Source organism: Shewanella sp. 38A_GOM-205m (assembly GCF_000518445.1).
GTDB lineage: Bacteria > Pseudomonadota > Gammaproteobacteria > Enterobacterales > Shewanellaceae > Shewanella > Shewanella algae.
This window is the reverse complement of the sequence record NZ_JADP01000035.1, coordinates 1-44,260: the sequence shown is the minus strand read 5'-3', so window position 1 is coordinate 44,260 and position 44,260 is coordinate 1. Positions and strand designations below refer to the sequence as shown.

Annotated in this window: 33 protein-coding genes and 2 pseudogenes; 13 read left to right on the top strand and 22 right to left on the bottom strand. The window is 52.8% G+C overall.

Features of this window, described 5'->3' with window-relative positions:
- Positions 1–198: pseudogene (locus tag N512_RS24175) on the top strand (IS630 family transposase); the annotation flags it as partial.
- Positions 199–392: 194 nt separating this feature from the next.
- Here N512_RS24175 and N512_RS0117185 read toward each other — a convergent pair.
- Positions 393–1,760 (bottom strand): L-cystine transporter, encoded by a 1,368-nt coding sequence (locus N512_RS0117185; protein ID WP_028781110.1) that lies wholly within the window; start codon positions 1,758–1,760, stop codon positions 393–395.
- A gap of 303 nt (positions 1,761–2,063) precedes the next feature.
- Here N512_RS0117185 and N512_RS0117180 point away from each other — a divergent pair, with 303 nt between their 5' ends.
- Complete coding sequence (locus N512_RS0117180; protein WP_028781109.1) at positions 2,064–4,091, top strand: S9 family peptidase; 2,028 nt, start codon at positions 2,064–2,066, stop codon at positions 4,089–4,091.
- Positions 4,092–4,168: 77 nt separating this feature from the next.
- On the opposite strand, the gene N512_RS0117175 is transcribed toward N512_RS0117180, so the two are convergent.
- Positions 4,169–4,753 carry a LysE family translocator gene (locus tag N512_RS0117175; protein WP_028781108.1) on the bottom strand — a complete coding sequence of 195 codons (585 nt, stop codon included), beginning with the start codon at positions 4,751–4,753 and terminating at the stop codon, positions 4,169–4,171.
- Positions 4,754–4,861: 108 nt separating this feature from the next.
- On the opposite strand from N512_RS0117175, the gene N512_RS0117170 reads away from it, so the two are divergent.
- Entirely contained in the window at positions 4,862–5,305 is a 444-nt protein-coding gene (locus N512_RS0117170; protein ID WP_028781107.1) for an Lrp/AsnC family transcriptional regulator, read from the top strand.
- Between the two features lie 118 nt (positions 5,306–5,423).
- A complete protein-coding gene (locus tag N512_RS0117165; protein ID WP_028781106.1) occupies positions 5,424–7,166 on the top strand; it encodes a sensor domain-containing diguanylate cyclase in 1,743 nt (580 codons plus the stop codon).
- A gap of 32 nt (positions 7,167–7,198) precedes the next feature.
- On the opposite strand, the gene N512_RS0117160 is transcribed toward N512_RS0117165, so the two are convergent.
- Positions 7,199–8,401 carry a NupC/NupG family nucleoside CNT transporter gene (locus tag N512_RS0117160; RefSeq protein WP_028781105.1) on the bottom strand — a complete coding sequence of 401 codons (1,203 nt, stop codon included), beginning with the start codon at positions 8,399–8,401 and terminating at the stop codon, positions 7,199–7,201.
- A 631-nt stretch (positions 8,402–9,032) separates the two neighbouring features.
- On the opposite strand from N512_RS0117160, the gene N512_RS0117155 reads away from it, so the two are divergent.
- Entirely contained in the window at positions 9,033–10,235 is a 1,203-nt protein-coding gene (locus N512_RS0117155) for a porin (protein ID WP_045284007.1), read from the top strand.
- Positions 10,236–10,281: 46 nt separating this feature from the next.
- Here N512_RS0117155 and mtgA read toward each other — a convergent pair whose 3' ends face one another.
- From mtgA to N512_RS0117125, 6 genes are all read right to left on the bottom strand, one after another.
- Entirely contained in the window at positions 10,282–10,998 is a 717-nt protein-coding gene (gene mtgA / locus N512_RS23265; RefSeq protein ID WP_037475400.1) for a monofunctional biosynthetic peptidoglycan transglycosylase, read from the bottom strand.
- Positions 10,999–11,204: 206 nt separating this feature from the next.
- Positions 11,205–11,873 carry an alpha/beta hydrolase gene (locus tag N512_RS23260; protein WP_051472849.1) on the bottom strand — a complete coding sequence of 223 codons (669 nt, stop codon included), beginning with the start codon at positions 11,871–11,873 and terminating at the stop codon, positions 11,205–11,207.
- The gene (gene trxC / locus N512_RS0117140) at positions 11,849–12,274 is read right to left on the bottom strand and encodes a thioredoxin TrxC (protein ID WP_028781103.1); all 426 of its coding nucleotides are present in this window, start codon (positions 12,272–12,274) and stop codon (positions 11,849–11,851) included. Before trxC ends, N512_RS23260 begins: the two co-directional genes overlap by 25 nt.
- Before the next feature lie 80 nt (positions 12,275–12,354).
- Complete coding sequence (locus N512_RS0117135; protein WP_028781102.1) at positions 12,355–13,095, bottom strand: sporulation protein; 741 nt, start codon at positions 13,093–13,095, stop codon at positions 12,355–12,357.
- A 193-nt stretch (positions 13,096–13,288) separates the two neighbouring features.
- Positions 13,289–14,479, bottom strand: coding sequence for a class I SAM-dependent rRNA methyltransferase (locus N512_RS0117130; protein ID WP_028781101.1), 1,191 nt, complete (start codon positions 14,477–14,479; stop codon positions 13,289–13,291).
- 163 nt (positions 14,480–14,642) lie between these two features.
- Positions 14,643–15,695 (bottom strand): endonuclease/exonuclease/phosphatase family protein, encoded by a 1,053-nt coding sequence (locus N512_RS0117125; protein WP_051472848.1) that lies wholly within the window; start codon positions 15,693–15,695, stop codon positions 14,643–14,645.
- A gap of 543 nt (positions 15,696–16,238) precedes the next feature.
- On the opposite strand from N512_RS0117125, the gene N512_RS0117120 reads away from it, so the two are divergent.
- Together N512_RS0117120 and mgtE are read left to right on the top strand one after the other, a co-directional pair.
- A complete protein-coding gene (locus tag N512_RS0117120) occupies positions 16,239–16,901 on the top strand; it encodes a hypothetical protein (protein ID WP_028781099.1) in 663 nt (220 codons plus the stop codon).
- Positions 16,902–16,923: 22 nt separating this feature from the next.
- Positions 16,924–18,279, top strand: coding sequence for a magnesium transporter (gene mgtE / locus N512_RS0117115; RefSeq protein WP_028781098.1), 1,356 nt, complete (start codon positions 16,924–16,926; stop codon positions 18,277–18,279).
- A gap of 57 nt (positions 18,280–18,336) precedes the next feature.
- On the opposite strand, the gene N512_RS24450 is transcribed toward mgtE, so the two are convergent.
- A complete protein-coding gene (locus N512_RS24450; protein WP_156029260.1) occupies positions 18,337–19,242 on the bottom strand; it encodes a DUF6892 domain-containing protein in 906 nt (301 codons plus the stop codon).
- 864 nt (positions 19,243–20,106) lie between these two features.
- Between N512_RS24450 and N512_RS0117105 the strand changes: the two genes are divergently transcribed.
- The 4 genes from N512_RS0117105 to N512_RS0117090 all read left to right on the top strand — a co-directional run bounded on the left by N512_RS0117105 (position 20,107) and on the right by N512_RS0117090 (position 26,352).
- Positions 20,107–20,571, top strand: a complete 465-nt coding sequence (locus N512_RS0117105) for a hypothetical protein (protein WP_028781096.1) — start codon at positions 20,107–20,109, stop codon at positions 20,569–20,571.
- 143 nt (positions 20,572–20,714) lie between these two features.
- Entirely contained in the window at positions 20,715–24,938 is a 4,224-nt protein-coding gene (locus N512_RS0117100; RefSeq protein WP_028781095.1) for an ankyrin repeat domain-containing protein, read from the top strand.
- Position 24,939: 1 nt separating this feature from the next.
- Positions 24,940–25,767, top strand: coding sequence for a hypothetical protein (locus N512_RS0117095; protein ID WP_028781094.1), 828 nt, complete (start codon positions 24,940–24,942; stop codon positions 25,765–25,767).
- A gap of 39 nt (positions 25,768–25,806) precedes the next feature.
- A complete protein-coding gene (locus tag N512_RS0117090) occupies positions 25,807–26,352 on the top strand; it encodes a hypothetical protein (protein ID WP_028781093.1) in 546 nt (181 codons plus the stop codon).
- A 127-nt stretch (positions 26,353–26,479) separates the two neighbouring features.
- Here N512_RS0117090 and fdhE read toward each other — a convergent pair whose 3' ends face one another.
- From fdhE to N512_RS0117055, 5 genes are all read right to left on the bottom strand, one after another.
- Positions 26,480–27,379 carry a formate dehydrogenase accessory protein FdhE gene (gene fdhE / locus N512_RS0117085; RefSeq protein WP_028781092.1) on the bottom strand — a complete coding sequence of 300 codons (900 nt, stop codon included), beginning with the start codon at positions 27,377–27,379 and terminating at the stop codon, positions 26,480–26,482.
- Positions 27,380–27,381: 2 nt separating this feature from the next.
- Entirely contained in the window at positions 27,382–28,005 is a 624-nt protein-coding gene (locus N512_RS0117080) for a formate dehydrogenase subunit gamma (protein WP_028781091.1), read from the bottom strand.
- Positions 28,002–28,907: a formate dehydrogenase subunit beta gene (gene fdxH / locus N512_RS0117075; protein ID WP_028781090.1), complete on the bottom strand. Its 906-nt coding sequence runs from the start codon at positions 28,905–28,907 to the stop codon at positions 28,002–28,004. Before fdxH ends, N512_RS0117080 begins: the two co-directional genes overlap by 4 nt.
- Before the next feature lie 2 nt (positions 28,908–28,909).
- Positions 28,910–31,927 (bottom strand): formate dehydrogenase-N subunit alpha, encoded by a 3,018-nt coding sequence (fdnG, locus tag N512_RS0117070; protein WP_081737193.1) that lies wholly within the window; start codon positions 31,925–31,927, stop codon positions 28,910–28,912.
- 690 nt (positions 31,928–32,617) lie between these two features.
- Entirely contained in the window at positions 32,618–34,381 is a 1,764-nt protein-coding gene (locus N512_RS0117055) for an alkaline phosphatase D family protein (RefSeq protein ID WP_028781087.1), read from the bottom strand.
- Positions 34,382–34,628: 247 nt separating this feature from the next.
- On the opposite strand from N512_RS0117055, the gene N512_RS0117050 reads away from it, so the two are divergent.
- On the top strand, positions 34,629–35,048 hold the full coding sequence (locus tag N512_RS0117050; RefSeq protein WP_025011287.1) for a CBS domain-containing protein: 420 nt from the start codon (positions 34,629–34,631) through the stop codon (positions 35,046–35,048).
- A 95-nt stretch (positions 35,049–35,143) separates the two neighbouring features.
- On the opposite strand, the gene N512_RS0117045 is transcribed toward N512_RS0117050, so the two are convergent.
- The 7 genes from N512_RS0117045 to N512_RS0117010 all read right to left on the bottom strand — a co-directional run bounded on the left by N512_RS0117045 (position 35,144) and on the right by N512_RS0117010 (position 43,085).
- Entirely contained in the window at positions 35,144–35,428 is a 285-nt protein-coding gene (locus N512_RS0117045; protein ID WP_025011288.1) for a heavy-metal-associated domain-containing protein, read from the bottom strand.
- Positions 35,425–35,742 carry a mercuric transporter MerT family protein gene (locus N512_RS0117040; RefSeq protein ID WP_037437323.1) on the bottom strand — a complete coding sequence of 106 codons (318 nt, stop codon included), beginning with the start codon at positions 35,740–35,742 and terminating at the stop codon, positions 35,425–35,427. The genes N512_RS0117045 and N512_RS0117040 overlap by 4 nt, the downstream gene beginning before the upstream one ends.
- 16 nt (positions 35,743–35,758) lie before the next feature.
- The gene (locus N512_RS0117035; protein ID WP_028781086.1) at positions 35,759–36,901 is read right to left on the bottom strand and encodes a transglutaminase-like domain-containing protein; all 1,143 of its coding nucleotides are present in this window, start codon (positions 36,899–36,901) and stop codon (positions 35,759–35,761) included.
- Positions 36,902–37,175: 274 nt separating this feature from the next.
- Positions 37,176–38,396, bottom strand: coding sequence for a hypothetical protein (locus N512_RS0117025; RefSeq protein WP_028781085.1), 1,221 nt, complete (start codon positions 38,394–38,396; stop codon positions 37,176–37,178).
- Positions 38,393–39,043, bottom strand: coding sequence for a hypothetical protein (locus tag N512_RS0117020; RefSeq protein ID WP_025011291.1), 651 nt, complete (start codon positions 39,041–39,043; stop codon positions 38,393–38,395). Before N512_RS0117020 ends, N512_RS0117025 begins: the two co-directional genes overlap by 4 nt.
- Positions 39,043–42,714 (bottom strand): ATP-binding protein, encoded by a 3,672-nt coding sequence (locus N512_RS0117015; RefSeq protein WP_028781084.1) that lies wholly within the window; start codon positions 42,712–42,714, stop codon positions 39,043–39,045. The genes N512_RS0117020 and N512_RS0117015 overlap by 1 nt, the downstream gene beginning before the upstream one ends.
- A 173-nt stretch (positions 42,715–42,887) precedes the next feature.
- Positions 42,888–43,085 carry a YheV family putative zinc ribbon protein gene (locus N512_RS0117010; protein WP_025890053.1) on the bottom strand — a complete coding sequence of 66 codons (198 nt, stop codon included), beginning with the start codon at positions 43,083–43,085 and terminating at the stop codon, positions 42,888–42,890.
- 82 nt (positions 43,086–43,167) lie between these two features.
- Here N512_RS0117010 and nfi point away from each other — a divergent pair.
- Positions 43,168–43,954: pseudogene (gene nfi / locus N512_RS24870) on the top strand (deoxyribonuclease V).
- Positions 43,955–44,260: the final 306 nt, after the last annotated feature.

Sequence of the window (44,260 nt, the reverse complement as noted above, 5' to 3'; positions counted from 1 at the left end):
CTGTCACTGCTTATCCAGCTTTGTCCGGAAGACTTTGGTTACCAGCGTAGCCGCTGGAGCAGCGAACTGCTTGCCAAGGTGATTAATGCACAGCTTAAGCTATGCGTCGCTGCATCAACCATTCGTCGCCTGTTACCCGAAGCAGGCATAGTCTGGCGCCGCTCAGCCCCGACGTTGCGCATTAAAGACCCATACAAATGGTTTATCTGCGGCTTAGTTAAGAAAGCTTGTTCTTTGGGAGGCTTTGTTAACAAGGGAACATCCTTAAGAGGATGTTCACCAACATACTCACCAGCTCGTATAAGAACGGTATAAACACCCTGTAGCCTTCTCAACTCCAAGTTGGCAGTATGGGGAGTTATCCTTTTTCTCAAGCCGTTAGCCGGGGCAACTTACTGCTGTTCGGCCGTCTGGTTTTCCGTGGTTTGCTTCAATAGCCGACTGGTCATGGTACCTGCGGTCATGGAACCGGATACGTTCAAGGCGGTACGCGCCATATCAATCAGCGGCTCAATGGAGATCAGCAGCGCCACAATGGCCACTGGCAGCCCCATGGCAGGCAGGACGATCAGCGCCGCAAATGTTGCACCGCCACCGACACCGGCTATCCCGAAGGAGCTGATGGTCACTATGGCAATCAAGGACAGCATGAAATGCAAGTCCAGTGGATCTATGCCCATACTGGGCGCCACCATCACAGCCAACATGGCAGGATAGATACCGGCGCAGCCGTTCTGGCCGATAGTGGCACCGAACGAGGCCGCCAGATTGGCAATGGCCGGCGGCACATTCAGCTGGGTCACCTGAGCCTCGACATTCAATGGAATAGTCGCCGCCGAACTGCGCGACGAGAAGGCAAAGGTCAGCACGGGCCAAATTTTACGGAAGTAGTCCAGCGGGCTAACGCCTACCATGGCCACCAGCATGCCGTGAACAACAAACATCAGTAGGATGGCGACGTAAGACGCCAGAATAAAGCCCAACAGGTTGAGCATGTCGGCAGCGCTGGAAGAGGCGACCACCTTGGCCATTAGCGCGGCAATACCATAGGGAGTCAGCGCCATAATCATCTTCACCAGGCGCATAACAATCGCCTGCGCACCTTCAACAAAGGTTCGTATAGGCGATTCCAGTTGCTCTTTCTCATGCATCACTTTGCGGGCCGCTATCCCGAGGAGGATACCGAAAATCACCACGGCAATGATGGAAGTGGAACGGGTACCGGCCAGATCGGCAAAAGGATTTACCGGAATAAAGCTCAGCAGCATTTGCGGTACAGTCAGATCGGCAATCGAAGCCGCCTTGGTATCCAATACTGCCATTTGCGCCGTTTCCCGGCTACCGGCTATCAGCCCCTCGGCAGAAATCCCTGAGATGGAAGTGACCAGAATACCTATCAAAGCCGCTACGGCCGTGGTCGCCATCAGAATAAATATGGTCAGGGAGGAGATCTTGCCGAGCGAGCCGCCCTTATCCAACTTGACCACTGCCGCGACCATGGACACCAACACCAAGGGCATGATCACCATCTTCAGCAAGGCCACATAGCCACCACCGACTATGGCTATCCAACTGAGCGTCTCTGCAGTGACCGGGCTGTCCACGCCAAAGTAAGACTGCATCAGGAAACCATAGGCACTGCCGAGGATTAAACCGATCAGCACCAGACGGGATAATTTGTGCTCTTTTTGCTGTTGGTGAAACAGAATAAACAGAACGCCGAGAAATACCGCAATGGATGCGATAACTGCAATAGACATATGGAACCTTATACGGGAAACGGTATATGAAGAGAGAATCTACCGCATAATAAGCGCTAGTTTAAGCACGACAAAATATTAAGTTATTATTCTTTATAGCCTCTGATTATAAATAACCTGGCTTAACCCCACACAAAACGGCCAAATTTCGCACGATACCGTACGAGCGCTAACAGAAAGTTACACAAAATAATCCCATCAAACCGTGCCCGGATAAGCTTGTTTTCATCATCCGGGGATATACTCCCGAGGCAGCCTTCGCTGCCAAATATAATAACTATCTGTATCTAAAGGAGACTTTCCGTGAAGAAGGTTGGAATTCTGTTGCTCTGCCTCTTGATGCCACTGGCATCGGCGTGGGCAGAGCCGGGCAAGCCCTTGTCGGTTGAGCTATTGTGGCAACTCAAGCGTATCGGCAGCCCGGTAGTATCGCCCGGCGGCGAGCATATCATCGCCCCCGTGACCGAGTATGATGTCAAGGCCGACAAAGGGTCGACCCAACTTTGGTACTTTGATGCCGATGGCAAACATCAACGCCCACTGACTGCCGCCGGACTCAAGGTGAGCAACCCGGTATTTTCTCCCGATGGCAACACTCTGGCCTTTGTCAGCCAGCGCAATGAAGACGATGCCGGGCAGATCTATCTGCTGCCGATGAATGGCCCGGGTGAAGCCCAGCGGCTGACCGAAGTGCCTACCGGCGTGTATGGCATCAAATGGGTTGGCAAACATCTTTATTTCATCAGCAACATCTTCCCCGGGCAGGACTGGAAGCAGATGCAAGATCAGCTGAAAGCCGACAAGGACAACAAGACCTCGGCCAAGCAGTGGAATGCCCTGCCCTATGCCCAGTTCGATCACTGGCTGGATGAACGTCGTCAGGCGCATGTGTTCCGAATTTCCGCCAAGGGAGGCGAGATAGAAGCCATTACTCAAACGCTGGGCCATGAGCTGCCTCGTTCGAGTCAAAGTGCCGGCAGCTATGATGTTTCTGCCGATGAGAAACTGATCGCCTTCAACGCCTACGGTTCCGACAACCGGGTCGATCCCAAGCTGGACATCTTCCTCGGCAAGATAGGCGCAGACAAGGCAGAAAACCTGACACCGGACAACGAAGCGCCCGATAGCCGCCCAAGCTTCAGCCCCGACGGCAAGACGCTGGCCTTCACTCGCCAGAAGATCCCGGGTTTCTATGCCGACACCTCCAGGCTGATGCTGCTGGATATCCACAGCCGTAAGCTCAAGACCCTGACCGCCAATTGGGACAGATCTGTGTCTCAGTTCAGTTGGACGCCGGATGGCAAAGGCTTCTACGCCGCCATTGATGATGCCGCCACCAGCCGTATCTATCATATCGATGCCAAGAGCGGCAAAGTGAAGGCGATCACCAAGGACACCAACTATGGTCAGCCGCAGATAGGCAAGAAAGGCACCCTGATTGCCCTCAACGACAGCTTCCTTTATCCGGCGCGACTGCTGGCGATCAATCCCAAGAACGGCAAGGGCCAAAGGCTGGAGCAGTTCAATGACGAACTGCTCAAGGATGTGGATCTGGGCAGCTATGAGTCTGTGACCTACAAGGGTTACAACAACCAGGATATCCAGATGTGGGTGCACTACCCACCGGGTTTCGATCGCAGCAAGAAGTACCCGCTGTTTATGCTGGTACACGGCGGCCCACACAACGCCATCAGCGATGGTTTCCACTATCGCTGGAACGCCCAGACCTTCGCTTCCTGGGGTTATGTCACCGCCTGGCCTAATTTCCACGGTTCCAGCGGCTTCGGCCAGGACTTTGCCGATGCCATCAACCCGGACTGGAAAAACAAGTCTCTGGATGATGTCCTCAAGGCAGCCGACTGGTTTGAACAAAAGAGCTGGATCGACAGCGATCGCATGGTGGCCGGTGGTGCCAGCTACGGCGGCTATCTGACCTCCATCATCCTCGGGCAGAAACATCCGTTCAAGGCGCTGTTGATCCATGCCGCCGTGTACGACATGTACTCCCAGATGGCTTCCGACTTCGCCGTGCACAGCACCCGCTTCGGCCACTACTGGGAAAACCCGGAAATCTACCAGTCGATTTCACCCCATTACTTTGCCGCAGGTTTCAATACCCCGACGCTGGTGAGCCATGGTCAGCTGGACTACCGGGTGCCCGTGGGACAAGGTTTTGAGCTGTTCCGCACCCTGCAAAGCCGTGGAGTGGAATCGCGGATGATCTATTTCCCCGATGAGAACCACTGGATCATGAAGCCCAACAACTCCATCTATTGGTATAACCAGGTCAAAGACTGGATGACCCATTATGCCGAGCCGGGCCCACGTTAAGCGCCGATAATCGGCATCCAAGCAAGAAGGCGACTCAGGGTCGCCTTCTTTCATATTAATGCCATGGAAAGCGAACATCAGAGCATGGGTACTATGGATGCCAGCAAAAGACCGCCCATCAACAGGTTAAAACCACGGGCGTAGTTGGGCGCCGTCAGCCAGCGACTCAACTGTTTGCCGATAAGGGTCCAGATACTGACAGACGGGACATTGACCAAGGCAAATATTACAGAGATCAGCAGCAACTGCTGCCAACTGGCACTCGGGTTGTAAAGACTCACCGCCGCCAGCGCCATGGACCACCCCTTGGGATTGAGCCACTGAAACAATGCCGCTTGAATGAAGGTCATGCTGCGATAACCTTCATTGGTATTTCCCGGGCGACTCAAGGCGATTTTCAGCGCCAGATACACCATGTAAGCAATACAGAGCAAACTCAGTAACTGGTGCAACCAAGGATAGGCCTGAAACAAGCCGGTCACGCCGATCCCCACCAACAACAGCATCAGGCTGAACCCCAGCACTATCCCCAGCATATGCGGTAAGGTGCGAACAAAACCCACATTGGCACCTGAAGTCATCAACATGATGTTGTTGGGCCCTGGGGTCACGGTTGAAACAAAGGCAAACATCACCAAAGGCCATAGCAAATTAGGCTCCATTCTTGCTTTACTCCTGAAATAAACAGTCAGCAAATACTAGATGGATTGGGACGCAATTTTGTGCTTATATTTGCCCTTAAAGTGAAAAGTAAGCAATAAAACATCACCATGGATAGATTTGACGAAAGAATATTGCAATGGCTACAGAGTGATGGCCGGATCTCCAATGTCGAGTTGGCCGAGCGGGTGGGATTATCTCCCTCTGCCACCCTGAGGCGGGTACAGGAACTGGAGCGAAAAAAACTGATCAAGGGCTACCGGGCCGTATTGGACAAGAGCCAACTGAACATAGGTTTTATTGCTTACGTCGCCATAGGCCTCAACAGTCACAGTAAACAATCCCAGTTGGGCTTTGAAGAGCATATCCGCTACGCCAGGGAAGTGGTAGAGTGCCACAATATCACAGGCGCCAACGAATACCTGTTGCGGGTCGAGACCAAAGATCTCAGCAGTTATAAACGTTTTCATGCCGAAGTCCTCGGAGAATATCCTCAAGTCAAATCCATCACCACCATGGTGGTAATGGATTCACCGAAAGATCAACGTCAATGATTATCTGCGATAAACCGCATGTCGCATGGTATTGCTGGCGACACTTTTTATCCTTGGGTACCATTGAGCAATAAAGAGGCGCCTGGACATGCCGGCGCCAGGGAAGATGGATACCTGAATGGAATTGAGATACGCGTTGCTGTGCCTGTTTTTGCTGCTAACCAGCCTAAAACTATTTGCATTAGAGCAGGTTAAGCTTCCCATTGTTGACATAGAACAAAGCAGCGTCACGCTTGATGAATTCAAAATCGGCTATTTTGTTGATGACAGCCAGAGCCTCGGTTTTGAGCAGGCAAGGCAGAAGCCTTTCGGCGTAACCAATAATGTCACCACCTTGGGCACCAATGCCAGGGTCACTTGGTTCAAGCTGATACTGCACAATAGGCTCTCGCAGGAAAAGCCGCTGTTTTTGCACCTGCCCCATGCTTACCATGTGCAGCAAATCGACATCTATGAGGAAAGCGGCCAACAACTGCAACGACACGAGCAGTTGGATCTCGAACAGGCCGCCGACAACCCACTCATGTATCGGGGTACAGTCGTCTACTCATTGAAGCTGGCCCCAGATCAGATAACAACCCTGTATATTCGTAGCCACGCCTACTCCCATCAATGGTTTGCCATGACACTGATGGATGAGGAAAACTCGCGGCGGGCCCTTGTGAGCACTCACTATGATATTGCACTTATGGTGGGCATGTTGCTGGCACTGGTGTTCTACAACTGCCTGCTGTATTTCGCCACCAGTAAGAAAGAGAACATCTACTATTCGCTGTATCTGATCTCGGGTCTGGTGTGGATAGCCCTGTCCTATGGCTTAGTTGCCAGCGTGTTCAACGCCTACGGCTCGAGCGTCTTCATGCTCAATCTGTCGCTGATCACCATGCCGATTTTCCTGCTGCTGTTTATGACGGCCATCTTCGAGACCAGGCAGTTCTACCCCACAGAGCACAAGGCGTTGCAGCTGATGTTGCTGTTACTGCTGGCGACCCTGTTCTGGGGCTTATTTGATATCTCTGCGGCACTCAAACCCGCCAGCAGCCTGGCTGCACTCATGATGCTGGTGACCTTCTCTGTGAGTATCTCCCTCTATCGCAAGGGCAACCCCCTGGTGAAGTACTTTCTGGTGGGCCACAGCTTCTTCGTGATCTTCAACGGCATAGCCGTGCTCTTCTACAAGGGCTTGATCTCTCCGAGCTATCTCAGCAGCCACGGAGTCGGCATAGGCATTATGCTGGAAGCCCTGACCCTGGCATTTATCATCTCCTACAGGATTAAAATCCTGGAGGATATCCGCGCCTCGCAGGAAGAACTCAAACGCCAGGCGGCCACAGATCCTCTGACCAAACTCTATAACCGGCGCTATTTCTATTCTGAGGCCGACTATCAACTTAAGCTGGCCGGTCGCAATGGCGAGGCTATCTCTGTGCTTATTCTGGATATAGACAGTTTCAAGCAGATCAACGATAACTTTGGTCATCACTTGGGCGACAGGGTGATAGTCGCCCTGGCCAAATTATTGAAGCAACACTGCCAAGGAGCCGAGATGGCGGCCCGCTTCGGCGGTGAAGAGTTCGTGATCTTGCTTCCGGGAGCCTCCCTAAGCCAAGCCCTGCAGCGAGCCGAGCAGCTGCGCCTCAATGTCGAAGCGATGCAGCTAACCGCCGACACGGGAGACAGGATAAGTTGCACCATAAGCTTGGGCGTGGCCGAGGTTGAAATTGCAACAGAATCGATAGAAGCGGCCGTAAAACGAGCCGACCGCGCACTATACCAAGCCAAAAACAGTGGCCGCAATCGCGTATGTGCCGACACGCCAGGGGCGCTAGAGAGCTTACCGGCCGCCGCAGACTCGGTTTGAAGAAACAGGGGGGAGCCTCGGCTCCCCACTGCTTAGAGCATGATGCCTGCAATAACCGCCGACAATAAGCTGACCAGAGTCGCCCCGTAAACCAGTTTGAGACCATAGCGGGATACTACAGCACCTTTTTCAGGGCTGAGCGCCTTCACCGCGCCGGCAATCATTCCAATTGAACTGAAGTTGGCAAAAGACACCAGGAACACCGACAACACTCCAGTGGTATGAGCCGACAAGGCCCCCTCTTTGACCATTTTGCTCATATCTATCATGGCGACAAACTCATTGGTTACCAACTTGGTGGCCATGATACTGCCCGCTTGCATCGCTTCGCTGGCAGGAATACCTATCAACCAGGCCAAGGGATAGAACACATAACCCAATACCTGTTGGAAACTGATACCGAACACCACCTCAAACAGATAGTTGACCAAGGCAATCAGGGCGATAAAGCCAATCAACATGGCCGCGACTATGACGGCAACGGTAAAACCGGCAATGATATATTCCCCCAGCATCTCGAAGAAACTGACCTTGCCACTACTCTTTTTATCGGCAGTCATCAGTTGGTCTGTGGTCGAATTATCCACTTCATAGGGGTTAATAATATTGAGCACCACAAAGGTACTGAACATATTCAGTATTAAGGCGGTCACCACAAAACGCGGCTCTATAAGCTGCATATAGGAACCGACAATCGACATGGATACTGTGGACATGGCTGTGGCAGATAGGGTGTACATCTGCTTGTCTGTCATGTGGGGAACCAGGTTCTTGATGGCAATGAAGTTCTCTGACTGGCCCACAATCATGGAGCTCACGGCATTGAATGACTCCAACTTTCCCATGCCGTTAATCTTACTGAGACAGATGCCTATCCCCTTGATGATCAAGGGCAGGACTCTCAAGTACTGCAATATACCTATCAAGGCAGAAATGAAAATAATCGGCATCAATACCATGAAGAAAAAGGTAAATCCCCCCTCATTGGTCACACTGCCAAATACAAAATCCGTCCCTTGCTTGGCAAACTCCAGTAACTTGGAGAAGGCGGCAGCAAAGCCTCCCACTATTGTCACCCCAACAGAAGAGTTCAACAGGAACCAAGCCAGCAACAATTCCACCAGCAGCAGTTGTATCACATAACGGATTTTTATCTGGCGCCAGTTATTAAGGTTAGCCAAGAGTGCCAAGCCAAGAATGGCCAACATACCTACAAAAAAATTTACATATTCCATAGCATCCACCTAACGCTGTTTTATTTTTAGCCACTCGAAATTTAATTCAGTAGAAACTGAATATGAGAGTGTTGTGATTTTAATAATCTTGAATAAGTTAAAAACAATGTGATCGGCAATAGTACAACAGTGAATTCAAGCAAATTCATGAATATTAATTAATAATAGATTATTAAATCTATTCATAGTGTTATCGATCAAGCTTGATAAGAGTAAGTTCAAAAAACAAACAATCTTCTTATTAGCAATAAAAAAACAAAATATATAGCAACAATTCAAAACACAAAACCAATCACAAAAGCCAACAACTGCAACCTGAAAACAAGCCATACCACCAAAAAACAACAAAAAACCGAAAAGCGAAAACGGATTAAACACAAAAATTAATCATGCTTTATATTCCACTTTTCACTTAAGTGTAAAAACCTACTCAAAGGAAAATACAAAATACCGATAATTAAAAGGTTAGAGAAAAACAACCATCATCAACGTAGATTAAAACCCATCAATAATTTAGCCACAGAACTCGGCAACAAGTGTTAATTCCACAAGAGCCAGAACAAACCACTTTCAAAAAGAAAAAGCCTCAATAAAATCCGGATAAAAATAGTGAGAGTGAAACAAAAACAAGATGAAAGGTTCAAGTCCGGCAATTAAACCCATAGCCTTATTGGTCATATCAATATTGGCAAGTTTTACGGCCAGTGCCGTCGAAATCTATGGCGATGAGAATAACCAGGTGATTGTAGGCGGTAGGTTGCAACTGCATGTGATCAACACCCAGGGAAAAACCGAGATGGCCAATGCCGGCTCCAGAGTACGCTTCGGCTTCGACCATAAGCTCAATAACGGCTGGGTCATAGACACCCTATTCGAATGGGGCGTCAACGCCGTTGGCAAAACCGATTTGGTATACAGCAGCGACAGTGCCTTACATGCCGAAAGTGACGATTTTCTCAGTAATAGATTGGGTTATGTCGGCTTCAGCCATGAAAACTATGGCCGCCTCTCCTTCGGTAAGCAATGGGGGGTATGGTACGACGTTGTCGGTGCCACCAACCAAGGCATGGTGTGGGATGGCAACGCTGCCGGAGTATTCAGCTATAACAAAGGCGATGGCGCAATCAATGGTGTCGGCCGCGGTGACAAAATCATGCAATACCGCAACAGCTGGGGAGCATTCGAGTTGGCTGTTCAGGCACAAATTAAAGATGAATTAACCAAACTCAAGGCCAGTGGTGACCCAATAAATCCTTTCCCTCCGGGTTCCATGTTGAATGACTCATTCCATGACACTCAAGTGCGAATGTACAACACCTACGGAGTTGCCCTTGGCTACCAGCTGGGCGGAGGTTGGAAACTCACCTTGGGTGGCAACACGGGTGATATAGATATCATACGTACCGGCCAACGGCAGCAACAAGAGACAGATTACATCTATGGCATGGGAGTCAGCTATGGTTGCTTTGGCTGTGACGGCCTGTTTGCAGCAGCCAACTACAATCACAACGCCTGGCACGATACCGATAACTTGGGGCGCATGTTGCCAAAATCCCAAGGTGTGGAAACTTGGATATCCTATCAATTTATCAATGGCCTGCGTCCATTCATCTCCTACAACATGCTCGATGCCGGTGCCGAATATGCCAGCGCCTATGGCGGCGATGAATTCAAGCGGCAGTTCGTATTTGCCGGATTGCATTATCAACTGGACCGCAGTGTGACCCTATTCCTGGAGGCTCGGAAAGACTGCAGTGAGATCCATTCCAGCCTCGCCGGCATGGCCGACTCAGAAGATGACGGCGCAGCCATAGGAGTGCAATACAACTTTTAGACCTGTTCTCCCTTTGCAGGTTTGCCCGTTTGACCAGCGGGCTTTTTTATTGCAATTGCTTCAGGGTTCCGCTTCCCAGTTGCCGCATCTGTTGCTGGATCCAGTCGGCGCGGCGGTTCATGTAAGCGCTGGGGGGATTGATTTGATATTGCCAGGGATTGGGCAACAAGGCGGCCAGCAAGGCTGCCTCGCGGGACGACAACTGGGCGGCGCTCTTATGAAAGTAGTGCTGCGCCGCCGCTTCGACGCCGTAGATCCCCGGGCCGAATTCGACAATATTCAGATACAACTCAAGGATCCTGGGCTTATCCAACACCAGCTCCAGAAGCAGGGTGAACCAAGCTTCGGCCCCCTTGCGAATAAAGCTGCGCGAAGACCACATAAACAGGTTCTTGGCGGTTTGCTGGCTCAAGGTGCTGGCGCCTCTGAGACGCTCCCCCTGGAGCTTTTCCTCTATGGCATTCTGAATCGCCTTGAGATCAAAACCGGAATGAAGGGCAAAACGCTGATCTTCACTGGCGATCACCGCCAGTTGCATATTGGCAGATATCTTAGTCAGCGGCTGCCATTGATGTTGCACCTGATGTTGTACCTGTTTGACCGGCGCAGGCGGAAACCAATAGCGTTCAATACGCCAACTCCACAGCGGTGGGTTAACAAACTTAAGGGTAATCACCATCAGCAGGGACAGTATCACCAGCCCCAACAGCAGTTTTATCAACCAGGCTGTCAGTCGCCTCAACCATCCTTTTTTCGCGGCCAAATTCGCTCCTGATAAATAAGCTCCCCCAAACTGAGTGAGCCTGGAAACCCTCTGTGAATAATAATTGAGTATTTTGCAAGGTGCGAACCCGGTCCGGAATGACAATCTGTAAGCTTATCCGGAACACCCGGGAGACTCAGTGGCACTTTTCTTTAGCCAGTGCCTATTAACCAGAGCCCTTAACCAGTGCCGATTACCAATGCCCGTTAGTCAGCGCCGAAGCGGCCGCGCTCAAGAAAACCCTGTACCGCCGCCAGCGTATCCTGATGCCAATGTATGGCCTTATGGCACAGGGGCAACACCATCCAATCATTAGCATCATCACAACGGGTGGACGCCAGGGGTACCCGGCCATCGGACTCGCCGTCAATCAAGGTACCCAAGGGATCCTGAGTCCCACTGCCGGCGATGATCCCAAGATGAGCCTGACTATCCTCGCGCCAACTTGCCCAGCGCTGCCCCGGCAGCAGAGATTGCAGCGGCTGAAATAGCCGGGAATATCCCGGAAGCTTATCGGCCAGGCTCGCCAGCGGTGAACCATCATGGGGCGTGGCAATAAACACACTGTGGCCCAAATTGTCGGGCGGCTGCTCTGCCAGCAGTTGCCGGACGATTAAGCCTCCCATACTGTGAGCCACAAAGTGCACCCTGGGATACTGCTGCCAATTCTGCTTATCCAGCGCCTGGCGCAATGTCGCTACCGCTTGTTGCAGTGAGCCGAAACGGGTGGGCAATCTGGGGCACAGGATACTGTATTGCCGGGCCAAGCCTTGGGCCAGAAACTCCATGTCGCGCTCATCTTTGTTGAAGCCATGAACCAGCACCACCAGAGCTTTGCTGTTATCCAGCCTCAAATTGGCTGGCTCTTGAGCCATTGCTGGAATGCCTGTTTGGGCATGGCACCGGCCTGTTGGGCTATCACGCGGCCATTTTTGAACAGCATTATGGTCGGAATGGAGCGGATCCCATACTGAGCCGCCAGCGCTTGCTGAGCCTCGGTATCCAGCTTGCCGAAACGAAACTCCGGCTCCAGCTCGGCGGCACTCTGCTCGAATATGGGGGCAAACTGTTTGCAGGGGCCACACCAGCTGGCCCAGAAATCCACCACCAACGGCAGCTCTGACTTGTGGGCATGGTTGGCAAAGTTGGCGCCGGTCAGCTCAAAGGGTTTGCCCTGAAATAAAGGCTGCTTACAGTGACCGCACTTAGGGCCTTGAGACAGCCGTTCTTCCGGCACCCGGTTCATTCCAGCGCACTGGGGACAAGCAATCAACATAGAACTCTCCTCTCAAGCGGCGTTATCGCCGCACATTGTGAGATATGGGGATGACTCACGCCAGGCTCAAGCCAGTCGACTCAAACCAGATGAGGCTGCAACGCGGCCAACACCTGGGGATAATCGGCCTGATTATCCAAGGTCAGACTCAGATAGCCATCGCCGCGAAAGGCCCGGTCCAGCTCCAGCAAGATATGGGTTTGCTTTCCGGCCGGTACCAGGGTGAGCTCCACTTCACGCAAAAGGCGGATCCCAAGCCCTGCGGGTACAAACTCCAACTCTTGATAGCAGCCTGAACCACTGCGAAACCCAGAGGTGTTGATATAGCCTTGCTCGACATCGGCTTTTTTAAGGACAAAGCCCAGCTCCTCCATGGCCTGCAGCAGGTGCAGCAACAGCTGGGTAGGCTGGATCTGCAGCAGATCCTGATCGCCCGGATCTATGGCGTAATCTATCGCCAGCCCGGTTTGCAGCCAGACCCGGCATTGATTGTTACGCACAGGCAACTCGGTAAATGGGGTCTCAGGATGCAACTGACCGATGAAAGGCAGTTCTCTCTCCTCTCCGGCCTGAAGTTCAAAGCCCTCGCTGATGCGCCAGCTGGCCAGGCAATGATTGATAAAGTGGCTGCTGTCGCCATCACTGACCTTAACCCGGGTCATTAGGGCCAGCTCCAGGCCGGCAATACTTTGGCTTACCTCGCCGCCTTTGAGCACGATTCTGGCTTCAAAGGTTTGCCCGGGTTGCAGGCTGGCATTGAGCAAGCGGGTATCTACACTGGCACCACCAACGCCAATTGCGGCAAGCAGTTTCTTAAACATCCTCTGTTCCTGTTTACTTAATAGACCTTGCCGCATTTAAGCCCCTTTTCCCCATAGAGTAAAGGGCGCCAGGGGTTAACCCAAGACGGCAACAGCACAGATAGCGGTGGTTGGAAAAGATTAGGTACAAAAAAGGGAGCCACGCCCCCTTTGTTCTTTGTTGATCATGCCTGGTTAACCAAAGTGGCCTGAGTTACCAGACCCTGGCCACCAAACCTTTGAGATAAAAGCCTTCCGGGAAAGCGCCACCTATGGGGTGATCCGAAGCCTGTGACAGGCGCTCGATAAACTGCAACTCGCGCTTTGCATCCAACGCCGCATCGGCCACTATCTTCTGGAACAGATCCGCCTGCATCAGCCCTGAGCAGGAGAAGGTCAACAGGGTGCCACCCGGCTGCAACAGTTGCATGGCAATCATATTGATATCTTTATAACCGCGGCAGGCACCGTTGAGTTGCGCCTTGTTATCGGCAAACTTGGGCGGATCCAGCACTATGACATCAAACTTACGCCCTTCATCGCGATATTGTCTGAGCAGCTTGAAGACGTCGGCCTCATGGTAATGCACATGGCTATCGTCCAGTTGATTGAGTGCCATGTTCTGCTTCGCCGTGTCCAGCGCCAGCTTGGAAACATCGACATTCTCAATACTGGCGGCGCCGCCCTTGGCGGCATAGAGGCCAAAAGTGCCTGTATAACAGAAGCAGTTGAGCACAGACTTACCCTTGACGAAACGGGCAGCCGTGGCACGGTTGTCACGCTGATCCAGATAGAACCCCGTCTTGTGGCCCTTGGTCACATCCACGGCGATCTTGATACCGTTTTCCTCTATCACCACAGGCATTGCCGGCAATTCACCATGCAGCAGGCCGGTAACCAGCTCCAGGCCCTCTTTTTTACGTGACTCGACATCGGAGCGCTCGTAGATGGCGCAGTCCGGGTATAGCTCAGAGAGCACAGAGACCAATGTATCGCGCCAATAGTCGGCGCCGGCCGACAGCAACTGACACACAAGCACATTGGCATACTTGTCTATGGTGATCCCGGGCAAACCGTCCGACTCGGCGGCAATAAGGCGGTAACCTGTGAGCCCCTGCTCGGCAATCAGGGCATCACGCCCCTTTTGGGCCCGCACTATGCGGCGTTTGAAGAACTCCCTGTCTATCTCCTCATCACGATTGAAGCTCCAAACCCGTACCTGGATCTGCGACTCCGGCGACCAGGAGCCCCGCCCCAGCCAGCGGCCATCATGGGCAACAACTTCAACCGTTTCTCCCATTTGTGGTTTGCCTTTGATATTGTGAATGCCGCTGGAAAAGACCCAGGGGTGATGCCGCAGCAGGGATTTTTCCCGGCCGGGTCTAAGTTTGATTTTGAGTACCATGATGCGCCTGTCTGGAGTGTCGGCAACCGGGTCCTGATGACCCGAGTGACTTTTCAAGGGGCGAATAATAGCCTAAAAGTCGGCTCACCACAGGAGTTTTCGACAACTTTTTCGCGCGTTTTTGGGACTTTCGGCCGTTTGATTAGCCCACCTGAGTGCAACGTCAGGGATGGCGTAAACGGACTTCTGCCAGTATTGGTGTATGGTCGCTCGCCTGTGCATCCTGCTCAAACTGCGGCCGCAGCAGATGTTTGTCATAGACCCGATAATCCACCACTTCTGCCAGGCTATGCTGGCTACGGGCATCAAACTCCTGACTCAACAACAGATAGTCGACCACACTGCCTTGAGAGCCGTGAAAATGGGTCACGGGGCGAGTAGCTGTCACTTGCCCGCAGGCTGGCTCAGAGACTTCTCGCCAGAGCTGCCAGGCGTCAAGCAGCTGAAAATGTGCCAGTTGCAGTTTCAGCCTTTCATCAGGCAGGCCGTGGAGGCCTGCAGCGCGAATATCCCCGTTATAGAGCTGCCCGGCGCCCACCAATAGGCCCTTGAGTTCACTGGAATCTATGCCGGCGTTGAAATCCCCCATCAGCACCACAGCGTTGTCGCTTTGCCGGCGCCGCTTGAGTATCGCCTGATACAACAACATAGCCTCACTGCCACGCTGCAAAGCGGCTGACCACCGTCCCAGCGCACTCTCGGCAAGCAGCCCGGCGGCACCTTGCAACTCGACCGCGCCCTTGGGCAACTTGTTGCGAGGTGATTTGAAATGCACCACATAGGTATCACAGTGGCCGATCCCAGGCAGCATCAAGGTGGCTCTCAGTATCTGACGACTGCTTTGAAACTCATCCTTGAGTCCCAGTGAAAATGCCAGTTCGGCATCCAGCGCTACCGCCGCCAAGGAAACAATCGGAAAACGGCTTGCCAGAGCCACCACACTCTTGCGGGCAACAAATCCTTCTATGACCGGCGAATCCACCAGCGCAAAGTGGGCAAGACCGGCAGACTGACACAATTCGCGTAGCGGCTCGGGGCTGAATACCTCCTGCCAGCCCACCAGATCTGGCTGCGCCTGCTGCAGCCAGCGGGCTATCCAGTCGCACTTTTGTTGCCACTGTCCTTGGGTATAGATGTTGTTGAACTCGTGAAACGCCAGCGGCGGCATGGCAAAGTTGAACAGATTCAGGCTGGCGATGCGGATATTGGAAGACATGAAAAGCGTTGCGACTCCGGTAACTCTGCTGAGTGATAGTGTTGATATTAAGCCGCTGCTGGGATTTGTCCAATAGCGCCCAAAAAACAACCTTACGGCTACCCCTTCCACCCCAATAGTCCAACAAATAAACAACATACAGCCGCTATTTGTGACTCAAAAACCCTGTTTGACAGGCTTTTTCAATCTCCCGCTTGACTTGTTTGGTTTCGACCATACAATCGCCGCTGAATTAACCATACGGAGACCCACTGTGGACACACACATAGGTGACAGTAGATGCCCTGTCAGTCAGACAGGATTATTTGCCCGGCACTAGTCTGCAGCTTCGCAAACTACTGCCAGGCCTGGCAGTAGCGTAGTAAAGAATCCCTTTTCCGTTACTCCCCATTAAAAACCTTTTGAGCTTTGCATGCGCGAGCATGCCGCAGCGATCCCCTGTGGCTGTCAGCTTAATGCGCTTGCACCGACACAGGTTTGCTTCGGGTAGCATTGCTGCCCCATCTACGACCTTGAGTGTTCCCCCACACAGGAGGAACAAGCATGAAACTCAGATATACCAATGCGCTGCTGCTGGGCGGCCTGCTCTGGCATGGACAACTGCATGCCGGCATTCAGTTGCTGGAAGATCCCGATATTGCCGCTGCCACAGAGCTCGCTGTCGACTGGCAACGACAAGCGGGCAACAACGGCTTTGCCCTGGGGCTCAACCAAGCCGTCTTTGGCGGCGAATTGGCGCTGGAACTGCAAACAGACAACCGGGATGCCCCCTGGGACAGGCATGAGAGCCGCGGCTGGCAACTCGGTTACAAACAACCGCTGGCCACAAACGGCTTATCTCAGGTTCAGGCTCTGGCTCTGGCACTGGAGCTGGGGCGTCATCACAGAGGTGGCTGGCAGGGTCACGCCCTGGTCAGTAGCGATCTGCCGATTGCCACCCAAGGCTTCTTTGTGCGCAACAACTTAGGGCTGAGCCTGGAGTCGGGTGAAGGCCCGGCGATGATTTTTGGCCTGGGAGCCGGCTTCAAAGTTCAGCAGCAAACCCTGCTGTTTGAAAACCAGTATCTGGGCCAAGGCGACTATGGCTACCAGCTACTCTGGCAAAACCAACCCAACGCCCGTTGGCAGTGGCAATTGGGTTATGGCAATCAGTATGGCGGTGGCGCCCGTCAATTTGGCGCCAGCATACAATTTTTCTTTTCTTGATAGCTCATTGGGAGAATGACCTATGAACAGCAACAACATCATACTCAACCTGCACCTTATTCTGGCCAACAAAGACGCCAAGGCGATGCAGATGCTGGCATCCGAGCTGCACCCGGCGGACATAGCCGCCGTGCTGCCAGCCTTCGACAGCCAGCAAACGGCCTCAATACTGACCCTGTGCCAGCCCAAAACCGCGGCGGCGCTGCTACGGTATCTGTCTCATCAGCAGCAAAAGCTGCTGGCGGAAGCACTGGATCATCAGACCCTTGGGAAAATTATCATGGAGATGGCGGCAGACGAGCGCGCCGACCTCTACAACGAGTTGGAGATTGAGCAGCAGGCCCTGCTGCTGCCGACGCTGGCCAAGGCGGAGCGCGAGGACATGCGTACCCTGGCGTCCTATGATGACTCCAAGGTCGGCTCCATTATGACCTCTGACTATGCCCTGCTGCGGGTCAATCAAACCGCAGAAGAGGCCATAGACAGCCTGAGGAAAGTGGCAGCGGATCTGGAAACCATCTACCAGACCTATGTGGTGGATGAGCGCGGACGCCTGATAGGCAATGTGTCGCTGCGTCAGCTCATCATCACGCCGCCCAAGGCGTTGGTGAAAGACTTTATGAAAGAGCAGACCATAGCCATAGAAGCGGAAGCCTTCAAAGAAGAAGCGGCGCAGATGATAGCCCACTATGATCTGCTGGCGCTGCCCGTGGTCAACGGCAACGACCAACTGGTCGGCATAGTCACTTATGATGACGCCATGGATGTGGCCAGTGCCCAGGCCGATGCCGAATTCAGCAAACACGGCGCCGTGGGGCAGTTGGCATGCTCTTTCAAGGAAGCCAGTATTGGCATGCTCTATCGTAAGCGAGTCTTTTGGCTGGTGTTGCTGGTGTTCGGCAATGTGTTTTCCGGCACAGGGATCGCCTACTTTGAAGATACCATCACAGCCTATGTTGCTCTGGTGTTCTTCTTGCCACTGCTCATCGGCAGCAGTGGCAACGCCGGTTCGCAGTCTGCCACCTTGATGGTCAGGGCGCTGGCCACCGGGGAGGTCGTCCTCAAAGACTGGCTGTCGCTACTGGCCAAAGAGCTGTTTGTAGCCGGCTTGCTGGGTGCCACCATGGCCATTGCGGTATTTACCCTGGGTTATTGGCGCGGCGGTGATATCGCCCTGGTGGTCGCCCTGACTATGCAACTTGTGGTGATTATCGGCAGCCTGATAGGCATGTCCCTGCCCTTCTTGCTGAGCAAGTTCAAGTTGGATCCGGCCTCGGCCAGCGCGCCGCTGGTGACTTCGATAGCCGATATCATAGGTGTCATCGTCTACTTCAATGTCGCCACCGCTATTTTGGATTTTCCGCCTGTCAGTGGTTAATTGACCTTGGCACAACCTATGCTGAAACCAACCCAGGTTGTGCCATCCCCAAACGGCTTAACTCCACTCTTCGAGAACCTTAACGCCATGTTTTTCGGCTGCAGCAATAAAACCTGCGCTCAGGTTGTTAAGGTCAGTGGTGGTGATCAATTTAAGATTGGGAAGCAGGCTTAAGTCTTCAGCCGCGATATCCTTCACTGCCAATATGCTGTCGCCGCATCCGGGATCCCAATAAGGATTGATATTGTAATAGACCTCAGCCCCACCGGATAAACCATCGTCCTGATAGAGCTCGGTTACCTTTGCCAGTTCCGTATCGGCAATATCCAGCGCCTGATAAAAATCTATCACCTGTGGTATCTCCCCGGCATCATTGCGCTCAATTTCGCCACCACAATACTCTGCGGCAAACTCCGCCAATGAAAACTTGGGCGAAAGCGAGTCTTGTCTATACATAAGTTCTTCAATAACCAGCAACTTCAACCCGAAATCTTTAAAACTATTCACCGCAGTTGACGCGGGGGCAAACTTTTTCGGGCCTTTGGCAAAGCGATTGGCCTCGAGCAGTAGCTCAGACAGCTGTCTGGCCTTGTCATTGATGGCAGCATATTGCCCGGCAACGCGGCAAGCAAAATCATAAAACTTCCGGGACACAGCCAACTTGCGAGCTGCCTCCTGGCGATTGAGGCTAATAAACTCCGGATAATGATGCTCAATATACTCGGCCTGTTGCTTATAATATTTTTTATCCGACTTGTTTTTTAACACCTTGGCAAGCCTATGATTCGATTCAATTAACTCTGCCTGGCTGCGCATTTCCACATCAAGAGGCTCAATGAGCAAACTTTCAATAAGGTAGCCGAGTTCAGATGCATCCCAGGTTTCTTTGAAGGAGATAACTTTCTCAAAGACTTTCAAAGAGTGCTTATACAAAAAGCCTTTGTATTCACCGGCCGCCAGCATATCTCCGGCAATATCGGCTATTGCAGGACAATGCTGATAGATGTCACGATTGAGCATACAGGCATATATCACCCTCGCATAAAGGCTCTCGGCTTGCGGATGACAGGAGATACACCCCAGCACCAGGGAACAATCAAGGTTAGGGTACAACTCCAGCATTTTTACTACAGTCGGAGCTATCGAGGCGCGGGTCTGTGGGTCAGCATAACCATGATAGAAATAAAGCTGGCACAGGGTTAGGGCCAGCTCTACCGAGCTGAAGTTAGATTTGGGATCAGCGATAAGCTCACACTCCCCTCGGTCCAGGAGAGTATTGGTAACGGCGATAATCTCGGGGGATTTGGCAGAGATGATGCTTGAAGCAATGGATATTTTTGATGAACACAGGGCAACGGCAACCTTGGCACACAATTCGGCTTCAGCTTGATTGCTCCAATCAGTCGTTTTCAATAGAAAAACAAACTTATCCAGGCAAGGCATCACATTGTTCCCCGACCAGATTTTTCTGGCTCTATCCAGAGCAGACTTGTTACGGAACTTGGCCTCGGCCACTAACTTGAAACCTTCCTCTATTGCTTCCATGCGCACCACACTACCTCCCATACTCGTGTGAAAAAGACGAAATAACTGCACAGATGCCTGCATCGGCAGGCTCTGTCACTGCGAGATGTTACCGGAAAACTCTGCTACAGAGGAAATCGAGTAAACAATGGGCAACCTCAAAGATTTACCTTTGCAAACTTTGCAGTAAAGCAAGAGAGTGGGATAATCCCCGGCGGCCATTTCGCTGACAAGCCCAACCCAGGCAGACTCGGCGAAATAACGCTCAGGACAGGCCTCAAGGCCGCCATGACAGGGAAATATATGCAAGGTATTGCACAGTGGCAAAGCGCCCAACCCACCGACAAAGTACAACGCTATCTCAATCGACTCGACGACTATGACGCTCCTTATATGCTGATTATCCAGCTGAATACTGAGGTGGCCGCGTCAATCGAGATACTCAATACACTCATTACTGAATTTGAGCTCGACGCCGAATGTGTCGAAAAGCTCAGCGATTCAATGCTTTTCTTAGCGCTTGAGTATTTATCCGGCGACGATGAAGCCGGGCAGATACAGTCATTTGCCCGGGAGTTTCAGACCCGGCTCACAGCCCTTGGCATACTCAGCCACGGCGCCATAGTGCACCACAACTGTCTGGGCCAAGCAGAGCAGAGCTTTCGCGACTGTTTGTCACTGGTCAAACGAATCATTGACGATGCAGCAAACCAAAGCGAGCTGGCCATCATGGATTTCGGTGATAACAGCCCCAGGTTCATAAAGTAAAAACGACTCCAAATGGCGCTAGTGATAGGGGCAATCTCTCACACTTGCTGTCCCTTTTGTCCGGTTTATCAATGGACTTAGACCCTTTAGTGTAATCACGCCCGCAAGGCGGTGATGCAGTTACAACATCAAGAGACTAATCAATGGAACATTTCACGGAAGACAGCCGCAGCTTAGGCGGTGCGCTCAAGGACCACATTCTCAACCTGGATCTGGTGGCTATCAGCCAAATTGTCAGCACAGACAATGTCGATCACAGCCTGGTTCAGGACGGACTTCGCCAATGCAGGCCACTGGACTTTGTGCTGGAACAGGCCGATCCCAAGTTTGACAGAGTCGTCCAGCACCTATTAAAACTGGGCGCCGGTATTCGTCACTTGTTGGATAAAGAGCGTAAACCCAATCATCTGCTGCAACGAGCGCTGCGCTCGGCAGAGATGGTGCTGATGCTCAGCGAGCAAGAGGTTAATCTCAATATCCTGTGGCAGGGTGAATTTAACCTCTTGTCATTGGCCACCTGCCGCGGTGACTATCGTATGGTCAAGGCGGTGTTGGAACAGCAACTGCCGCTTTTGGATGATGAATGTTTCTTCTGGCACTGCTTCAGTCGTAACCCGGTGCTGGAGCAACAAACTGTGCAGTTACTGCTGTCTCACGGCATTGAATATCAAGGCAGTGAAGAGCGCGAATATTGTGATTCACTGCTGTTTCAGCTGTTCAACTCTCCCATGCCAGAACTGAAAATACTCTCCATTTTCAATATGTTAACTGAACAGCAATACGACTGTGACTTAGAGCGACGTTACTCTGGTAACACCTTGCTGGCGATGACGATAAAGAATGGTCAACGCCTATTGCTGACTCGCCTGGTAGAACTGGGAGCGGATATCAGCCACCATCAGCCGGAAGTGGCGCGCATGCTGCTGAACAAGGAGAAGCTGCAGTCCCGTCTGGTACTGGATGACAGCCTGGATCTGTTTTCTGCCGATGCCGCCGAGGTTGAGCGTTATCTGACAACCCAAGCAGATTTCACTGGCAAGTCGGTTATCGGCCCGATCCTGTGTCACACCAACCTGTCATCCAGCCAACGCTGCCGATTTGCCGAGTTGGCCATTGCCAAGGGCGCCGATGTCAACCAGGCATTCGCTTTCACCACGGCCGGTGGCACCGAACTCTTCTGCACGCCTCTTTATGCCTTGTGTTCCATGGAGCAGGACAGACTGGATGAAGTCGCCCTGTTGCTGCGCCACGGCGCCGTGGATCCCGTTGAGAATCGCAGTGCCCTGTTTCTGACTATCAGCCAGGCCAGGCTCGAACTGCTCAAGGTATTGTTGCAAGGTGGCATCAACCCCAACTTTGCTCTGCGCGGCGAGCCGGTGAATGAAAACTGCCGTATGGATGATGAAATGTGGGTAAGCCATTTCTATCCAAGCCATCTCAGGGTTAAGCCCAACCCGGCACAAAAGCGTGCCATGTTCAGCATGCTGCAGGAGGCAGGGCTCAGCAGCCTGCTGCAGACAGATTCCGCATGGACCGCTCTGGATATCGCCTTGCTTCGCAGAGATCATGAGTTTGTGCAGCAGATGCTGGGCGAAGGTTTCCAGCCGCCCTTGAGCCCAAATACCCTTAACTGGGCGTTCGAATACTGCAGTGACCTGGCCACGCTGGAAACCTTAATTGCCTTGAGTGATACCCAGGTTGAAGTCACAGAGGAGATGGTCTCAGGTTATTTCCACTGTTTCGCCAACAAACCGGAGGAAACCTCTCAGGATCGCGAAGCCATTTTTGAACTCTTGCTGCGTCTGGGATTGGATCTGCAACGGCAATATGACGGAGGTTCACTGCTGGAGCTGGCGATACGCACCCGCAACGAGCCTGTAATACGGCGCCTGTTGCAGCTGAGACAGCAATTCCAGATCCCGGCCGATGCGGTCGCCTGGGCGATACACTCACTGCAAAGTCCACAACTTGTGGGCGATATCGTTGCCCTGTTCCCGGATTTTGAACTGGCCGATGTGCATCAGAGCTTCTCCGGCAACCACAAAGCCCCGGCAACGGCAATTACCCTGGCACTGCATAAGAAACGCTGGTCTTTGGCGCAATATCTGTTGCAACGTTTCCCGACTATGCGCGCCTGGACCGAGGTACGTTGGCTGACCGAAGATGTACTGTGGGAGCTTGAAGAGGACGGCCTGGAACTATTCCGGCTTCTGATAGAGCGCGAACAGGATCTGGATCGCCTCTGTTTGGATGGCAATGATGCCTGTCGTTGGAGCCTGTTGTATTTCCTCTGTTTTCGCTACGCCAAGCTCAAACAACACAAACAACTCTATCTCAGTGCGGTGGAAATTCTGCTGGAGGCGGGAGCCGCTGTGGATCAGCCCTACTCCCTGGATGTGGAGCGCACGCCAACCAAACCGGATATCACCCATATTTTCTCCTGCATTCTCTACGATGCGGAAAACGACTTTGAATACTGCCGCCCCATGTTTGATCTGCTGATCGACTATGGTGTCGACCCGACAGTGCCCGTGGGACAGTTCCACGAATCCGGGGTGATGAGCACGGTTCAGAGATATCATTCTATTATCAACGAAGAAACCAGTCTCAAGTTTGTCCGCTATCTGTGGCAAAGAACCGGATTCAACATCCATGAAGTCAACAATCTGGGCAATAACCTGATCTTTGCCGCCGCCATGCCGGGACGCCCGGAACTGCTGCGCTGGTTTGCCGAGCACGGTGCTGACATTCATCATGTCGGCGGCTTCGATCATTCCAATGCCATGCACAAATGTTTGTCCAACTATTCGGACATCAATCCAATCGATCGCGCCAAGACTGTGGCTGCCCTGTTGGATCTCGGAATGGACATAGAGGTACTGGATCCGGATCCCGACTCCAGGGCAACGCCGCTGATGACGGCCTGCACCTTTGGTATTCAATCCTGTATCGACCTTTTGTTGAGCCGCGGGGCCAATATCAATGCTGTCTCGCCTTTGGGCGACACCCCACTGCTGGCGGCCATCACCAGCCAGTACTGTTACGATGCCCACTCTTCTGTCGAAGCCAGCAAGAAGGGGCTGGTCACTCAACTGGTGCAACAGGGAGCCAAGATCAATCAACTGACGCCCGGGCGTAGCCATCCCTTGCTCGAGGCCGCCTTCGCCGATCGCCCCGGGATCTTCGAGTGTTTGCTGGAACTGGGGGCCGATCCCTGGATGCTGGATCCGAATCTCAAGTCTGAATCCTCGGGCAGCATAGGCTTTGTCAAACCGCAAACCCCGGATGCCGATGGCATGAATCCATTGGGCTTTCTGTTGATGCATGGTGAAAAGGCCAGACAATATCTGCAAATAATTGCCCGTTACTATGGTGATGACGTCATAGTCTCGGCGATTGCAGACCTTGAAGCCATGCGGCCACCGGTTTGCCCGGCGCAGGCAGCGGCCAAACTGGCGGAGCTTCAGCAGCCAAAACCACAGCCATCTCAAACACCTCAGGCGCCGGGCGCCGAAATTGAGCCAAGTGTTACCTTTAAAGATAACGAAACCCGGCTCAAATTCCGTCGCATCATCCGCCAATCGGTTACCTTGCAGGGTATCAGCGTTAGTCTGGATCTGGCATTTGAGGAAACCCGCGCCCTGGGCGCGGCCATAGAGGCCCAGTGCCCTGGTGCCAATATGAATAACCCCGTCAACTGGCAACGCTTTATCTGTGCCGTGTTCAATCAAAGAGCACCTGAGCTGGCGCAAGCGCTGCAGGCCAAGGATGATGAAGGTCTATGTGTCTTCGAGGTAGAGCCCGCCAAGGTATCAAGCCTGACTCAGATGCAGGCCTTGGGGCAGTTGTTCCGTGAACTGTTTGCCACCCCGAGAGCTGTGCTGGGCGCCCTCGAGGAAGTACAGCATGAGATTGAATGGCAAGCCGCCAGCGCCGCAACTTCAGCCGAGGACAAGACCACAGAAGATTCTGCACAAGCCCCTGATGAGGCCGTACCATTGGATCTTCGCGATCTGTACCAGATCATGGCCAACTTCGGTTTTGTCAACGTGATCTTCAAGCTGGACTCGACCACTATGAAACAGCTGGCCGCCAGCGTGCAAAGCCTGCTGCCACTGGAGATGAACGCCGAAGACTGGAGCAGGATCATCCAGGCCATCTGCCAAAGCCAATTTGGCGAACAGACAGATCTCATCTCCTTTGAGGCCATAGGCAACTACTTCCGGGTGGTGCTTGAGGATGAACCCGGGGTCAAACATGAGCTGGTGAAAAACTTCCGTCAACTGCTGCGGCAACTGTTCCACACAGAGCAGAGCTTCATGCAACAGGTAATGGCCGTACGCCAGCATCTACCGACCGAGGCCTGACTTGAAGGCCATCAACTGGCTGCTGTATGCCCTGCTGATGTTGCTTAGCCTACCGGTAGTTGCACGCTACTACTTGCCGGCCAAACTGGCAGGGCTCAAAGCCACCTGGATTTGTCGGAGCCATTTCGGCGCCGACCTCAGAGTGAGTGACTGCCGCCCCTTTTCTGTCGGCGGCGAGTTGGTGCCCCGTAAGGGGCGCTACAATCTGGAGCTCTACAGCCAAACTCTGGGTGAATACCTGAATCTGTACCAGCTTAAACGCGAAGAGATATCGGTTGAGCGCTTGTCGCAGGCGCGGGCAAAACAGCGGCAGCAGGCCCAAGCCGAGCGGGCGAGGCTCAAAGAGCTGTCCGATCTGCTCGGCGGCCCACTGTGGCTGTTTCGTCATCTTCGCGCCAACGAGCTCCACCAGCAGCAACTCTTGCTGGTGATGCCACCGGAAGGGAGCGAGACCCTGACACCTTGGCTGCAACGCTTGACCCGTCTACTGCTGGATAACCCAGATTGCTGTGCTTATTTGATACCCAAGGAGCGGCAAGCCAACTTGGCAAGCGAGTTGGCGCCGACCTTGCTGCCTGAGCGGCTCGGGGACAATGTCCGCCTCAAATTGGGCCTCAAGGAGCGCAAATTAAATTCGGCTCTGGCGCCATATCAACTGTTTGAGGCGCGGGCTTGCCTCAAAATTTATCGACCAAGGAAGTTTGGCAAGCTGCAGCCGGAAACACAGGGAATAGTGCCCCAAACGCTGTCTTTGGACAGCGAGCTTCTGAGCCGGGCCTTTCCCTCTCTGGTCTTCAGGCCACTGTCGCAAAGCCGCCAAGAAAATTGAATTTGACCATCAATAACTTACACCAACCAAGAGGGACCTATGCCTACAACCTTTATATCCAGTCACAGACTGGGCAATGAAGCTTGCCCCGAAGATTTGGCCTTCCTGCTTAAACATTGCCGAGACTGGCTTGAAAGCGAGCTGTTCGTCCGCTTTCCTGAAGATGAAGATTGGGCGCCGTGGGAGGATACCAGTTACCTGAATGAAGATGACTGGGCCGACCCCGAAATAGCCGCCAACGTTAAAGCCATAAGTGATACCTGCAAGCACATCGCCTTTGTGGCCGAACTGCCCGATGGTGAGTACCTGGGTTACTGGCGCGGTGAAGCCAAGCGCCCGATAGCCGAGAGCCCGCTGGTCAAATACAGCAATGACGGCTGCTTCAGCCTCTGGGGCAGGAGTATGCTGCAGGCATTGCATTTCGACATGGAAGAAGCACTCTTGGATGAACTGCGGGAAATCGCCGAGCGGGCAGGATGGCAACTGAGCCAAGCCCACTTGAGCGACTACTGCGAGAGCGAAGCGCCGGACAGCCCGGATGAGTTCCATCAGGCCAGATATCAATTCCATCGGCAGCATCCCTGAGCAGGGAAACAACCTTCTGAGCCGGCAGGCGTCAAAAAGCAAGAACTAAAAAACAAGGACAGCCCTGAGCTGTCCTTGTTGCTATGAGCTTAGTTCGCGTTTTTAGCCATTCACACCAATAACCAAACTAATCAGAGAGCTCATCTGCCAGCAAAAACGGATTTACCGTAGTAGCATGAAAGCCTTTTGCGTTTAACTTGGCATCCAAAGCCATAGAGGCAATATCGTCCGCAACCGCATCCATCCTGGGATCTAGGTTCATAAACAGCATCTTGCTGTAGCCGTGGCAATCATCGCAGCTTTCAATGCGAACCGGCGTCTGATATTTGTCAAACGACCACAAACTCATCTCTTTTGCTTGATTGCAACTGCTGCAATGCGCCCGAATAAAATGCCATTGTGTTTCACACAAACTGCAGTGCAAATAACGCAGGCCTTCACGGGGTTTATCAACCACCACACTGGCTACCGGATGACTGCCACACACAGGACACATGGATTGCTGTTTAATCTCAGTGGTATCCATACGGCTGGCTACGGCCGCTGCCCAATGACTCCAATAAACAGATAACGCAGCCCACAAAAACAAGCGGTATTCTGCCGGTACCTGGCTGAATCGGCCATCCAACAGGCTGCCCGCCCACTGTTGCAGTTGCTCGGGTGTTTGACGCATCAACTGCCGTATCACTTGCACCACATTGGCAGGCACAGTATCCAGCAATTCACTGAGCAGTTGTTGCAACAGTGCTATCCAGTAACCATTTTTCTGGATCCCGCGCAGTGGCATAGTGGCGCCGGTGTCGATATCCGGTGCCGGCCCCATTAGGGTGTCGCATAGCTTATGCTGCACCAACACCATGGAGCGACACAGCGCCAAATAATCTTCCAGCGAAGAATCCTTGGCAAGCTCGGCCAAGCGCTCCGCGCGGCGTAGGTAAACCTCTTTGGGATCGGCCGTGATCAGCACTTTCAAAGCCAAAGGGGAGCTGTCGGTAAAACTTGATGGGATTTCGCCGGCAAGACTCATGGTCAGTTATCCTCGTGTTCGTTCAACATGGCCGGATGGTGTTTGCGGGCCCAGGCCTTCGACACTTTGCCGTACAACATGCCAGTGATAGAACCTTCAATCCAACAAGCCATCCATACATGCACCACCAAGGCTATAAGCATCAGGATGCCGCAGGCCGAGTGGATCAAGGTGGCCCAGTTCACCGCTTCGGCAGAGAACATAGGAGCAAAGTAGGGCTGCCACATCATGAAGCCGGTGACGATAAACGCCAACACGAAAACCACAAACGAGCGGAACAACATCTTTTGGCCAGGGTTGTAATGACCAACTGGAGGAATGTTTTCCTCTTTCTGAAGCAAAACCCACACAATGGCCTTCATCCACGGCAGATCATACCGGTTCCATTTGTTGTGGTTGTAGTAGCGCAGCAGCATCACTGCCAGCAGCACACACATAGCTATGCCAAAGAAGGGATGCATCACTTTCGCCAGTTGTGGCGTACCCACTATGCCACTCAGCCACTGAAACGATGGAAAGAAGAAGGCAAACCCGGTCAGGAAGGTGACCAGGCCCACAAAGACAATGACCCAATGGCAGATCCGGTCAATGAGCTTATGACGAACAATCATCGGCTGGTTACTCATTGTTTTTCCTCCTCTGCTTCGATGACAGGCTCTGCATATCCGGGCTGATCTTCCTCAACGATATTGCGACCCACGGTAATCCTGTGCAGCAAGGCAATACCCGCTGTGGCCAACAGGCCGGCAGCGCCCAAAGGCTTCAACCAGTCCTGGCGGATTTCGGTTGCAATCGGTACCCGGGGTTCTATCGGCATGCCATAGGTTTCCGGCTTATTGATATTGTGCAGAATCATCATGTAGTGACTGCCGCCAACCCCTTCAGGGTTGTACAGGCCCGCGTTGGCATAACCCCGCTCTTTCAACTGTGCGACCCGCTTTTCTGCGTAGAACAACATGTCTTCGCGGGTTCCAAATCGCAGAGCCCCTGTGGTACAGGTCTTCACGCATGACGGCTCCAAACCCACAGCGAGCCGGTCTGAACACAGAGTACACTTATAGGCCTTGTTATCCTTTGCGCTCACTTTGGGCACATTGAATGGACAAGCGCTGGCACAATAACCACAGCCGATACACTTGTCAGAATCAAAGTCCACAGTGCCGTTGGCGTGTTGCACTATGGCCCCGGCGGTTGAGCAAGCTTTCAAACAAGCCGGGTCGGCACAATGCATACAGGCGGTATGGGTAAACTGCCAACGCAGTTTGTTGTCATCCACAACTTCGTGATATTGCATTATGTTCCAGCTGTCCGGAGACAGAGTCATAGGATTCTGGTAACTGCCCTGGAAAGTACCAACGTCTTCACGCAGGTCGTTCCACTCTGAACAGGCAACCTGACAAGCCTTACAGCCGGTACATTTGGTCGCGTCAAACAGCTTGGTCACATGTTGTACCGCGCCGATGCGGGCATGAGCGGCCGGAGTGATATCTGCGGTACCCGAGCGGCGAATAATATCCTGAGAAGCCATAATCAAAAGCCCTCCGCTTTAGAAATATTCACAAGGAATGCTTTGTATTCAGGAGTTTGCGTATTGGCATCCCCCACTGCAGAAGTCAGCTCATTGACGATATAGCTCTTTTGCGTCAGTGCTTCATAACTGCCATGGCGTGGAATACCTATGGTGTGCACAGCTTTACCTTGTACCATCATGGGTTGCAGACGCTTGGTCACATAAGCCTTGGTGATGATATGGGATCGTTTGGAGGTCACTTTCACCCAATCCCCATTGGCAATACCCTTCTGAGCCGCCAGGGTTTCATCGATTTCGATAAAGTGTTGTGGCTGGGTAATGGCCGCCAAACGGCAGTGAGTCGTCCAGTTGTTGAAGTGCTCTGTCATTGAGTAGGTTGTGCCTACATATGGGAACTCTTCATTGGTCCCGAAGGTTTCACGCATTCCCTGGAACATACGGGCCACTGGGTTATTGGTGACTTTGGGATGCAAGGGGTTGCTCGCCAGCGGTGATTCAAAGGGTTCGTAGTGTTCAGGGAAAGGACCATCTTTCAAATCGCGCAGTGCAAACAAGTGCCCCACCCCATCGGCCTGCATGATGAATGGGTGTGCCGAATCCTGAGCATTCAACTTGGCATTGAAGTCAGGCACATCTATGCCTTGCCACTTACCGTCTTTGTACTCGAGCAATACGCGGCTGGGATCCCTTGGCTTTCCTTGCACATCGCATGAAGCACGGTTGTACAGAATGCGGCGGTTGGCAGGCCATGCAAATGACCAGTTGGGCGTTATCCCCTTACCCGATGGGTCACTGTTGTCGCGGCGGGCCATCATGTTGCCCCGCTCTGTCCACTGACCTGAGTAGATCCAGATACCGCAGGACGTTGAGCCGTCGGCTTTCAATTCAGTGAAACTGTTCAGCAGCTTGCCGGTTTTAAGATCGTAGCCGTTCATCTCTTTCGCCAGCTCTTCCGAACTTGGCTCATGTTCGATGGCATAATCCCATTTGATTGCTGCTATAGGCTCTGGCAAACGGCCGCCTTCTTCACGATACAAGCGTTTCAGTTCCAGCATGATGCCGGAGAGAATGGCAGGATCCGACAGGGCTTCTCCCGGTGGATTGGCACCTTTAAAGTGCCATTGCAGCCAACGGCTGGAATTGGCAATAGAGCCGCTTTCTTCGGCAAAACAGGTGGTTGGCAGACGGAATACTTCGGTTTGAATATTGGCGGTATCAACATCGTTGAACTGCCCCGCATTACGCCAGAAACTTGAAGTTTCATTCGCCAAGGCATCCAGAATGACCAGAAACTTCAGGTTTGATAAACCTTTGGATACTTTCTGTTTATCTGGTTGAGAGTTCAGGGTATTGATACCTTGAATAAAGTACCCATTCACTTCACCGTGAACCATCATGTCTATCTGTTTGTTGATATCGTACTGTTGATCCCATTTGGGCAACCAGTCATAGCCATAATCGTTTTCAGCCGTGGCGTAATCGCCATAGAAAGATTTCAGCAGCGACACAGTAAAGGCCGGGTAGTTATGCCAGTAATTGGTTGAATTGGGACGCAGCGGTTTGGGCGTGTAATGGTTCAAGTAGGCTTCAAGATTAATATCTTGATCCTGTGGCAGTTTCAGATAACCAGGCAGACCTTGGCACAGCAACGCCAAGTCAGTAGCCCCCTGCACGTTTGAGTGACCACGCAGCGCATTGACCCCACCGCCCATGATTCCCATGTTACCCAGCAGCAACTGGATCATCGCCATGGTACGAATGTTCTGCGCGCCGACACTGTGTTGCGTCCAGCCCAGCGCATACAGGAAGGTGGCCGCTTTGTTGTCGACATGGGTTGCCCCAAGCTGTTTGCATACATCCAAATAGGCTTCTTTGGGGGTACCTGTGATATTCGAAACCGTATCAGGGTCGTAGCGTTCAACGTGCTTTTTCAACAGGTTCAACACACAGCGGGGATGCTGCATGCTTGGATCGACTTTAGCGTAGCCTTCATCATCCAATTCATAGAACCAGGAAGACTTGTCATAGGTGTTGGCCGTTTCATCAAAACCACTGAATAGCCCCTCGTTGAAGTCAAAGTCTTCACGCACGATAAACGAGGCATTGGTATAGGCTTTAACATACTCAAGGTTGATTTGATTGGTGCTGAGCAGATAACGGATGACCCCGAGCAAGAAGGTGATGTCTGTACCTGATCGCAATGGAGCATAGGTATCGGCCACAGCAGCGCTGCGGTTAAAGCGAGGGTCCACCACAATCAAGCGCGCATTATTGTGCTCCATCGCCTCGGTTACCCAACCAAAGCCAACCGGATGTGCTTCAGCCGCATTTCCCCCCATGACAATCGCCAGATCGGTATTTTTCATATCGGCCCAGTGGTTGGTCATGGCTCCGCGGCCAAAGGTCGGTGCCATGGCGGCCGGTGTCGGCGCATGGCATACCCTGGCAATGTTATCCAGGCCCAGCATGCCTATGGCACGACCAAATTTATGGGTCATGAAGCAACCTTCGTTGGCCTGTGCCGATGAGGTCATCATCCCCAGACTGGTCAAACGGTTTACAGTTTGGCCCTTGGCGTTTTTCTCAACCAGGTTCGCGTCACGCTCATCCTTGACCAAGCGAGCGATGCGTTTAAACGCTTCCTCCCAACTGATACGTTGCCATTTATCACTGCCGGGAGCCCTGACTTCAGGGTATTTCAGTCGATGAGGACTGTTCACGTAATCCACCAACCCGGCCCCCTTGGGACACAAGGCACCGCGATTGATTGGGTTATCGGCATCACCTTCGATGTGGAAGATGTGCTGCTCGGCATTCTTGCCATTACTGCTTTGGCTGTACATCAACAAGCCACAACCTACTGAACAATAGCAGCAGTTATTGCGCGTCTCTTTCGCCCTGAGCAGTTTGAATTGTCTGACCGCAGCAAATGCCTTTTCAGACATCAATCCCAGTGCAGAGATTGCAGATGTTGCAGCTCCGGCAGCACAGAGTTTGAAAAACTGTCGTCTGTTCATTGTCATTTCACACACTCTCTTGTTATGTGCAATTTCCAACTGCGGCATGGGTGCCACAGACTCGAGTCAGGTAAAGTCCTTACTCACAGCAGGAGTATCCTAAGAAATGACAATAAATAACAAATACAGACATGTGATCAACAACACACTATCGCGGCCACAGAAATTAAAACCAAAATTAATTTATGAAAAAGAATTAAAAACCAAAGGCCAATTTAAAAACACAAATCAACAGGATTTAGCTCCAAACAGCCATTGGTCAAATTGTCTGGTCAAAATGACCATAATGTATAACTTTGATAGTGAAGCAATTAATTAGCGTGACATACATCACCAATTAATCAATATAGAGTCTGTTAATAGAGCTAAATCAGCAAAAGCTTATTTGTGATCTATTTCTCACTTCAAGGATCTTTAATTTCACTAGAGAGGGGAAATTCGCATCAAACAGCAGAGAACTGCTAATTAAGCACATGGTGATACTTGGTAAATTGGCTGGCAAAAAAGCACTGATAAATGAACCTGGCAGACTGAAAATATTTAAAGATTCTGGCCATATTTTGAATCGAAAAAGGACAGTTCTTGGACTGTCCTTTTTTCAGGTATGACTTTAAGTTTTCGTTTGGCACCTATTTCAAACCCAACTCATCCAAAAAGGTGCAAACGCCTCAGGCATGCCTGAAACACTTGTCAGCCAAGCAAGATCCCCGGCTTTCCATCCAAAGAACGGGCAATGGCACGGCGCCCCTCTGCTTCAGTGAAATCTTTGCTCAGAATGCTGTCCACATAGAACCACTCGCTGACCACCTCTTCGCTGCTGAAGGTCAGCGTCATATAACCCCGGTTCAACAGATTGGCGTATTTAAGGTCATCCACCAGCCCTACAACGGCCGCCTCTGTCGCCGGGATCTGCTCTGAAGGCAGGTTGAGGTAATACTCAAGCCCAGGGGAGGAAACCGAACTGGTGGCAAACTCAACCCCAACCATGTTGCCATCTTTGTCCTTGAGATCATTGGCCCAGGCATTGTGGGTATCACCGGCAATCACCACCAGGTTTTTACCCGAGGCCCGGGCAGTGGCCAGCACGACTTCACGCTCATAGGCATAGCCATCCCAGGCATCCAGGTTGTAGGGGATCGATGGCAGTTGCAAAAGTGCCAGCACTTCCGGCGTCAGTTTGGCCTGGTTGGCCGCCAGATAGGTCAGTTCCGCTTGGGTCAGTGTCGGATCGCCGGCCTGAGCGCGAGCCGCCAGCTGCGCCAATGCCGCCAACTCGGCAAACTGCGGAATAGACAGCTGCTGAGTGGCTATCGCCGCCGGCAACATCATCCGCCCCATCAGTATCTGCTGCCCCAAAAGCTGCCACTTGGCGCTGGATTGCAACAGTTTTCCCTGCAACCACAGCAGTTGGGTCTGGCCCAGAAGCGTACGCTGAGTGTCGGTCACGTCGGCGAGAAACTGCTGATCGTTGAAAGCGCCGGTAGCCGGATCCAGATAGTTGCCATAGTCCAACTGTTTGTCACGGGCCAACACCCGGGTATCCAGCATATGCAGATCCAGCAGATCGCCGAAGCTGAAACTGCGGTAGATCTCTTCATGATTGCCCTCGCGCCATGGGCGGATAGGCAGCCATTCGAAGTAAGCCTGCAATGCCGCCTGTTTCCGGGCGTCGAAGTCCCCTTCCCCTTGGTTATGGTTTTCGGCACCATCCTTCCAGGTGTCGTTGGCCACTTCGTGATCGTCCCAGACGGTAATAAACGGCAGCTTGGCGTGCAGCTTCTGCAAACTGGCATCGCCGCGATACTGGCCATAGCGGGTACGGTAATCGCTCAAGGACAGCAACTCTCCCGCGGGTAGTACCTCACGGCCCAGCTCGGCGGCATGTTCACTGGCATAACCACCACGGCCATATTCATAGATATAGTCGCCCAAGTGCAGCATGGCGTCGAGATCGTCCCGCTGCGCCGCCAATTCATAGACATTGAAGTAACCGGCCGGGAAATTGGCGCAGGACATAACCGCCAGTTTGACCGAATCGACCGCGCCCTCGGGCAGGGTCTTGGTCATACCGACTGTGGATGTCTTGTCACCCGTCATAAAACGATAGAAGTAGCGGCTGCCGCTCTCCAGCCCTATGGCATCGACTTTAACCGTGTAGTCACGCTCGGCATTGGTCACCATTTCACCTGTGGTCACCAAGTCGCTGAAGGCACCATCACGGGACACCTGCCAGGATACTCTGACATCCCCCGCCGTTTGCGGTGTTACCCGGGTCCAGATAATCACGGCATCCTGAGTGGGATCACCACTGGCGACACCATGAAGAAAATCGGCGGCGACAGTATTGTCATCATTGTCACTGGAGCAGCCCATCAGGCCATATGAAAGTACGGCAGCGCCAACACCTTTGGCTGAGAGGACAAGAAAGTCACGACGGGAGAAGTTGCGGGTCATTGTTATTATTCCTTTAAAAACGCTTCATAATGCTGGTATGAGGTCGGATGTCCAGATTGTGAAGTCAAACTATTACACAATTGTGACAACCAGGTAAACATCTGTTGATATTCAAACGAATTCAGTCGGTTAAACAAAATGACGTCCGCTTTAGGCCAAGGCACTTGCAGCCCGCGGTAACAGGGGGCAAAATGCCTTACAGGACAGAGAATTAGCCCTCTCAGGGCTCAGGTGAAGGAACAAGACAATGAAAGTCAAAGACATCATGAGCACCCAGGTGGTGTGTATCAGTGACGGCGCCAGCGTCAAGGACGCCCACCAACTGATGCATTCCCGGGGCGTGCGCCATCTGCCGGTGATATCAGAAGCCAGCGGCACTCTGGTAGGGATACTCACTCATAAAAAGATGATTGCCACTGTAGTCAATCTACTGACCCGCTACGGTCAGGGGGCGCTGGAACGAAAAGAACGCGGTACCCTGATAGCCGATCTGATTGAAACCGACTTTGAACCACTCAAGGCCGATGCCCCACTGACCCAAGTGGTGGATTATTTTATTGCCAACAAACATGGCTGTCTGCCTGTAGTGGACGAGCACAACAAGGTGCAGGGCATAGTCACCTCTTCTGACTTCGTCAAACTGTGCCGAGCGTTGCTCAAGGCTTGAACCCATCAAAAAAGCGTGCTTAGAGCACGCTTTTTTGGACAGAGCTTTTGCTTTTGGCGCAAGCTGAACCTATTGAATGAACCGGGTCTTAGAGCTTAGGCCTCTGGCTCTATCTTATTGATACTGCCCTTATAGCCGGTTTCATCCACCGCCTTTATCAGCGCATCCATATCAAAGCCTTCAGGCACTATCACTCTGGCCTGCTGGGTCTTGAGCGAGGACTTGGCCTTAATCACGCCCTCTGTCTTGCGCAGCGCCTTGTTGATTACCGTGACACACAAAGGGCAGGTCATGCCTTTAACATCCAGGGTGACCACCAGATTCCCCGCCCAGGCAAACGGCGTGCACAGCAGCAGTAAAACCAGTAACAAGCTTCTCATTCAAACACCTCTAACAGCCAAGGTAATACAAAAGGGTAAAGCTGAAACGCCAATACCACAGGCACTGCCAGCCAGTAGAGCAGCAACATTCTGGTGCGGCTCATGGTCGCGGTGCACAGAGGCCTTTTGGAAAAATACAAACGCCAAAAACCCAGCAGGATCAACAGAGTCGACAGCGCCAGCATGGGCACTTGCAGCCAGCCCAGCTGTTCAATGCCCGACAGCGAGGCCGCCGATACCCCAAAAACCAGATAGATCAGCGGCCCAATACAGCACAGACTGGAGGCGACAGCGGCAACAACTGCAGCCGCCAGTGTCGCCAAAAACCCCTTAGAGCTGTTCTGTTGACTGGAAATCATAGGCGAAAACTTTAGGGTCATAGTAGTTCACAGGGTCGCCATCCACTTCGGCATAAGGATAGCCAAAGTTGTTCAGCGGCGTCTGCTCGGCCATGGGCGCCAGATCAAAGTCACGACCGAAGTTGAAACCAACCCAGTTCATTTCCCAGTTACCGAACAGATAGTCGTTGACCGCCTGCACATCGGGATCCTGGTGTTGCTTGTTCTCGGTCAAACGCATCTTGGTCACATCCGCAGGGTCGGCCGGCAACCAGCCGTAACCCGCCAGATAGAACATGGCACGGCAGTGCTGACCACCACTGACCTTGGCCAGGCCGTTGGCATCACTGCTGCCGAAGGCTTTCTTGGAGTATTTGCCCATCTTAATAGCCTGTCCAACACGGAGCCCGAACATCTCCCGGGCAGGTATGCCGGCGGCGCGAGCCAAGGCCACAAATACCGAGTTGATATCAGTACACTTGCCACCCAGTTTGCCGCTCTCGAGAATAGTGGCCACATCACCCGTACCGCAACCGATAACATCGTTGTCGCGGAACATATTGGCGCTGACCCAGTTGTAGATGAGGCGGGCCTTTTTCAGCGGGTCGGTTTCCTTGCCAACAATCTTGTCTGAAGTCTGCTTCACTATGCCATCAATGGGCATATGTTTGGTGGGCAGCAGATAGCGCTCCACATCTACCGGGTACTGGATAGTTTTTGGGGCGCGATAATGCTCTAACTCGCCGTTTTTCAGCGGTTCCCAGTCGAGGGTTTCCAGCTCCATCACCAACTGCAGCTCCATCTTGCCTTTGGCATCAGGCCAGGTGGCAAACAGAGTCTTGGCGCCATAGCTGTTATCGGCAGTGATATAGGCGTCCTGGAAATTGCCTTTGAAGTTCAGCTTGCGTAGCTGCTGAAACTGGGTGTCTTCCACCAGCGGGATCCACAACTTGACCACGCCCTCTGAGCCCTCGGGTGCGATCAGTTGGTAATCTTGAGTCAGGGTGAAATGTCTGCGGCCGTCGGCGGAATAATGCTCGACGGCCTTGGTCTTCGATGTGGCCGCCATCACAGGGCTGATGATACCGGCCGTCGACAAAATAGCCGCAGTTTTTAAAAAATTGCGTCTTTGCATTATTCGATTCCTTACGTTTGATTAACAGACGAGTCAATGAGGTGCCCGCTGGCGGGCCGAAGCATTATAAGTGGCGGCCCCTGGCACCGCAACAAAGCCGCAGACACAGGGTCAGTGCAGCCAGAGTCACCAGCAAGGTGGAATAATAAGAAAAATTAACAAGTTTGCGAGACAAAACAACCATATTGGTCATCTTGTCTCGCCTTACGTTTACCAATGTAAAGCCGGTATGGCAGAGGGAAAAATCGGCGCCGGATCACATTCTTACCTGGGCTTATCTCAGCCCCACTTCCACGTCGCGGATAATGAAGTTCCCCGAATAAAGCGGATGGGGTTCACCCAAAGGCTCCAGGGCAAAGAAGCGTTTGTGCTCTTCACTGAGCCCTTCGAAGCCGCCTATCACCTGATAGAGCCAGCTTTCCGGATCCCAGGACAGCTGTTGCTGCTGCAGATATTCCAGCGCCGAAGTGTTGCGGCCCGAGTCAATGACGGCGCAGAAGTACTCATCCACGGCCTCTTTGAGCGGGTTATCCGGCATATCAAAGTCTTCCTGAGGATTAACCGCAACCGGCACATCGTGCTCCTGCAACCTCTTGGGCAGATGGTCACGACTGATAGCCTTGATACGGGCCACCATCTCCATCAGTTGCAGTTCCTGGCCGCTGTTGTTCACATCCACAGATGCCGGTGCCAGCAAGGCCTCGGCATGATTGAACAGCACAGGCACCTGCTTGTGCGCCACATGGTCGGCCACCTGGTAGTCTGGGTGCAAATCTGTATACAGCAACCAGCCTTTGAGCAAACGGGTACGACCGCGGATCTGCCTGAATCGTCCCAGCAATTCCAGTAGACGCCCCTGCACCACGCTCAGCTCCTGGGTGCAATCACTGAGAGTGTCCTGCAACATGGTCACCAGCAGGCGGCGCAGCTCACGGATATCACCGGCAATTTCGCCAAGCTCGGTAAACTCAAACAGCTCCAGGCCGTTAAGCAGTTCCGATACCTGGCTCTGCGCCAGCTCGTTTTCACGGATCTTGGCGTTAATTGAACCCACATAACCGAACTCGTTATTGATCCGGCCCCAGAGCACACGAATGGAGTAACGCAGGCTCTCGGTGAAGCTGAATACGTGTTCGGTCAAGTCCGCCAGATAGGCTTCGGCGGCGCTGTAATCCACACTGGCGCGCGCCTCACGGTAGTGATTGGCCAAGGTCTTGATGGTGGCCAGGGCCGAACCGACGTTGGCGTTGATCTGGCGGTTACGCTCATCCTTGAGGCCCTCTTCCAGCAGGGCCCTGACATTACGCGACAATCTGAGCGGTTCGTCCGGCTCGGGACGCCAAAGAATACCGTTGTCGGTAAGCTTCTTCAGCAGCGCAGGTTCCTGCCGGGTCTCGTCCAAGCTACCGGAGAGATAGGCGTCCATCACCAGTTCAGCGTTACGCCCAAGCAGCCTCAGCAGCTTGACCCCGGCCTGATGCAGGTTGCTGCTCATATCAGATCCCTCTGGGTGGCGGTTTCAGCCTGAGCCTCCAGACTGAGGCCCTCGGTTTCATCGATAAAGCGGATCACTTCGTAGAGGTAATCCAGCTTGCCGGTGGCGATATAGATCTGTTTTTCCGGATTCGGCCGCACCAGATAACCCAGCTCCTGCAAGCGCTTGAAAACCAGTTTGATCTGGCCATCGACACTGCTTGAGCTGGAACCGAACAAGCGATACTGGCTCAGCTTGGCCAGTTGCTCGCGAAACGCCGGCGTATCCTCAATGCGGCTTTGCAATTCGGTAAGCCGCACCGCCGCGCCTTCGGTCAGGGGGGCATCCTGGCCGCTGGCTTCCTGCACCAATACCAGCCATTCCACCATGGGGATCAACGCCTGGCAGATATCGCGAAACTGCGCCGAAATCACTTTGCGCTCGTCTTCTCCCAACTGCAAATAACCGCAGAAAAAGACTTCGCCCTCGGCGGCCTGGGCCACAGTGCGGTTGATTTGGTTGAGATAGGCCTCGACTCTGTCACGGGTGGCCGGGCTCTTGAGTGAGCGCCAGCCTTCCTCATCCGTGGTGCGGCAGATAAATTCACCCTTGAGCAGGCGCTCAATCAGGGCGCCTGAGCCGACGATAGTGCTTTGCAGTTCGCTCATTACACCGCCTCCTTGGCCAAGCGCTCAGAGAGCTTTTGCGCTATGGGATCGACTTTGGGTTTAACCACCTGCAGTCGCTTGGTCTGCTTGTTGATGATGTAGCGGTTGGCAAACAAATTCAGTACCTCGGACTCAGGGTTGGGGAAAGCACCCAACACGCTGATATTGTTGTTTTCACAGGCATCGAAGATCTTCTTCACGTTAGCGTGGTGCAAGGTGCCCAGCTCATCAATCGGCCAGTGCACAGTGACATCCGCCTTGCCCCGCAGCAATCGGGTAAAGGCCAGCAGGAACTTACAGAGGATCAGATAAGCCATACCATGACTGGACGACTCGTTGAGCTGACGGTCGGTGCGGATCACCAGATCCGAGTTGCCCTCCTTGAGGCGCAGCTCAATCTCCAGCAGCTTGGCGATGCCGCCGGTCAGGGCCGAGCGGCCTATGATATCCAGGGCCCGGCGCATGCTGTTGGTATAGTGCTCATCCGGCAGACCGGTGAAGCCTTCTGCCTTCCAGGCACGGAACGCCTTGACGAACAGCTCCAGCTCAGGCCAGAACTCCAGTTCGCTGATCCGCGAGCGGATCCTGACCGCAGATTCAGAGACGCCGTCGAGGAACAGCTCCTCCCCGACTTCGCGGGTAATACGGGCGCTCTGGGAGGCAATACGGCGGTCGATATCGGCCAAAACATCGTAGAAGGCGGTCAGGTCGACACCGAAGATTCGGCCCTGTTCACGCAGCGCGGTAATCGACTGCGGCACCATTACATTGAGCAGTTGGGCCAAATGCGGCACCAACTTGCGATAATCCAGCAGGCGTATGCCCTTGTCGTTGACTGAGCTGGACTCTTCACGGGCCTTTTCCCAGAACTCGGATAGGCTGGAGCCTGACTTGCTGGCAATCACCTGATCGAAATGATCCACATACTGCCTGACCGAACCCAGCAGATGCTCCCGCTTGAGCAACAGCTCCTCGCCCTGACGCAGACGTTCACCCAGGCTGCCCTGAGGCTCTTCATCGTTACGCGGCAACTTCAGTTCAGCCAGCTTACGCAGCAAGGCGCGCAACTTGGTGAGGTTTTCCGAGGCCTCTACCTGAGCGGCATCGGACTGGCGCCTTTGTTGCTCCAACTGCTGGCGGGCATGTTTGACTTCGTTGGCCTTGGTTTTCAGCTGCTGATCCAACTCGGAGGCGGCGCGCTTGACTTCGCCCAAGTCGGTCACCAACTTGGGTTTACGCACCAGCCAGGTATGCTGATACCAGTCGTCATAGCGCAGCACTTCACTGCGACGCTGCTCGGCAGCGGCAATAGCACCTTCCAACTCACGGTTCTCCCGCTTGAGGGCGAGAATTTTGTCTTCATCCACCCCACGGGACTTGAGCTCGTTCTTGTACCACTGTTCGCAGGCTTTTTGCTCCTCTTTGGCACGACTGCGACGCTGATTGATGCTCTCCTTGAGCTGTTCCAGATGCTGCTCCAGCGCGCCGACCACTTCCTGCCAGTAGGCGTTCTTTTCCATTCTGGCATCCAGCGCCTGCTCTTTGAGCTCCTCCAGCCATTCCAGGTGCTGGTTGCGCAGCTGCTTCATCTCCTGATCCAGCAGCGTCAGGCGTTTACCGGCCTGTGCCTTACGCTCAGCCAACGCCTTATTGATCTGCTCCTGCACAGTGCGGCGCTCCTCGAACAGACGCCGCAAATCGTCACGCAAATTCTTGTATGCCGTGCGGGCAAAGGTCAGCTCACGGCTCAGTTTATCCAGCGCTTCGTTGGCCTGCACCAGGCGCTCTTCCGCTTCTTCCTGCAGCCCATAGGCGTTTTGCAGCGCATCTTCGGCCTTAGCCAGTTTTGCCCTCAGCTCAGGCTCTGAACTGGCGTATTCGGGGATCTCCAGCGCCTTGAGATCCAATGAGATCCCAAAAAGGCTGTCACTTTCGACGCCGACATTGGGGTGCAAGTCGGTGCGGTGTAGCAAGTCAGGATGTACCACCTTACCCAGGTGCTGCTCCCAACCCGGCACTTCTTTTCGCAGAAACTCCAGCAAGGTGTGGGACTGAGGGAACAGCATGTGTTTGAGATCGTCGAGATCGCCCTGGCGCTCCGTGACTCTGAGCGCGGCAATTCTGAGTGATTCGCTGGCCTGATCCCTGAGTGAGCGCTGCTTGCGCTCTTCGCTCATCAGCCGCTCCACCTTGGCGTTGGCGGCCTCCTGCTCGGCATCGGCACGGTCGATACGCTCGTCGAATACCGCCAGGCTTAGCTTCTCCTCCTCGGTATAAGTCACACTGTCGACCTGCAGCTTGAGCTCGGCCGCATTGAGCTTGAGTTGGTACTCCTGCTCCTGGAATTTGGCCTTGCCGTTTTCCTGCTGCTCACGGAATTCGGCATCGAGGCGCGCCAGGTCTTCCCGAGCCACTTCACGCTGCTTGTCGCGGGCCTCGCGTTGCTTATCCAACTCTTGTTGCAGCTTTTCCAGCTCCTTGTTGAGCTGTTCGCCAATCTTGCTGCGGCGGGCGTTATAGGCGGCTTCTATGTCCTGGTGTTTCTCTGTTTGCAGCTTGTGTCTTTCGCTGAGGTTCTCAAGATCGCTACGCCACAGCGGCAGCTGTTCCAGATTGGCCTTGGCCTGTTCGATATCGGCATCGAGAAACGCCGCATGCTGGTTTTCGATGGCGTCGAGTTCATATTCCAGCTTGGCGACATCGCCCTTGGCGGCAGACAGCTCCTGGTTAAGCTCGTCGCGCTGCTCTTTCCACTCATCGTCCAATGCCTTGAGACGGAAGTTCAGCTCCCGCGACAGGGTCTGATTTTGCTCCTGACGCTGGGCTTCCAGCACTTCGTCATTGCGATAGCCCTTGGCCAGGCTGCCAAGACGCAGTTCGGCCGACAGCAGCTCGTTGAACTCCTGCTCCAGCTTGTCAAATTCGGGACGGATCTGCTCGAACCCGGCGATCAGCTGACTCTCGCGGATCCAGGCCTCGACTCGTTGTGGATTAAGCCTTGATGCCGGTGGGTTAACGCCATCCTCTTCCAAAATGGCGGCGATCATCGACTTGACCGTTTCCATTTTGCCTTCTTTGGAATGCACCGCCTTGGCCAGCTTTTCGATATGGCGCAGTGAATGGTCGGCCTCGCACAGAGAGAATAAACGGGCATAGCTGCGCAGCTCAGTGCGGCTGGTGCCTGTGTTCAGCAAGGTGCGGTCATTCTGGATGATGGCGCGAAACTCTCGGGTATTCAAAAGCTTGGTATGGTTCACTCCGGCGCGTTTCATCTCGCGGCCCAGTTCGGCCATGGTATGGCACAAAATAGTGTCGCCGTTTTGGGACTTGATATAGTCTTCAAGTTCAAATCCCTTGGCGATAAAGCGATAGTTGACCCCTTTGCCATCGCCGGCCGAGGCCAGCACCGCCTGATACAACAAGCCATCACTCTTTTGGTATTCGTAAATGATATAGCTGGATTCTCTTGGCAGATACCAGCGCTCGAAGCTGTCACGGGTCGAAGGCACGACCCGGCTGGGGTATTCACCATAAAACACAGGCACCAGACGCTGCAGCGTGGTCTTACCCGAGGCGTTGGTACCACAGATATTGGTATGGCCATCGAGCTTCAGTTCCACCACGCCCGGCAGATGGGTGTCGATCAGCACTATTCGAATCAAGCTTGGCATATAAATCCTTATGCAGACAGCAAGCACCAAACGGCCAGAGGCCCCGGCACTCGCGGCAACAGGCGGGCAAACCGCCTCAATACAGCAAAACCCTTAAATTAATGGAAAGACCCACCCTTGGCAATTGAAGGGCCGGTAAAGAAAGCGGGATCCGCTGCGGGTTTCAAAGAATATTATTCAGGTTTGAACAGGCCTATCACTTCACCTGTCGCCTTGTGGCTGACCTTGTCATCGGTCTGCTGCTCGCGGTAATCACACTCGACACACTCGACCGTTTCTATGCCGTTCTCCTTGAACAGCACTATGCTGTCCTGAGCCTGACATTTGGGGCATTTGGCACCGGCCACAAAGCGTTTCTTGATCCTGTTCATCTTCTGAGTCTAGTTGATAAGCAATGGCGCTATTTTGCCATATCTGTAGCCGCTGTGGCGCATTTTAAACAGCATTACGGCAATGTTTGCGCCAAGGCGCTGGAAAAGCGGGGGATCCCTGTGCCGGATGATGACGTTAGCAAACAGGGCCTGCTGGTATCCGAAAGCCAAAGTTATAATGAAAATATCTGGCTATCGGGTACAATCGCCTGCTGTAGCGCGGATAGGGAAATCAATAATGGATCTTATTATCAAGCATGACTGGAATATTAGCGAAGTAGAAGCTCTGGCTTTACAAAAAGAGCTGGCAGCCAAAGTTGTAAAGACAGATCAGTTTAATGAAATCAAACTGATCGCTGGTGTTGACGTTGCCTATAAAAAAGATAACGACAACTTAGTAGCTGCTGTTGTTGTTCTCGATGCCAATAGTTTAGAGATTGTTGAAACAGCAACCGCAGAAGACAAGGTTCAATTTCCATATATTCCAGGACTGTTTTCCTTCCGAGAACTACCACCATTAATTCAAGCATTCGCAAAACTTCAGCACTCACCGGATTTGGTCGTGTGTGACGGACAAGGTTACGCACATCCCCGTCGTTTTGGCTTGTCATCTTGGTGTTATTTTTGATATACCCACCATTGGCTGTGGTAAAACACGATTACTCGGCGAACATCAAGATCCAAGTCCAATAAGAGGGGCTATTGCACCTCTAATGGATCACAATGAAGTAATTGGTAATGTGTTGAGAACTCAGACAAGGATAAATCCTATCTACGTTTCAATTGGTCACCGTATTTCATTATCAACTGCTTGTGATTGGATTCTGAAGCTATCACCTAAATATCGTTTACCAGAAACGACTAAATAGCTTATATGGACACCTCTCCGATGCAAGCACCGGCAGGTCTCTTTCTGACAAAGTAGCCACACACATATATCCGGCTTCGTGAGCCCTGATGAACATCCGTACTCTCTGTCCTCATTAGTGCCATGGCTTTTAGCAGCCCAGCTATTTGTCAGGTTCACAGAGAGTCGGTTCTACCTGTCAGCACATCAACTCTTTGGACTTATTAAAATCAGTTAGTTACTTAACGATATACTCTGTTTTTTGGTTTATTAGCGCCCACGCTATTCGGGCATTTTTGTTAGCCAGCGCCACTACAGCTTTGTTTAC

Bases quoted from the DNA above. Each gene is read 5' to 3' on its own strand.
- N512_RS0117185 (WP_028781110.1), bottom strand. From the start codon at position 1,760: ATGTCTATTGCAGTTATCGCATCCATTGCGGTATTTCTCGGCGTTCTG.
- N512_RS0117175 (WP_028781108.1), bottom strand. From the start codon at position 4,753: ATGGAGCCTAATTTGCTATGGCCTTTGGTGATGTTTGCCTTTGTTTCA.
- N512_RS0117170 (WP_028781107.1), top strand. From the start codon at position 4,862: ATGGATAGATTTGACGAAAGAATATTGCAATGGCTACAGAGTGATGGC.
- N512_RS0117165 (WP_028781106.1), top strand. From the start codon at position 5,424: ATGGAATTGAGATACGCGTTGCTGTGCCTGTTTTTGCTGCTAACCAGC.
- N512_RS0117160 (WP_028781105.1), bottom strand. From the start codon at position 8,401: ATGGAATATGTAAATTTTTTTGTAGGTATGTTGGCCATTCTTGGCTTG.
- N512_RS0117155 (WP_045284007.1), top strand. From the start codon at position 9,033: ATGAAAGGTTCAAGTCCGGCAATTAAACCCATAGCCTTATTGGTCATA.
- N512_RS23260 (WP_051472849.1), bottom strand. From the start codon at position 11,873: ATGGCTCAAGAGCCAGCCAATTTGAGGCTGGATAACAGCAAAGCTCTG.
- trxC (WP_028781103.1), bottom strand. From the start codon at position 12,274: ATGTTGATTGCTTGTCCCCAGTGCGCTGGAATGAACCGGGTGCCGGAA.
- N512_RS0117135 (WP_028781102.1), bottom strand. From the start codon at position 13,095: ATGTTTAAGAAACTGCTTGCCGCAATTGGCGTTGGTGGTGCCAGTGTA.
- N512_RS0117130 (WP_028781101.1), bottom strand. From the start codon at position 14,479: ATGGTACTCAAAATCAAACTTAGACCCGGCCGGGAAAAATCCCTGCTG.
- N512_RS0117125 (WP_051472848.1), bottom strand. From the start codon at position 15,695: ATGTCTTCCAATATCCGCATCGCCAGCCTGAATCTGTTCAACTTTGCC.
- N512_RS0117120 (WP_028781099.1), top strand. From the start codon at position 16,239: ATGAAACTCAGATATACCAATGCGCTGCTGCTGGGCGGCCTGCTCTGG.
- mgtE (WP_028781098.1), top strand. From the start codon at position 16,924: ATGAACAGCAACAACATCATACTCAACCTGCACCTTATTCTGGCCAAC.
- N512_RS24450 (WP_156029260.1), bottom strand. From the start codon at position 19,242: ATGCTGGCGGCCGGTGAATACAAAGGCTTTTTGTATAAGCACTCTTTG.
- N512_RS0117105 (WP_028781096.1), top strand. From the start codon at position 20,107: ATGCAAGGTATTGCACAGTGGCAAAGCGCCCAACCCACCGACAAAGTA.
- N512_RS0117100 (WP_028781095.1), top strand. From the start codon at position 20,715: ATGGAACATTTCACGGAAGACAGCCGCAGCTTAGGCGGTGCGCTCAAG.
- N512_RS0117090 (WP_028781093.1), top strand. From the start codon at position 25,807: ATGCCTACAACCTTTATATCCAGTCACAGACTGGGCAATGAAGCTTGC.
- fdhE (WP_028781092.1), bottom strand. From the start codon at position 27,379: ATGAGTCTTGCCGGCGAAATCCCATCAAGTTTTACCGACAGCTCCCCT.
- N512_RS0117080 (WP_028781091.1), bottom strand. From the start codon at position 28,005: ATGAGTAACCAGCCGATGATTGTTCGTCATAAGCTCATTGACCGGATC.
- fdxH (WP_028781090.1), bottom strand. From the start codon at position 28,907: ATGGCTTCTCAGGATATTATTCGCCGCTCGGGTACCGCAGATATCACT.
- fdnG (WP_081737193.1), bottom strand. From the start codon at position 31,927: ATGAACAGACGACAGTTTTTCAAACTCTGTGCTGCCGGAGCTGCAACA.
- N512_RS0117055 (WP_028781087.1), bottom strand. From the start codon at position 34,381: ATGACCCGCAACTTCTCCCGTCGTGACTTTCTTGTCCTCTCAGCCAAA.
- N512_RS0117050 (WP_025011287.1), top strand. From the start codon at position 34,629: ATGAAAGTCAAAGACATCATGAGCACCCAGGTGGTGTGTATCAGTGAC.
- N512_RS0117045 (WP_025011288.1), bottom strand. From the start codon at position 35,428: ATGAGAAGCTTGTTACTGGTTTTACTGCTGCTGTGCACGCCGTTTGCC.
- N512_RS0117035 (WP_028781086.1), bottom strand. From the start codon at position 36,901: ATGCAAAGACGCAATTTTTTAAAAACTGCGGCTATTTTGTCGACGGCC.
- N512_RS0117025 (WP_028781085.1), bottom strand. From the start codon at position 38,396: ATGAGCAGCAACCTGCATCAGGCCGGGGTCAAGCTGCTGAGGCTGCTT.
- N512_RS0117020 (WP_025011291.1), bottom strand. From the start codon at position 39,043: ATGAGCGAACTGCAAAGCACTATCGTCGGCTCAGGCGCCCTGATTGAG.
- N512_RS0117015 (WP_028781084.1), bottom strand. From the start codon at position 42,714: ATGCCAAGCTTGATTCGAATAGTGCTGATCGACACCCATCTGCCGGGC.
- N512_RS0117010 (WP_025890053.1), bottom strand. From the start codon at position 43,085: ATGAACAGGATCAAGAAACGCTTTGTGGCCGGTGCCAAATGCCCCAAA.